At 27.1% G+C, this 57,671-nt stretch carries 66 protein-coding genes, 1 pseudogene and 1 CRISPR repeat array (1 of these 68 running past the window's edge); of the genes and pseudogenes, 11 read left to right on the forward strand and 56 right to left on the reverse strand.

The window, feature by feature from the left end:
* The 4 genes from I2E83_RS15805 to I2E83_RS15820 all read right to left on the reverse strand — a co-directional run.
* Positions 1 to 188, reverse strand: a 188-nt coding sequence (locus I2E83_RS15805) for a hypothetical protein (protein WP_195430796.1), incomplete at its 3' end; no start/stop codon positions are given.
* 175 nt (positions 189 to 363) lie between these two features.
* Positions 364 to 2,298 (reverse strand): ABC transporter ATP-binding protein, encoded by a 1,935-nt coding sequence (locus I2E83_RS15810; protein ID WP_195430799.1) that lies wholly within the window; start codon positions 2,296 to 2,298, stop codon positions 364 to 366.
* On the reverse strand, positions 2,285 to 4,024 hold the full coding sequence (locus I2E83_RS15815) for an ABC transporter ATP-binding protein (RefSeq protein ID WP_195266838.1): 1,740 nt from the start codon (positions 4,022 to 4,024) through the stop codon (positions 2,285 to 2,287). Before I2E83_RS15815 ends, I2E83_RS15810 begins: the two co-directional genes overlap by 14 nt.
* Positions 4,025 to 4,241: 217 nt before the next feature.
* On the reverse strand, positions 4,242 to 4,673 hold the full coding sequence (locus I2E83_RS15820) for a MarR family transcriptional regulator (protein ID WP_195266837.1): 432 nt from the start codon (positions 4,671 to 4,673) through the stop codon (positions 4,242 to 4,244).
* A gap of 210 nt (positions 4,674 to 4,883) precedes the next feature.
* Positions 4,884 to 5,630: direct repeats of the CRISPR family, unit length 30 nt; unit sequence ATTTAAATACATCTCATGTTAATGTTAATC.
* Between the two features lie 407 nt (positions 5,631 to 6,037).
* Between I2E83_RS15820 and I2E83_RS15825 the strand changes: the two genes are divergently transcribed.
* A complete protein-coding gene (locus I2E83_RS15825) occupies positions 6,038 to 6,274 on the forward strand; it encodes a helix-turn-helix transcriptional regulator (RefSeq protein ID WP_195264607.1) in 237 nt (78 codons plus the stop codon).
* On the forward strand, positions 6,275 to 6,727 hold the full coding sequence (gene def / locus I2E83_RS15830; protein ID WP_195264606.1) for a peptide deformylase: 453 nt from the start codon (positions 6,275 to 6,277) through the stop codon (positions 6,725 to 6,727).
* A gap of 299 nt (positions 6,728 to 7,026) precedes the next feature.
* Here def and hydA read toward each other — a convergent pair whose 3' ends face one another.
* The gene (gene hydA / locus I2E83_RS15835; protein ID WP_195430802.1) at positions 7,027 to 8,412 is read right to left on the reverse strand and encodes a dihydropyrimidinase; all 1,386 of its coding nucleotides are present in this window, start codon (positions 8,410 to 8,412) and stop codon (positions 7,027 to 7,029) included.
* 312 nt (positions 8,413 to 8,724) lie between these two features.
* Positions 8,725 to 9,669: a hypothetical protein gene (locus I2E83_RS15840; protein WP_195430805.1), complete on the reverse strand. Its 945-nt coding sequence runs from the start codon at positions 9,667 to 9,669 to the stop codon at positions 8,725 to 8,727.
* A 158-nt stretch (positions 9,670 to 9,827) separates the two neighbouring features.
* On the opposite strand from I2E83_RS15840, the gene I2E83_RS15845 reads away from it, so the two are divergent.
* Both I2E83_RS15845 and I2E83_RS15850 read left to right on the forward strand, forming a co-directional pair.
* On the forward strand, positions 9,828 to 11,504 hold the full coding sequence (locus I2E83_RS15845) for a DUF2207 domain-containing protein (RefSeq protein WP_195430808.1): 1,677 nt from the start codon (positions 9,828 to 9,830) through the stop codon (positions 11,502 to 11,504).
* Positions 11,505 to 11,758: 254 nt separating this feature from the next.
* Entirely contained in the window at positions 11,759 to 12,652 is an 894-nt protein-coding gene (locus tag I2E83_RS15850; RefSeq protein WP_195264602.1) for a DUF1002 domain-containing protein, read from the forward strand.
* 189 nt (positions 12,653 to 12,841) lie between these two features.
* Here I2E83_RS15850 and ybaK read toward each other — a convergent pair whose 3' ends face one another.
* The 4 genes from ybaK to I2E83_RS15870 form a co-directional block, all read right to left on the reverse strand.
* Positions 12,842 to 13,309: a Cys-tRNA(Pro) deacylase gene (gene ybaK, locus I2E83_RS15855; protein WP_195430811.1), complete on the reverse strand. Its 468-nt coding sequence runs from the start codon at positions 13,307 to 13,309 to the stop codon at positions 12,842 to 12,844.
* 566 nt (positions 13,310 to 13,875) lie between these two features.
* On the reverse strand, positions 13,876 to 15,927 hold the full coding sequence (locus tag I2E83_RS15860; RefSeq protein ID WP_195430813.1) for an ATP-binding protein: 2,052 nt from the start codon (positions 15,925 to 15,927) through the stop codon (positions 13,876 to 13,878).
* A 538-nt stretch (positions 15,928 to 16,465) separates the two neighbouring features.
* Positions 16,466 to 17,332: an SDR family oxidoreductase gene (locus tag I2E83_RS15865; protein WP_195264599.1), complete on the reverse strand. Its 867-nt coding sequence runs from the start codon at positions 17,330 to 17,332 to the stop codon at positions 16,466 to 16,468.
* On the reverse strand, positions 17,325 to 17,489 hold the full coding sequence (locus I2E83_RS15870; protein WP_195430815.1) for a hypothetical protein: 165 nt from the start codon (positions 17,487 to 17,489) through the stop codon (positions 17,325 to 17,327). The genes I2E83_RS15865 and I2E83_RS15870 overlap by 8 nt, the downstream gene beginning before the upstream one ends.
* A gap of 147 nt (positions 17,490 to 17,636) precedes the next feature.
* Between I2E83_RS15870 and ilvA the strand changes: the two genes are divergently transcribed.
* Entirely contained in the window at positions 17,637 to 18,836 is a 1,200-nt protein-coding gene (gene ilvA, locus I2E83_RS15875; RefSeq protein WP_195430817.1) for a threonine ammonia-lyase, read from the forward strand.
* A 165-nt stretch (positions 18,837 to 19,001) separates the two neighbouring features.
* Here the strand turns inward: ilvA and I2E83_RS15880 are convergent, their stop codons facing one another.
* From I2E83_RS15880 to I2E83_RS15930, 11 genes are all read right to left on the reverse strand, one after another.
* Positions 19,002 to 19,217, reverse strand: a complete 216-nt coding sequence (locus I2E83_RS15880) for a hypothetical protein (protein ID WP_195430819.1) — start codon at positions 19,215 to 19,217, stop codon at positions 19,002 to 19,004.
* 153 nt (positions 19,218 to 19,370) lie between these two features.
* Entirely contained in the window at positions 19,371 to 20,555 is a 1,185-nt protein-coding gene (locus I2E83_RS15885; RefSeq protein ID WP_243249649.1) for an amidohydrolase, read from the reverse strand.
* A gap of 314 nt (positions 20,556 to 20,869) precedes the next feature.
* Positions 20,870 to 21,022 carry a hypothetical protein gene (locus I2E83_RS15890; RefSeq protein ID WP_195430821.1) on the reverse strand — a complete coding sequence of 51 codons (153 nt, stop codon included), beginning with the start codon at positions 21,020 to 21,022 and terminating at the stop codon, positions 20,870 to 20,872.
* Positions 21,023 to 21,091: 69 nt separating this feature from the next.
* Positions 21,092 to 21,604, reverse strand: a complete 513-nt coding sequence (locus I2E83_RS15895) for a hypothetical protein (RefSeq protein ID WP_195264594.1) — start codon at positions 21,602 to 21,604, stop codon at positions 21,092 to 21,094.
* Between the two features lie 104 nt (positions 21,605 to 21,708).
* Positions 21,709 to 22,437, reverse strand: coding sequence for an HAD-IB family hydrolase (locus I2E83_RS15900; protein ID WP_195264593.1), 729 nt, complete (start codon positions 22,435 to 22,437; stop codon positions 21,709 to 21,711).
* A 47-nt stretch (positions 22,438 to 22,484) separates the two neighbouring features.
* Positions 22,485 to 24,149, reverse strand: coding sequence for a ribonuclease J (locus I2E83_RS15905; RefSeq protein ID WP_195264592.1), 1,665 nt, complete (start codon positions 24,147 to 24,149; stop codon positions 22,485 to 22,487).
* A 129-nt stretch (positions 24,150 to 24,278) separates the two neighbouring features.
* Complete coding sequence (locus I2E83_RS15910; RefSeq protein WP_195264591.1) at positions 24,279 to 25,787, reverse strand: DUF1846 domain-containing protein; 1,509 nt, start codon at positions 25,785 to 25,787, stop codon at positions 24,279 to 24,281.
* A 236-nt stretch (positions 25,788 to 26,023) separates the two neighbouring features.
* Entirely contained in the window at positions 26,024 to 26,956 is a 933-nt protein-coding gene (locus I2E83_RS15915) for a hypothetical protein (protein WP_195430823.1), read from the reverse strand.
* Between the two features lie 76 nt (positions 26,957 to 27,032).
* Positions 27,033 to 27,365 carry a hypothetical protein gene (locus tag I2E83_RS15920; protein WP_195430824.1) on the reverse strand — a complete coding sequence of 111 codons (333 nt, stop codon included), beginning with the start codon at positions 27,363 to 27,365 and terminating at the stop codon, positions 27,033 to 27,035.
* A 128-nt stretch (positions 27,366 to 27,493) separates the two neighbouring features.
* Positions 27,494 to 28,390 (reverse strand): HD domain-containing protein, encoded by an 897-nt coding sequence (locus I2E83_RS15925; RefSeq protein WP_195430826.1) that lies wholly within the window; start codon positions 28,388 to 28,390, stop codon positions 27,494 to 27,496.
* 138 nt (positions 28,391 to 28,528) lie between these two features.
* The gene (locus I2E83_RS15930) at positions 28,529 to 28,732 is read right to left on the reverse strand and encodes a hypothetical protein (protein ID WP_195264587.1); all 204 of its coding nucleotides are present in this window, start codon (positions 28,730 to 28,732) and stop codon (positions 28,529 to 28,531) included.
* A 163-nt stretch (positions 28,733 to 28,895) separates the two neighbouring features.
* On the opposite strand from I2E83_RS15930, the gene I2E83_RS15935 reads away from it, so the two are divergent.
* Together I2E83_RS15935 and I2E83_RS15940 are read left to right on the forward strand one after the other, a co-directional pair.
* Positions 28,896 to 29,285, forward strand: coding sequence for a PadR family transcriptional regulator (locus I2E83_RS15935; RefSeq protein ID WP_195264586.1), 390 nt, complete (start codon positions 28,896 to 28,898; stop codon positions 29,283 to 29,285).
* Positions 29,286 to 29,617: 332 nt separating this feature from the next.
* Positions 29,618 to 30,097, forward strand: coding sequence for a hypothetical protein (locus I2E83_RS15940; RefSeq protein ID WP_195430829.1), 480 nt, complete (start codon positions 29,618 to 29,620; stop codon positions 30,095 to 30,097).
* A gap of 29 nt (positions 30,098 to 30,126) precedes the next feature.
* Here the strand turns inward: I2E83_RS15940 and I2E83_RS15945 are convergent, their stop codons facing one another.
* From I2E83_RS15945 to I2E83_RS15965, 5 genes and pseudogenes are all read right to left on the reverse strand, one after another.
* Positions 30,127 to 30,324, reverse strand: coding sequence for a hypothetical protein (locus tag I2E83_RS15945; protein WP_195264584.1), 198 nt, complete (start codon positions 30,322 to 30,324; stop codon positions 30,127 to 30,129).
* Between the two features lie 79 nt (positions 30,325 to 30,403).
* Complete coding sequence (locus tag I2E83_RS15950) at positions 30,404 to 30,937, reverse strand: hypothetical protein (protein WP_195264583.1); 534 nt, start codon at positions 30,935 to 30,937, stop codon at positions 30,404 to 30,406.
* A gap of 24 nt (positions 30,938 to 30,961) precedes the next feature.
* On the reverse strand, positions 30,962 to 31,144 hold the full coding sequence (locus tag I2E83_RS15955) for a hypothetical protein (protein WP_195264582.1): 183 nt from the start codon (positions 31,142 to 31,144) through the stop codon (positions 30,962 to 30,964).
* Positions 31,145 to 31,184: 40 nt separating this feature from the next.
* Entirely contained in the window at positions 31,185 to 31,766 is a 582-nt protein-coding gene (locus I2E83_RS15960) for a hypothetical protein (RefSeq protein WP_195264581.1), read from the reverse strand.
* 267 nt (positions 31,767 to 32,033) lie between these two features.
* A pseudogene (locus I2E83_RS15965) lies at positions 32,034 to 32,318 on the reverse strand (FAD-dependent oxidoreductase); the annotation flags it as partial.
* A gap of 27 nt (positions 32,319 to 32,345) precedes the next feature.
* Between I2E83_RS15965 and I2E83_RS15970 the strand changes: the two are divergent.
* Positions 32,346 to 32,747 (forward strand): helix-turn-helix transcriptional regulator, encoded by a 402-nt coding sequence (locus I2E83_RS15970; RefSeq protein ID WP_195430831.1) that lies wholly within the window; start codon positions 32,346 to 32,348, stop codon positions 32,745 to 32,747.
* Positions 32,748 to 32,995: 248 nt separating this feature from the next.
* Here the strand turns inward: I2E83_RS15970 and I2E83_RS15975 are convergent, their stop codons facing one another.
* Positions 32,996 to 33,139 (reverse strand): ribbon-helix-helix domain-containing protein, encoded by a 144-nt coding sequence (locus I2E83_RS15975; protein WP_195430834.1) that lies wholly within the window; start codon positions 33,137 to 33,139, stop codon positions 32,996 to 32,998.
* A 132-nt stretch (positions 33,140 to 33,271) separates the two neighbouring features.
* Between I2E83_RS15975 and I2E83_RS18095 the strand changes: the two genes are divergently transcribed.
* The gene (locus tag I2E83_RS18095; protein ID WP_195430837.1) at positions 33,272 to 33,481 is read left to right on the forward strand and encodes a helix-turn-helix transcriptional regulator; all 210 of its coding nucleotides are present in this window, start codon (positions 33,272 to 33,274) and stop codon (positions 33,479 to 33,481) included.
* 194 nt (positions 33,482 to 33,675) lie between these two features.
* On the opposite strand, the gene mobV is transcribed toward I2E83_RS18095, so the two are convergent.
* The 5 genes from mobV to I2E83_RS16005 all read right to left on the reverse strand — a co-directional run bounded on the left by mobV (position 33,676) and on the right by I2E83_RS16005 (position 36,886).
* Positions 33,676 to 34,641, reverse strand: coding sequence for a MobV family relaxase (gene mobV / locus I2E83_RS15985; protein WP_195430841.1), 966 nt, complete (start codon positions 34,639 to 34,641; stop codon positions 33,676 to 33,678).
* Positions 34,592 to 36,166: a type IV secretory system conjugative DNA transfer family protein gene (locus tag I2E83_RS15990; RefSeq protein WP_195430843.1), complete on the reverse strand. Its 1,575-nt coding sequence runs from the start codon at positions 36,164 to 36,166 to the stop codon at positions 34,592 to 34,594. The genes mobV and I2E83_RS15990 overlap by 50 nt, the downstream gene beginning before the upstream one ends.
* On the reverse strand, positions 36,166 to 36,486 hold the full coding sequence (locus I2E83_RS15995; protein ID WP_195264576.1) for a hypothetical protein: 321 nt from the start codon (positions 36,484 to 36,486) through the stop codon (positions 36,166 to 36,168). Before I2E83_RS15995 ends, I2E83_RS15990 begins: the two co-directional genes overlap by 1 nt.
* Complete coding sequence (locus I2E83_RS16000; protein WP_195264575.1) at positions 36,483 to 36,626, reverse strand: hypothetical protein; 144 nt, start codon at positions 36,624 to 36,626, stop codon at positions 36,483 to 36,485. Before I2E83_RS16000 ends, I2E83_RS15995 begins: the two co-directional genes overlap by 4 nt.
* 95 nt (positions 36,627 to 36,721) lie before the next feature.
* A complete protein-coding gene (locus I2E83_RS16005) occupies positions 36,722 to 36,886 on the reverse strand; it encodes a hypothetical protein (RefSeq protein WP_195264574.1) in 165 nt (54 codons plus the stop codon).
* A gap of 66 nt (positions 36,887 to 36,952) precedes the next feature.
* On the opposite strand from I2E83_RS16005, the gene I2E83_RS16010 reads away from it, so the two are divergent.
* On the forward strand, positions 36,953 to 37,339 hold the full coding sequence (locus tag I2E83_RS16010; protein ID WP_195430847.1) for an HNH endonuclease: 387 nt from the start codon (positions 36,953 to 36,955) through the stop codon (positions 37,337 to 37,339).
* 139 nt (positions 37,340 to 37,478) lie between these two features.
* Here I2E83_RS16010 and I2E83_RS16015 read toward each other — a convergent pair whose 3' ends face one another.
* From I2E83_RS16015 to I2E83_RS16025, 3 genes are all read right to left on the reverse strand, one after another.
* Positions 37,479 to 39,539, reverse strand: a complete 2,061-nt coding sequence (locus I2E83_RS16015) for a cell wall-binding repeat-containing protein (RefSeq protein ID WP_195430850.1) — start codon at positions 39,537 to 39,539, stop codon at positions 37,479 to 37,481.
* 160 nt (positions 39,540 to 39,699) lie between these two features.
* Positions 39,700 to 39,966, reverse strand: coding sequence for a hypothetical protein (locus I2E83_RS16020; RefSeq protein ID WP_195430853.1), 267 nt, complete (start codon positions 39,964 to 39,966; stop codon positions 39,700 to 39,702).
* Positions 39,967 to 40,079: 113 nt separating this feature from the next.
* Positions 40,080 to 40,259 (reverse strand): hypothetical protein, encoded by a 180-nt coding sequence (locus I2E83_RS16025; RefSeq protein ID WP_195430856.1) that lies wholly within the window; start codon positions 40,257 to 40,259, stop codon positions 40,080 to 40,082.
* A 174-nt stretch (positions 40,260 to 40,433) separates the two neighbouring features.
* Here I2E83_RS16025 and I2E83_RS16030 point away from each other — a divergent pair, with 174 nt between their 5' ends.
* Complete coding sequence (locus I2E83_RS16030) at positions 40,434 to 40,640, forward strand: helix-turn-helix transcriptional regulator (RefSeq protein WP_195430859.1); 207 nt, start codon at positions 40,434 to 40,436, stop codon at positions 40,638 to 40,640.
* 10 nt (positions 40,641 to 40,650) lie between these two features.
* On the opposite strand, the gene I2E83_RS16035 is transcribed toward I2E83_RS16030, so the two are convergent.
* The 21 genes from I2E83_RS16035 to I2E83_RS16140 form a co-directional block, all read right to left on the reverse strand.
* Positions 40,651 to 41,658, reverse strand: a complete 1,008-nt coding sequence (locus tag I2E83_RS16035) for a tyrosine-type recombinase/integrase (RefSeq protein ID WP_195430862.1) — start codon at positions 41,656 to 41,658, stop codon at positions 40,651 to 40,653.
* A 93-nt stretch (positions 41,659 to 41,751) separates the two neighbouring features.
* On the reverse strand, positions 41,752 to 42,177 hold the full coding sequence (locus tag I2E83_RS16040) for a hypothetical protein (protein WP_195430864.1): 426 nt from the start codon (positions 42,175 to 42,177) through the stop codon (positions 41,752 to 41,754).
* Between the two features lie 122 nt (positions 42,178 to 42,299).
* Positions 42,300 to 43,199 (reverse strand): N-acetylmuramoyl-L-alanine amidase, encoded by a 900-nt coding sequence (locus I2E83_RS16045; protein WP_195430867.1) that lies wholly within the window; start codon positions 43,197 to 43,199, stop codon positions 42,300 to 42,302.
* Between the two features lie 57 nt (positions 43,200 to 43,256).
* On the reverse strand, positions 43,257 to 43,508 hold the full coding sequence (locus tag I2E83_RS16050; RefSeq protein WP_195430869.1) for a phage holin family protein: 252 nt from the start codon (positions 43,506 to 43,508) through the stop codon (positions 43,257 to 43,259).
* Between the two features lies 1 nt (position 43,509).
* On the reverse strand, positions 43,510 to 43,749 hold the full coding sequence (locus I2E83_RS16055) for an iduronate sulfatase (protein WP_195430871.1): 240 nt from the start codon (positions 43,747 to 43,749) through the stop codon (positions 43,510 to 43,512).
* Between the two features lie 59 nt (positions 43,750 to 43,808).
* Complete coding sequence (locus I2E83_RS16060) at positions 43,809 to 44,249, reverse strand: hypothetical protein (RefSeq protein ID WP_195430873.1); 441 nt, start codon at positions 44,247 to 44,249, stop codon at positions 43,809 to 43,811.
* Between the two features lie 138 nt (positions 44,250 to 44,387).
* Positions 44,388 to 44,921, reverse strand: coding sequence for a hypothetical protein (locus tag I2E83_RS16065; protein WP_195430875.1), 534 nt, complete (start codon positions 44,919 to 44,921; stop codon positions 44,388 to 44,390).
* Between the two features lie 143 nt (positions 44,922 to 45,064).
* Positions 45,065 to 45,214, reverse strand: coding sequence for an XkdX family protein (locus I2E83_RS16070; RefSeq protein ID WP_243249650.1), 150 nt, complete (start codon positions 45,212 to 45,214; stop codon positions 45,065 to 45,067).
* Complete coding sequence (locus I2E83_RS16075; RefSeq protein WP_195430877.1) at positions 45,211 to 45,504, reverse strand: hypothetical protein; 294 nt, start codon at positions 45,502 to 45,504, stop codon at positions 45,211 to 45,213. Before I2E83_RS16075 ends, I2E83_RS16070 begins: the two co-directional genes overlap by 4 nt.
* A 15-nt stretch (positions 45,505 to 45,519) precedes the next feature.
* Entirely contained in the window at positions 45,520 to 48,231 is a 2,712-nt protein-coding gene (locus I2E83_RS16080) for a hypothetical protein (RefSeq protein ID WP_195430880.1), read from the reverse strand.
* Entirely contained in the window at positions 48,224 to 50,950 is a 2,727-nt protein-coding gene (locus I2E83_RS16085; protein WP_195430883.1) for a phage tail spike protein, read from the reverse strand. The genes I2E83_RS16080 and I2E83_RS16085 overlap by 8 nt, the downstream gene beginning before the upstream one ends.
* A gap of 12 nt (positions 50,951 to 50,962) precedes the next feature.
* On the reverse strand, positions 50,963 to 51,673 hold the full coding sequence (locus I2E83_RS16090; RefSeq protein ID WP_195430884.1) for a phage tail protein: 711 nt from the start codon (positions 51,671 to 51,673) through the stop codon (positions 50,963 to 50,965).
* 5 nt (positions 51,674 to 51,678) lie between these two features.
* Positions 51,679 to 54,006, reverse strand: coding sequence for a tape measure protein (locus I2E83_RS16095; protein WP_195430886.1), 2,328 nt, complete (start codon positions 54,004 to 54,006; stop codon positions 51,679 to 51,681).
* A gap of 231 nt (positions 54,007 to 54,237) precedes the next feature.
* Positions 54,238 to 54,735 (reverse strand): hypothetical protein, encoded by a 498-nt coding sequence (locus I2E83_RS16105; RefSeq protein WP_195430890.1) that lies wholly within the window; start codon positions 54,733 to 54,735, stop codon positions 54,238 to 54,240.
* Positions 54,736 to 54,797: 62 nt separating this feature from the next.
* Complete coding sequence (locus I2E83_RS16110) at positions 54,798 to 55,388, reverse strand: bacteriophage Gp15 family protein (protein ID WP_195430892.1); 591 nt, start codon at positions 55,386 to 55,388, stop codon at positions 54,798 to 54,800.
* Positions 55,388 to 55,732 (reverse strand): DUF6673 family protein, encoded by a 345-nt coding sequence (locus tag I2E83_RS16115; protein ID WP_195430893.1) that lies wholly within the window; start codon positions 55,730 to 55,732, stop codon positions 55,388 to 55,390. Before I2E83_RS16115 ends, I2E83_RS16110 begins: the two co-directional genes overlap by 1 nt.
* A gap of 11 nt (positions 55,733 to 55,743) precedes the next feature.
* Entirely contained in the window at positions 55,744 to 56,229 is a 486-nt protein-coding gene (locus I2E83_RS16120; RefSeq protein WP_195430894.1) for a hypothetical protein, read from the reverse strand.
* Between the two features lie 5 nt (positions 56,230 to 56,234).
* The gene (locus tag I2E83_RS16125) at positions 56,235 to 56,666 is read right to left on the reverse strand and encodes a chloramphenicol resistance protein (protein ID WP_195430895.1); all 432 of its coding nucleotides are present in this window, start codon (positions 56,664 to 56,666) and stop codon (positions 56,235 to 56,237) included.
* On the reverse strand, positions 56,663 to 57,022 hold the full coding sequence (locus I2E83_RS16130; RefSeq protein ID WP_195430897.1) for a minor capsid protein: 360 nt from the start codon (positions 57,020 to 57,022) through the stop codon (positions 56,663 to 56,665). Before I2E83_RS16130 ends, I2E83_RS16125 begins: the two co-directional genes overlap by 4 nt.
* Position 57,023: 1 nt before the next feature.
* On the reverse strand, positions 57,024 to 57,437 hold the full coding sequence (locus tag I2E83_RS16135; RefSeq protein WP_195430899.1) for a DUF6751 family protein: 414 nt from the start codon (positions 57,435 to 57,437) through the stop codon (positions 57,024 to 57,026).
* Between the two features lie 10 nt (positions 57,438 to 57,447).
* Positions 57,448 to 57,671 carry the 3' portion of a hypothetical protein gene (locus tag I2E83_RS16140; RefSeq protein WP_195430901.1) on the reverse strand. It continues 52 nt past the right edge of the window, so only the last 224 of its 276 coding nucleotides appear in the window; the start codon falls outside the window, past its right edge — the gene reads right to left on this strand; its stop codon occupies positions 57,448 to 57,450.

Below are 57,671 nucleotides of genomic sequence, written 5' to 3' on the forward strand. Positions count from 1 at the left end.
AAATTATCTGTTTCTACTCTTATTCTACCTGATCTTCCATTTACCTGCAATTTTACTTTTGCTGAATTTATATTGTTTGATGCGCTATTTCTTCTTTCATTTGCTCTCATTAGATTACTTTTTAATAGGCTTGTCTCACTGTAGGATATTCCTACTATTCCACTTCTACCTAAACTTATAGTACTCAAATCTCTTCTCCTTTATCTTAATTGTTATTTTATAATATATAATTATTCTGCACATTTTATTTTTTTCCTCTATATTCCAATACAATTTTTAAGTTTACTAATTTATATATTGAATATATTTACTTTTTAAAATATCAAAAAAATCCCAAGTAAATAAATACTTGAGATTTTAAATTTATTGCAGCTCGAAAGCTCCTGTATAAAGTTGATAGTATTTTCCTTTTTGCTCAATTAAATCATCGTGATTTCCACGTTCTATTATTCTTCCTTGTTCAAGAACCATAATTACATCTGAGTTCTTAACTGTAGAAAGTCTATGAGCAATAACGAATACTGTTCTACCATGCATAAGTTTATCCATACCTTCTTGAACTATTGCTTCAGTTCTTGTATCTATACTTGATGTTGCTTCATCTAGTATTAATACTGGAGGATCTGCAATGGCAGCTCTAGCAATTGCTAATAGTTGTCTTTGTCCTTGTGATAAATTAGCTCCATCACCTGTTATCATTGTATCGTAACCTTGTGGTAAATGCTTAATAAATGTATCTGCATTTGCTAGTTTTGCAGCCGCAAATACTTCTTCATCAGTTGCATCTAGCTTACCATATCTAATGTTATCTGCTATTGTTCCTGTAAATAGATGAGTATCTTGAAGAACTATTCCTAGTGATCTTCTTAAATCATCTTTTTTAATTTTATTAATATTGATTCCATCGTATCTGATTTTCCCATCTTGAATATCATAGAATCTATTAATTAAATTAGTTATTGTAGTTTTACCTGCACCTGTTGCTCCAACAAAGGCTACTTTTTGGCCTGGCTTTGCAAATAATTTTATATTATGAAGAATTATTTTCTTTTCATCATATCCAAAGTCTACATCATCAAATACCATATCTCCAAGCATTCTTGTGTAAGTTATTGTACCATCGCCATGAGGATGTTTCCATGCCCATATTCCTGTACGTTCTTTAACTTCTTCTAATTCTCCATTTTCTTTTACTTTAGCATTAACTAATGTAACATATCCATCATCAGTTTCATGCTTTTCATCTAAAAGTTCAAATATTCTTTCTGCACCAGCTAGTGCCATAATTACTGCATTAAATTGTTGTGACATTTGTGATATTGGTTGATTTAGATTTCTTGTAAGTTGTAAGAATGATGCAAGAGCACCTAATGTAAATCCACCAACTCCTTTTATAGCTAAAATACCACCAGCAATTGCTGTAAGAACATAGTTTATATAACCTAAGTTACCCATAATAGGCATTAAGATATTTGCAAAAGTATTAGCTTTATATGCGCTATCACATAAATTTTCATTTAATTTATCAAAATCAATTTTTGATTCATCTTCATGACAAAAGACTTTAACTACTTTTTGTCCTTCCATCATTTCTTCGATAAATCCATTAACTTTTCCTAAATCTCTTTGTTGCTTTCCAAAGTAAAGTGAACTTTTTCCACCAATTACTTTTATAACTCTAAACATTATAAAAATCATTACTAGTGCAACTATAGTAAGTGGAAGACTTAGAACTATCATTGATATAAATACACTAACTACTGTTATTACAGATGATACTAATTGTGGTAAGCTTTGACTTATCATTTGTCTTAATGTATCTGTATCATTAGTATATAAGCTCATTACTTCTCCATGAGGATGAGTATCAAAGTACTTTATTGGTAAACCTTCCATATGCTCAAACATGTCATCTCTAATCTTTTTAAGACTTCCTTGAGCAACAACTACCATAATTCTGTTATATAAATAGGTTGAAAATGTTCCTATATAATATATTACTGCCATCATTCCAATTGTCTTTAATAATGGTCCAAAGTTAGGATTTGATTGACCTAAAAATGGTGTTATATAATCATCTATTAAAGTTTTAAGGAATAATGTACTTGCTATAGTTGCAAGTGAACTAATTAATATACAAATTACAACAATTATAAATTGAAATTTATATTCTTTAAAGACATAACCCAAAAGTCTACTTAATGTCTTCATTGGATTTTTGCTTTTTCTTCCAACTGGCATTTTCCCTGGTGCTCCTGGGCCATGGCTTTTTGATCTTTGTCCATTATTTGGCTTCATCTTCACCAGCTCCTTTCACTTGACAATCATATACTTCTTTGTATATTTCATTTGTTTTTAATAACTCTTCGTGAGTTCCAATTCCATCAATTTTACCATCATTTAATACTATTATCTTATCTGCATCTTCAACTGAAGAAATACGTTGTGCAATAATTATTTTTGTAGTATCTGGAATTGATTCTTTAAATGATTTTCTAATTAATGCATCTGTTTTTGTATCAACTGCACTTGTTGAATCATCTAAAATTAATATTTTTGGTTTTTTAAGTAATGCTCTTGCAATACATAATCTTTGCTTTTGTCCACCTGATACATTTGTACCACCTTGTTCAATATAGGTATCATATTTATCAGGGAAGTTTTCTATAAACTCACTAGCTTGTGCTGCATTACACGCCTGTACAATTTCTGCATCAGTAGCATTTTTATTACCCCATCTTAGGTTTTCTTTTATAGTTCCTGAGAAAAGTACGTTCTTTTGAAGAACCATAGAAACTTCATTCCTTAATGTTTCAATATCATAATCTCTAACATCTACTCCACCAATCTTTAATGATCCACTTGTTACGTCATAAAGTCTTGGAATAAGTTGAACAAATGTTGATTTTGCACTTCCTGTTCCACCTATGATTCCAACAGTTTCACCTGATTTTATATTTAAGTTTATATTTTCTAAATTTAAATTATCTTCTTTTTTACTATAACTAAAGTTAACATTATCAAATTCAATAGAACCATCCTTAACTTTATATATAGGATTTTCAGGATTTTTTAAATCACTTTCTTCTTCTAATACTTCAATAATTCTTTCTCCTGATGATTTTGCCATTGTAACCATAACAAATACCATTGACATCATCATAAGACTCATTAAAATATTACCAGCATATGTGAATAAACTCATAAGTTCTCCAGTTGTCATATTATTTGATACTATCATCTTTGCACCAAACCAAGAGAATAACAAGATAATTGTGTACATAGTAAATTGCATTATTGGTGCATTTAAAATTATTATCTTTTCTGCTTTTACAAACATATTATATAAATTTTGTGAAGCCTTATGGAACTTATTAGTTTCATGCTCTTCTCTTACATAAGCTTTAACAACACGAACACCTGTTAAATTTTCTTGAACACTAGCATTTAAATCATCATATTTTCTAAATACCTTTTTAAAAATAGGATGAGCATTTGAAATTACTAAAAATAAAGAAACACCAAGAAATATAATTGCACCTAAGAATATTAAAGACATCTTAGAATTAATATAGAAACTCATTACCATAGCTGCTACAAGCATAAATGGTGCCCTTACTAATGTTCTAATTATCATTAAATATGCATTTTGAACATTTGTTACGTCTGTTGTTAATCTCGTTACAAGTCCTGCTGTGGAATATTTATCTATATTTGAAAAAGAATAATCTTGTATTCTATAAAACATTCCTTTTCTCAAATTTTTAGCAAATCCTGTAGATGCTTTAGCACCAGTTTTTCCAGCTAAAGCCCCAAATGTTAGGGATATGAATGCCATAACTAACATGATTACTCCAAGTACAGTTACATACTTCATATTTCCCTTCTCTACCCCATTATCAATAATCATAGCCATTAATACAGGTATAATTACTTCAAGTATTACTTCAAAAGCAATAAAAACAGGAGTTAAAATTGAATCTTTTTTATACTCCCTAATATAACTAGCTAATTTTTTAATCATACTATTCCTCCTTTTGTTAGATTTCTAACCTTAGTATTAAAAAATCACTCTATTTTTATTAGCTTTCCACCATACCAACAAAATATAATATACATCTTACTTGAATCTTTACTCGATTAAATTTATTACTTTATCTAGTAAGAGAATTTAAATAAAATCTAATATTATAATCATTTAATTTGTTAGGCTTCTAACTAATTAACTAAAAAAAATTGCATTACTCTGCAATCTTCTTACTTAGCCTTTCTAATATATCATTAAACAATTCAAGCTCTTCTTCACTTAATGAATTATAAATTATAGATTCTACAGTTTCAATTTCTTTATATACAGATTTATGAACTTCAGCTCCCTTATCTGTTAATATAATCTTTTTTAACCTAGCATCTTCACAAACGCTTACTCTTTCGATTAATCCATTCTTTTCCATTAAAGAAAGTACACTTGTTACAGAAGAACGTCTAATATCAAATTCTTCTTCTATTGTTTTTTGAAATATGTCTCTCTTAGGTGCTTGATGAAATATATACCCTAGAATTTTTGCTTGCATAGTGCTTATCCCATATTCTAAGGATACTTTACCTATTCTTCTTTTAATTTTATGAGATAGTATATTGATTTTTCTTCCAATGTGTTTTATTTCACTCATTAATTACACCCACACTTTTGTTAGACTTCTAACTAATTATAAAACTATTTATAATTCTTGTCAATCTAGTGGTTTCGATTACACTAAATATTTAATTTTTATATTAATTTAATTAAATATTTATAAAACATCTATTGTAAAATAATGTAATTTGCATTTTGATTTCAAGGGTATCATATTTCGTTAGTCCCCTGATTTTTTATGTTGTAAATTTAAATACATCTCATGTTAATGTTAATCCAAGAATTTAATCAAGATAGATTTAAAAAAAGGAGATTTAAATACATCTCATGTTAATGTTAATCTCATCCCTATTAGCTAATTCCTTTATTACTTTAAATAATTAAATACATCTCATGTTAATGTTAATCAAAGAGAATTATAAAATTATAGTTCTCAATATTAAATTTAAATACATCTCATGTTAATGTTAATCGAGAAATCTTACTTACTAGCCTTTATTTTTTTATATTTAAATACATCTCATGTTAATGTTAATCTAAACTTTCTTAACCAAAAAAGTTATAGTTTTTTGAATTTAAATACATCTCATGTTAATGTTAATCTTGTATTTTGTAGATGTTTATGTAGAACATAACTTATTTAAATACATCTCATGTTAATGTTAATCAAGAGAAGAGTTGGTTGAGAATATAGCTAGTTATGAATTTAAATACATCTCATGTTAATGTTAATCGAACAGTTAGGTGCATTTAATTCTTTAGATAATGCATTTAAATACATCTCATGTTAATGTTAATCCTATTGAATTAGGAAATAAATTAAGTGAATCAAAATTTAAATACATCTCATGTTAATGTTAATCTTAAAGATGATTGTAATTATAGATTGAAAAAATTTAATTTAAATACATCTCATGTTAATGTTAATCTTATAAAAAATAAATAAAGGGAGGATAAGAATGTCATTTAAATACATCTCATGTTAATGTTAATCCATTGATTTTAAGCCTTTCATAAATTATACAATCCTAAGGAATCTTTGTAAATACCTCACTTTCCAAACTTTTTACCAACCTTACTTAAATTAAAGAAACTTTATATAAATGACAGCCTAAACAGGCAATATAACTTATTTTTCAAATACTTCATGAAATAATAACTTGGTAAAAATACTTAATATGTTTTTTAACACTCCAAATAATATCAAGGGGGTCGCGTAACGCGACCACCTTTGCAATCTGAATAATAAGTCTATTTATAATTTATTCAAATGAATATAATACTAAATCATATAAAAATTGTTACTACTTTCCACACATTTTATGTAAGGTTAGCTTGACACTCACCTAAAGAAATGCTAAATTAGAAATGTAAGGTAAACATTACAAGGAGTGATATTTGATGAAAAATAAATTAAAACAATTTCGTGAAGATTTGGGTTTAACTCAAGAGCAATTAGGAAAGCTTGTAGGTGTTTCCAGACAAGCAATTAATGCTATTGAAACTGAAAAATTTGAACCATCTATTTGGTTAGCTTATGATATTGCTAAAGTATTTCATAGTAATATAGAAGAAGTTTTTCTTTTTGAGGAAAGTGAAAGGAAATCAAGATCTGAACAAAGTAGAGGTGTTGTTTAAATGGCTTTAAGACAAATTAGATTATTTGACGATGAAATATTAAGAAAAAGAAGTAAAGAGGTTGAAGTTGTTGATGATAAAATAAGACAAATATTAAATGATATGGCTGATACTATGTATAATACAGAAAATGGTGGTGGATTAGCTGCTCCACAAGTTGGTATTTTAAAAAGATTGGTTGTAATAGATATGGGACAAGGGCTTATAAAGCTTGTTAACCCTAAAATAATAAAAAAAGAAGGAACTCAAGAAGTTATTGAAGGTTGCTTAAGTATTCCAAATAAATGGGGAAAACTTAAAAGACCAGCAAAGGTAACAATTCAAGCATTAAATGAATATGGCAAAAAAATTATTTTAACAGGTACAGGTGATTTAGCAAAATGCTTCTGCCATGAAATAGATCATTTAGATGGTATTCTTTTTACTGATTTTGTTACTGAATATATAAAATAGCATAGTTAAATTTATCAGTAAATAGGTTAAATTTTCACCGATAAACCTACTCCTCCATAATATGTAATATAGTTATTTAATTTAACTATATTAGGAGTCTACAGCAATTTATACAGAATTCATTGATTCAATTATTTCAATGCCTCCTAACTCTACTTTACTTCTTCAAATAACTAATAGTTTATTATCTATCCAAACAATTGCTATAAATATATTTTGGTACGAAATTTAAATAAAATAGGAGATATATCTAAAGTGCTATTTATATACACTACACTTTAACTATCTCCTATTCCTTATTATAACCTTTCTTTTATTTCTCTTTTTATAAATTTCCCACTACCTTTTTCCCCTATAAAATTATTATCCTTTACTATAATATTTCCCCTTAAAATAGTATAAATAGGATAACCTTTTACTTTGATTCCTTCATAAGCACTGTAATCAACATTTGAATGCAAATCATTTATAGTTAATTCTTTTTCTATAGTTGGATCAATTATAACTATATCTCCATCTGACCCTACTTGTATTGAACCTTTTTTAGGATACAATCCAAAAATTTTAGCAGGATTCGTACAGCAAACTTCAACAAACTTATTAATGTTGATTTTTCCTTTCATTACTCCTTCTGAAAAAATTAATGGTATTCTCTCTTCAATTCCTGGTGCTCCATTAGGACATTTTGTAAAATCATCTTTTCCAAGTTGTTTATCTTTACTAAAGGCAAATGGACAGTGATCTGTTGCTATAGTTTGTATATATCCATCCTTAATTCCCTTCCATAAAGAATTTATATCATCTTCTTTTCTTAAAGGAGGACTCATAATATATTTTAATCCCTCATTATTTTCCAAATCATATTTGCTATCATCTAAAACTAAATATTGAGGACATGTTTCTGCATATATGTTTTGTTCTCTATCTCTTGCCATTTTTATATAGCTCAATCCTAAATTTGAAGATAAATGAACTATATATAAAGGTGCATCACCTGCCATTGATGATAAATTTATCATTCTGTTTACAGCTTCACCTTCTGCTTCTACAGGTCTACTTAAAGGATGATATTTAGGAGTTTTTAATCCATTTTTCACATAATAATCTTTTAATACCTTTATACTACCATGATTTTCACAATGAACAGTTGTAACTCCATTAAGTTCTTTTAATCTATTTAATACTTTTAATACTTCCTCATCATTTACCATATAATCATATGTTAAATAAACTTTAAAGCTTGGTATCCCTTCATCTTTCACTATGCTTTCCATTTCATTAAGTATTTCTTCATTGACATGTTGAATTACTCCATGAAAACTATAATCTATTACTGCATTTTTATCTGCATATCCATGATATACATCTACTTGATGCTTTAAATTACATCCCTTAGGTCCAAAACCCATATGATCAACTATTGTAGTTGTTCCACCACAAGCTGCTGCAACTGTACCTGTATAAAAATCATCATTTGCTACAGCAGTTCCAACATCTAAATTTAAATGAGTATGAACATCTACCCCACCTGGTATTACATATTTCCCCTTAGCATCAATTACTTCATTTGCTTCTTTATTGATACAAGTACTAATTTCTTTTATAATGTCATCTTCAATATATATATCACCTTTATATGTTTCACTTGCTGTTACAATTGTCCCATTCTTTATTAGTAATGACATTAGCTTCACTTCACTTTCTTATATTTAAAATAATATATCTTTACATTATTTATTATATATAAGCAATGAATATGCCAAATTATATTTAATTGTAACAACTCATTTTTTAAGTATAATTTAATATCAATTTGAGAATTGATTATCATTTTGATAAAGCATTTTATACCATGATATCTTTAAATAGATCCTACACAATTTAAAATTATATATTATGCATTTCATGCTAAAGCAATTCTATAAAATCATTCAATAAAATAATAAGACATCCCAAAATTTTAATATTATGAGATGCCAATTTTATTAATATTTTTATTATCTTAATATTGATTGAGCCATTCTTCTATAAGTATGTCTAATTCCTCTTATTGTTACTGAAAGAGCCATTATGTTTTCAGGTAATGCTATTCCAAAAGTTCCACAATCTCCAATATGTTGAATATCAGCTCCTGCCATTTTTGAATTTAATGCTATTTGCTCTATTATACTTTTACTTGAACCTTCTTGAGATGTTCCTATTGTAGTCATTGCAAGTGCATCATTTTCATGAATAAGAGAAATTATTTTCTTTGCTAAATCTAAATCATATCCTGGTACTGTTCCTGGAGCTGGTATTAATACAACATCTGCCCCACAATCTATAAAGCCTTTTATAGCATTTTCATCATATATATTTCCACTTCCTGCTCCATGCATTTTTCCTGCTATAATCAAAGTGCTATCACCTAATACTTCCTTAGCAAGCTTTATTCCTTCGCAAATGGTCTTTTCAGTAACACCTGTATTAGGGTTTCCTGTTAATACTATATAATCAAAACCATATTCCTTAACCTTCTCAAGATTTTCTCTATTTAATGTATATCCTCTTTCATAAGTGCTTCCTGCTGGTACAGGTTCTAAATTTACGCCTATCATTCTACCAACTAGCTTTTTAATATTTTTTATATAATCTTTATTATTTAAATTATCTTTAATTTGATCTCCTATTTTAGCTAAGTTATCTATTGAAGAAAGTAAGTTTGTTCCCCCATCTATTCCAAAAATAAAAGGTTTTTCAAAATTAAATGTATTTAAAGTTATCATATCTGCTCCAAAACTTGCAGCAAGCTCTAAATTTGATACTTCTCTTATAAATGGAGTATAACTTATAATAGTCTCTGACATAACAGTTCTACCTTCTGAAGTCTTTATTATCTCCTTAAGAGTATTCTTATTTAAACTTTCGATATCACTTGTTGTTAATTCAAATATTCTTTTCATAAATCTATTCTCCTTTATAGTTATTATGTAAACTATTATATAATACTTTTCTCCTTTTGAAAACGTTAACCGATATGAACATTATTATAATACTATTTAATAATATGGAGAAAATACATATAATATGATATCCTAATATTTACAAGGGGGTATAGATAATGAAAAAACTAATTTTCTTTTTAACCTTATTATTTTCATTAACAATTCCTATTACTGTATTTGCAGATAGTAAGAATTATTCAATTGATAAACTACTTATTAATGCTGAAATACAAAACAATGGGGATGTTTTAGTAAATGATGAATTTACTTATACTTTTAATGGAGATTTTAATGGTATTTACCTAAATCTAAATTTAAATGGATCTAATGGTTATTCTATTAATAATGTAACACTTGAGGATTCTACTGGATCATATAATTTAGAAAACAAAAATGATAAATCAAATAACAGTTACGAAATTATAAATACTGATGGGAAAGTTCAAGTAAAGATTTATTCTAAAAGTAGTAATGAAGAAAAGAAATTTAAAGTTGAGTATTTAATAAGCTCTGCCGCAAAGAAATATGAAGGTTTTAGTTCTTTAAATTGGAGCTTTTATACAGCTTCAGCAGATAATCCAGTAAATAATGTTGAACTAAATTTAAAATTAAATTCCGCAAATTTTAATGCAAATAATTTATATTATACTGTTTATGGTGATGGAATTTTTAATGCAGGAACTTCAGAAGATAAAATTAAAATTACTGGTGAAAACTTAACTTCAAATTTTGGTCTTGATTTAGGATTTCAGTCTGATTTTCTTACAATTCCAATTACAACTTCACCAATTGAAAATAATAACAACTCAAATATTATAGATAATAATATAAATGGATATTTAGAAAAAGATTCTTCTGATATGTTATTACCTATTTTAATTCCTTCTTCATTGATTTTGTTAATAGCTATAATATTTTATCTTGCACACAAGCGTTCAAAAAGAATTTTCAATGAAGCTTTAAATGAATATAGATCAAACTTTGTTTTTATACAAGAAGATATGCTTCCATATCCACCTTCTAACACAAGCCCAGCTTTGGTTGCATATTTATATAACAAAAATAATATTAATTGGCCTCTAGTTCCTTCTACATTAATGTATCTTGCAAATAAAGGTTTTTATATTCTAGATAGCAGTATATCTGATGGAGATGAACTTATTAATGTTAAATTTAAAAGAATAAAAGAAAGTTCAAAATGTGAATATTCACATTTAAAAGTTTTAATGGATTGGTTTAAAAAATATGAAGATAGTAATAATGAATTTTCTTTTGAATCTATAAAAAAGAAAATTAATAATAGCCAAAAGGTCGCTAAAAAATTTAATAATTCATATTATGATTTTATAAATGAAGTTAAACAAAATGGAAAATCTCATAATTATTATATAAGTATTAAGAATAAAGAAGTATTAAATAATGATGCTTATAATGAATATCTTAAATGGTCTGCTTATAAAAAATACTTATTATCATTAATAAATACTGAAAATATAGATAATATTAAAGAATCTATAATATATGCTCCTGCATTGGGAATAAGTCATTATGATTTAGATATAGATACTCCTAATGGAGATTCCCTTTCTAATAATAATTTTAATCACACTTTTTATAGTTGCTATATGACAAATTTATTTTTATTTAATGAAATACACAATTCAGTAAATGAGAATTATGGAAATGATACAAATTTCAATAATAGCATGGATTTTAGCAATAATAGTTTTAATGACTTTTCATCTGGAGGAGATTTTTCAGGTGGCGGAGGCGGAGATTCTGGCGCATTTTAAAATTAAGGAAGTCTATTTAAATTAGACTTCTTTTTATATTAGGCTTATTTTAGTATTAATATTTTTATTTTATTAAATTATTATATTCTAGATATAAAGTGTTTTATAATTATGATAATGAACTCAACTTAGTTTTATATTTTAATTTTTCATTATCAAATTCTTAAATAAATCTTAAAAGCCTTCTATTTTTCTACTTTCTTTAATAATATTAAAGTAAAGCAATTATATATATGTAAAAGGAGTTTTTTATTATGAAAAAAAATATACTAAAGCTAATTACAGCATGCACTGTTGCATTTTCCTTATTTAGTTTTACTGTACAAGCCCAAAATAATGAAAGAGTTACTTTTGGTATTGACTTAACAGATGCTCAGGAATCTGAAATGTTAAAAGAATTTGGTGTTAAAGAAAATGAAGTTAGCATAGATAGAATAACTAATGAAGATATTATAAAACAATTAGGTCTTGATCCAAATGATCAATCTAATTATCAAGGTGGTTGTTATTCCTCTTCATATGTTAAGCTTACTAATAATGGTGGAATACACGTAACAGCTAAGAATTTAACAGAAGTCACTCCACTTATGCTTTCAAATGCTCTAGTTACATCTGGAGTAACTAATGCTGAGGTAAAAGCAAGTTCACCTTTCCATGTTACTGGTACTTCTGCATTATCAGGAATATTAAAAGGTTTTGAAGCTGTTAAAGGTGAAGAGTTATCATTAAAAAATAAAAAGACAGCTCAAGAAGAAATAGAAACAACATCAGATCTTGGAGAAGAAATTGGATATGATGAAGCTGCTAAAGTTATTAATGATGTTAAAACAAAAGTTATAAAAGAATCTCCAAAAAATAGTGAAGAAATATCAAAAATAGTTGAAACTGTTACAAATAATTATACAGTTGAAATATCAGATGAGCAAAAAGAGCAAATAAAAGCTTTGATGGCTAATATAAATGACTTAGATATAGATTATGATAATGTTAAAGATACTTTAAAAAATATAGGTAATCAAATTTCAGAAGCACTAAAAAACTCTGGGAAAGATATTCAAGATAGTGGATTCTTTCAAAGACTTTTTGATGCAATAGGTAACTTTTTTTCTAAGTTTCTTGATTGGATAAAAGGATTAGGAAATAATTAAAAACTCCATACTTACTTATTAAACTAAAAGCAATTAAATTTTATAGTATAATATATAAAGTTCCAACCATTTGCCTTAAATTTGGTTGGAGCTTTATAATTTCCTATGTCATATCCTTAATAATAAAGAATTATATATTTCATGAAATTAAATATGGTTAATTTATATTACCACTACAAATAAGACTATTTATACTAAGTCAGATAACTGAAATCTAATAACTTTTTTAAGCTCATCTAAGCTTAATTCCACTTGATATCCTATTTTACCAGCACTAAAAATAAATGTTTCTAGTTCTTCAACTGATATATCAATTGTTGTAACAAATGATTTCTTCATACCAATAGGTGAACATCCCACGTGAATATATCCTGTCAATGGTAGTAATTCTTTTGATTTTATCATTTCAATAGATTTTTCACCAACGCTTTTTGCTGCTTTTTTTAAATTCAATTCTTTTTCTACAGGTATTACAAATACATAATAGTTTTTTGATTTACCTACTGTAACAAGAGTTTTAAAAACCTGATTTGGGTCTTGCCCTAAAACGCTAGCAACTTCTACTCCACTTATAGCATCAGTATTTACATAAGAATAACTATTATATTTAATCTTCTTTTTATCCAAAATTCGCATTACATTTGTTTTTTCATCCATTTAGTATCCCTCCAAACAATACAATTATATCACTTTATAAAAACATTACCATTTTAAAACACTATAAGATTATTTAATAAAAATCACTAGTACCTCTAGCTAACTTTCTTAAACATTGTATATCTATAATTATTCTAATTTTATATTGTAATAAATAACGCCTTATTAAATCGTTTTCTAAAATATATTTCCATGCTAAAATATTAATATATAAATGAAATGAATATAAGCTAACTTTTCATGTTTAAACTATATTTATCATATATTTAAAATAAACTCTACTTAATATTTATTAACATTAAAAGGGAGATTGAGATTTATGAAATTACAAAAAGAACTGCAAATTTTGCTAGAAGATTAAAGCTAGAAAATGATATATTCTTTACAGGAAGGCTTGCAAATTCAAATTCATTTAAAGAAATAATAAGTGATTATTTAGAATTTAAAGTTGTAACTGATGAGTTAAGTCAATATGCAGGAGCAATTGATGCATCAGTTATAGGCTACAAGAAACATAAAAAATTATATACTAAATAAAGATAGCCAAAATTTTGGCTATCTTTATTTTATTCTATATAAATGTTAGAAAACTCCATATCCATGGTTTGAACTAACCTATTATTTATAAGATTCATATCTAATACTTTAGTATCATCTGAAGCTACTTTATTAGGAAGGATAATAGTAAAAGTACTACCTTTTCCCAATTCACTTGTTAATTCTATTTTTCCGCCCATAGAATTTATAAGCATTCTAACTAAGCATAATCCTATTCCTGTTCCTTCAGACTTTCTTGTTAATTCATTATTCACTTGTCCAAACCGATTAAAAATAATTTCTTGTTTTTCTTTAGGGATACCTACTCCCTCATCTTTAACTTTAATATTAGTATAGCTAGCATCACAATCTAGCTCAACCTTTACAGTCTTACCATTTGGAGTAAATTTAATTGCATTTGATAATAAATTCAATAATATTCTTTCATACTTTTCATCATCAACAGCTATAATTTTTTTATCAATATTACAAGTAAATTCAAGATTAATATCCTTTCTCACAGCAAAACTTCTAACAGATTCAGTAATTGCTTTAGACATACTTACAATATCATAATTACGTAAATTTACATTCAAATAGCCAGCATCAGCTCTTGTTATATCTAAAAGATTATTTACAAGCCTTAGCTGTTGTAATGTACTTAGACTTATTTTATCTATATAACTTACAACTTTTTCAGGTAAATCTTTTCTATAAACTAAATTTAATAGTTGAGTCGTAGAACTCATAACTGTTAATGGTGTTCTAAACTCATGTGCAATAAAAGAAAAAAATTCCTCTTGAGTTTTTAATATTTCTTCTAGTTCTTTTTGATGACTTATATTGTCAGTTATGTCTATTCCAACTTTTATAACTTCCTTTATTTCACCATCAACATCAAATATATATTGATAGAAAGTTTCTATATATATATCTTTCCCATTAAGCACCACTTTAATATTACTTCCCCTAATCATAGAACTATTTTTTTGTTCTTTATCTAACATTTCTCTATCATTACTTGGAATTTGTAAAAAGGATGAATAAGTATTCTGATTAGAATATATTATTTCTTCTTTTACTTTTTTATTATAATGTATTACTTTAAAATCTGGATATGAAAATCTACATATAAGTAAATCTAAACTATCTATAATATTAAAAAAATTATCTCTTTGCTTTTTTAAATAATTTTCAACTCTCAATGAATCATTTAAACATCTAATACTAGATATTGCTCCAACCAACTCATTATTTTGATTATATAAAGGATTGCAACTTATATCTGTTTTGATAGTTTTATCAGGTCTTTCACATATAAATCTCATACTTCTTATAATTTCTCCATTCAATGACCGAGAAGATGGTAATTCACTTATATGCAATATATTCCCATTCAAGTCATAGTACTTAGTATGAGCAAGTGTTTGACCTAATACTTTTAACTTATCAGGTTCATAGAAAAAATCTTTAGCTGCTCTATTTAAAAATTCAACTTTCCCCTTTTTATCAAAAAAAATTAACCCGTCGGTTATATTTTCAACTACGTTTTTATATTTAAAAACTTCTTTACTTAATTTAGAATTTTCTTCTTTTAATCTTGTATTTTCCTCCTTTAATTTTAAAATTTCATTTTTTAGATTTTCTTTTTCAATAGCACTTTCTGTTACATTTAAAAGTGTTATTATTAAAAAAATCAGTGAATTTTCTTCCTTTACAGGAGTAATTACACATTTTAAATAATCTATATCACCATTCTTATTTTTATGAATAAGATCTTGAGAGATTTGTATTTTTCCGCTTTCTATAGAATTTTTTAGAAGATTTAATACATTGTCTTTATCATTTATATCCATAATTTCTTGTAGTGACATCTTTAAATATTTTGATTTTTTAATACCTATGCCTTCTAATATATCTGTATAAAATTTATTTGATTTAACTAGCTCTAAATTAGGGAAGCTATAAACACCAGTCCCTGACTTATCATCATTAAACAAGTCATCTAATGAAACTACTCCGCTTAAATCATCTCGTTCTAATTTAGAATCTTTATCACAAAAATTAACTAAATTACCCATATTTTTCACCCTAATCCCATATAAAATATAAAATAAAATTTATTATTTAATAAGCAATATATATAATACCATATTTTACGATTTTTTACCACATTTCACCTTAAAAATGCAAATCCATTCTACATTATAACTTTATACTCCACATCACCTAGAAAATAATTAATAAATATATATTTTATAGTATTGTTATATGTTTTTCAATATTTGTATATTTGAATATATTATTCTCTTGATTAACGGTAGAAAACTTAACTCAATTTTTCGTTCTATTCTATTAGAGCTTTAATAGTTTTAGTTCTTTTCAACAGTTCTAAACCTATACTAAAAAATACAACTTTAATAATAATCTATATTTTAAATCATTTATATTTTTTATTTTGTAAAATTCCCTTTATTTTTTGTTAGTAAAAATATTTAATATATATAAAACTAAAAATAACAAATAAAAGTATACTTAAATAAAATAAGTATACTTTTAAATTAATTTTTATATTTTTATATTTTTATATTTATTAATATAAATGTTTTATGTTTAGCTTTATGAGTTTACAATTTCTCCTCCATTAACATGAATAGTTTCTCCTGTTATGTATGATGCACCATCACTTGCTAAGAAAACATAACTTTCCCCAAGTTCAACTGGCTGAGCTGCTCTTTTCATTGGGCTAGTTGTACCAAAGCTAGCTACATCACTTTCAGCAAATGATGCTGGAATTAATGGTGTCCATACTGGTCCTGGCGCTACAGCATTAACCCTTATTCCTTTGTCAGCTAAATTTAATGCTAATGATCTTGTAAATGAAGTTAACGCACCTTTAGTCATTGAATAATCTATTAAAGTCTTATGCCCATGGTAAGCAGTAACTGAAGTAGTATTAATAATACAGTCTCCTTCACTTAAATGTTTTAAAACTTCCTTTGTTATAAAAAATGCTCCAAATACATTAGTTTTAAATGTTCTTTCAAACTGTTCTTTAGTTATCTCTGTTAATGCATTACATACATGTTGTTCAGCAGAATTATTTACTAGTATATTAATTTTATTGAACTTACTTACTACTGAATTAACAGCAGATATACAGAAATTTTCATCACCAACATCACCACTTATTAAAATACATTCTCCATTAATGTCTTCTATAAGCTTTTTAGTTATTTCAGCATCTTGATGTTCATTTAAATAAATTATTGCTATTTTGGCACCTTCTTTAGCAAATGCTATAGCTACAGCTCTACCAATTCCGCTATCTCCACCTGTAATAATTGCTACTTTATCTTTTAACTTATTGCTTCCTTCATTACATGTAACTGACTTAAAAATTGGTTTTGGATTCATATTTTCCTCTATTCCAGGCTGTACACTTTGATGCTGTGCTGGAAACTGTGTAGGATAATTATTATTCATTTGATTTCTCCTTAATACTATAATTATTTTTAAACTTTGCATTAGCCTCTACGCTTTCTAAGTAATTAGTCTTATTAACTATATTCTTTTCGAAGCTTTTTACAGCGTTTCTAGTAAAATTTCCTATATTCATTAAATCGCTATACTCTTCACTCATAATAACTACTCCTTTCTATATGTTAATAATTATATTTTTTATAATTTACTGAAAAAATATACTTTTCTGAATCTTATATTCTTCATATATTTAGCTATCAGTGATATAATATTTTTATTATATAAAATTTACTAGAGGTGGAAGTTTATGCATTTAAGGGAAATTGAGAAAACCAGAGAAAAAATTAAAGATGTTATTAACAAAACTCCAATTTTGTATAGTCCTATTTTTTCAAAAATGACAAATTGCTCTGTTTATATGAAATGTGAGAATCTACAGCTTACAGGAGCTTATAAAATAAGAGGCGCACTTAATAAGATTCGTTCTTTAAGTGAAGAAGAAAAAATCAAAGGTGTTGTTTGCTCTTCTGCTGGTAATCATGCACAGGGTGTTGCGTATGCAGCAAGCCTTTTAGGCGTTAAATCTACAATAGTTATGCCAAAAACTACTCCCTATCTAAAGATACAATCTACTAAAGACTTTGGTGGTAATGTAGTTCTTCATGGAAATTGCTATGATGATGCATTTTTAAAAGCTAAAAGTATTGAAGAAAATAATAATTCAGTATTTATACACCCTTTTAATGATATTAATGTAATTTATGGTCAAGGGACAATTGCTTTAGAAATACTAGAAGAAATAAGTGATATTGATATAATCTTATGCCCGATTGGTGGTGGTGGATTAATCAGCGGAATCTCTTTAGCTGCAAAAGAAATTAATCCTTTTATAAAAATTATAGGTGTACAAGCTGAAGGCGCAAATGCCATGGAACAAAGTTTTAAAAATGGTGATTTAATATCTTTAGATTCTGTTAATACTATTGCTGATGGTATTGCTGTTAAATCTCCTGGTGATTTGACATATAAAATAATAAAAGACTATGTTGATGATATTGTTACAGTTTCTGATCAAGAAATAGCTGAAGCATTTTTAATATTATGTGAAAAACATAAATTACTTGCAGAAGCTTCAGGTGCTGCATCTCTTGCAGCATTAAAAAAGTTAAACTATACAGGTAAAAAAATAGCTTGCATAATTAGTGGTGGTAACATTGATATGATTACTATTTCATCTTTAATAAATGATGGTTTAGTTGAAAGAGGTAGATTATTTTGCTTTACTCTTGAACTTCCAGATACACCTGGACAACTTCATGAAATCTCTAGAATGCTTTCAGAATTAAATGCAAATATTGTACAGTTAGAGCATAATCAATTTAAAGCTTCTAATAGATTGAAAAATGTTTTATTAGAAGTGACTATCGAAACTAATGGTATTGAACATATAAATTTAATAAAAGATGCTTTTATTAATAAGGGATTCAAAATAAATCAAATGTATTAATATATTTAATAAAAATTTAATTTCCAAAACAAATTCTATTTTATTAAATAATGACTTTATAACATATTTGAAAAAGGAAAATATTAAATTAATATTATAGATATGGAATAAGTAGATAGTATAAGTACTTATTCCATATCTTTTTTATATACCATATTAATAAAATTATTTTGATAGCATCTGATTAAATATTCTTTTTTTAAAATTTCTTAATTTAGATATATCATGATTTTCAGAATACACCCCAACAAATATTAATGTTAATCCTAATCCCACAGATAATCCTTTTATAAACTCAGGTAATAAATCAGTATAATTTCCTAATAGGAAAACCCCATTAAATAATAAACCAAAGTTTATATATTTATTAAATTTCTTCATACAACTCCTCTTCTCCCTTTTATTAATGCATATATATTATACAATTCTTACAATTTTCTGTATAAAATAATTTATTATTTTCCTTATATTTAATAATTTATATACACCCTTTTGTTAGTAATTAAATAAAAAATTATTTTTACATAGCGTTATCTATTCTAAAATTAAGTTAATAGCTAAAAATGCAAAAAGATTTACTGCACTTTCTAAAATATCTTCATCAAAATTAAATCTTGGACTATGAAGTGGGTATATTATCTCTTTATCTATATTTTTTGTTCCAACATATATGAATAAAGAAGGTACTCTTGTACTAAAATAGCAAAAATCTTCTCCTGTCATAGAACCATCCTTTAAAATAGATACTTTATGACTTGTTTTACTTAGTATATTTTTAGCTTTTACTACTAAATTTTCATCATTTATAACTGCTTTTATAGGTTTTGAACATGTTATTGTATATTGGGCTCCTTGGCTTTCTGTTATGCCTTTTGTTATTCTTTCTAGCAAGTTAGTTATTTCAACAACTTTATCATAACTTTCTGCTCTTATTGTTCCTTCAATTATCACTTTGCTAGAAATAACATTATAAGATCCATTTCCTATAAATTTCCCTATTGTTAATACAGCATTACTAAATGGAGATGTTCTTCTACTTATTATTTGTTGAGAAGACATATAAACCTGATTTGCTATAGCTATAGGATCTATAGTCTTATGAGGTTCGGCACCATGTCCACCTCTTCCACTTATCTCGATGATAAACTTATTTGCAGCTGCCATTGCTCTTCCATTTACAATCCCATATTCTCCAGAATTAATTTCTGGCCAAACATGTCCTGCTATTGCATAATCTACTTTAGGATCTGATATTAGTATATCATTACTTTTTAACAACTCATCAGCTCCACCATAATCTTCTTCTGCTGGTTGAAATAATATCTTTATATTACCGCTAATTTTATCTTTTAGCTTATTTAAAACATATGCTGTTCCAAGCATCCAAGTAACATGACCATCATGTCCACATGCATGCATTACTCCTTTGTTTATTGATTTATAACTACAATTATTTAGTTCGTCTATTGGTAACGCATCCATATCGGCTCTTAATAAGATAGTTTTCCCTGGCTTTTTTCCTCTTATAATTGCTAATACAGCAGTTTTATATATATCATTACTAACTTCTTTAATTCCAAATTCCTTTAGCTTTTTATATATAAATTCACTAGTTTTATATTCCTTTAATGATAGCTCTGGATTAGAATGAAGCTTTCTTCTGATATTAATTAAATCATCTTTTATTTCATCAACAATATTCTTAATTTCTTCTTCCATCAGTCTCCCGCCTAACTAAATATAATCATTATATAATATACATTTCAATGTATATGGTTGCTATAAAGGTTTTATATTTCCTAAAATATATTATTAATTAATTTGGATTACATTATTGATTAAGGATTAAGGATTAAGAATTAAAAGTTAAATACATCATAACTAATCCAATTGTCAAACAATATTATCATTAACTTATATAATTATTTAGTGGTTAAATTAATGTTTTAAAGTATTTATAGTAATTTAAAAGTAATAGTAAATTACTATAAAAAAAGTAATATCTAATGTTACATTAGATATTACTTTTTTGTTTATTTCATTTTTCTTTTTGCTTTATTAATTTTTTTATATAATTTTGCATTATGAACTATATCCATAAAGTCATCAGCCATTTCTAATAATAAATTGCCTTTTTTCTTAGCTCCTTTAAGATTTCTCTTAACTTTTTTCATTAGTTTGCTCATGTTTAACACCTCCTAAGGTTGTACTTTACATTTATAGTTTCCCCTTAAGAGTAAATTTTATTATAGAAATTAAACTATTGTAGTTATTATAGTATTTATAAAATCTTCCTTTTTAGAATTTAAATACTCTCCATAATAATCATTATTTATATCAACATTCATTGCAATTATGCTAGATAATATAAAGCTATCTATATCTATAGAGTATCTAACTTCAATTTCATTTTTAATACTTCTAAATTCTTCAATTCCACCATCTTTTCTATATTTTCTAATTAAAGAATCTAAATAAGTGTTATATTCCTTTATCTTATAAACTATTTTTTGAACGTATTTCTTTTTAGTTTTTATATAATTTTTTTCATATTCTAACTTTATTTTAAGTAAGTCTGAAATCGAATATTTTTTTTCTAGTACTTCTATATATGCATATTCATTTTGGAAAGAACTTTGTAATATAAGAAGTGCTAATTCATTATCACTTTTTATAGTTTCTAAAAGTTCTTTTCCTCCCACTATTTCAATAGCTTTTCTAAGCTGTTTTATTTTTTCTTCTAACATCTTATTATTAATAGTTAACATACCATTCTCCTTAAATAAATAACTTTTCCTTCGTAATTCATTAATTATTATATAACCTAAGGAGTTTATTGTCTATTATATTATTAACCTCATTATATTAACTTTTATAAAATATTTATGCAATTTATATCTAAGTTATAAGTTACATCCTTACGCTCCACAATTACCTTTATCTTTTCTCTTATTTCTTTATCTTCCATAACTTTATCTAAAAGTTCTTTTGTAGGATTTATTGCATATGGTATTCCTACAGAGTTGAACATAGTTATGTCTCCAGATGTATCTCCATATGCATAACTTTTGCTTAAATCAATATTATATTTTGCTTGTAATTCATTAATAGCATTTAATTTGCTTTCATGATCCCACATAGGAATTACTTCACCACTATATTTATTATCATCATCTAATTTATAGATTGTTCCTCTATAATCATCCATGTTATATTTCTTGGACATTTCTCTTACTAATTCGCTTGGAGATCCTGATATTGCAATAACTATATGCCCTTGTTCCTTATGCCACTTTATTCTTTCTCTACTAAAGGTATATACTCTATCTCCTTTTTGCTCTATAACCTTTTTAGCTATATAATCTATGTGATATTTATCTATACCTTTTATTGCTTCAACATAAACATCTACCATCTTTAAAAGATAAGTGTCATAATCACCTTGCCTTTTATCCCATTTTATATATGAAGGTCTTACGTCTTTATACCATTTATTTTCACTTACTAGTTCATATTTTATTATTTTTTTAAATACTTCTGTAATTAAACCTTCTCTATATATAGTCCCATCAATATCAAAAAATGCTGCTACGTTTTTCATAAAACCCCTCCTATTTACTTTTTACTATCTATTATATATTAATTTTTTTAAATTTCCATAATTATTGGTATAATTGTTGGTCTTCTTTTTGTTTTATCATAAATATATCTCTCTAAAGCTTTCTTTACATTTGTTTTCATTAAATACCATTCTAAAATTTTGTCATCTAAACAATTTTGCAATTCATCAGCTGCAATCTTCTTTAATTCTTTAATTAATTCTTCTGACTCTTTTACGTATACAAAACCCCTTGTTATTATATCTGGACCTGCTATAATGCTATAACTTTCTTTTTCTATAGTAACCACCATATTAACTAATCCATCTTGTGCTAAATGCTTTCTGTCTCTTAATACTAATGATCCTACATCGCCAACTCCTAATCCATCAACTAAAACAGTACCTGTAGTTACTTTTCCAGATATTCTGGCACCTTCATTACTTATTTCTAATACTTCTCCACGTTCTACTACAAATACATCTTTAGAATCCATCCCTAGACTTATTGCTAAATCTTTATGATGCTTTAAATGTCTGTACTCACCATGAACTGGCATAAAGTATTTTGGTTTTATTAATCTATGCATTAGTTTTAACTCTTCTCTGTATGCATGACCTGATACGTGAACTTCTTCCAAATCTTCATAAATAACATCTGCACCTTTTTTAAATAATTGATTTATGACTTTTGAAATTAATTTATCATTACCTGGTATTGGTGATGCCGAAATTATAAACAAGTCATCCCTTTCAATTCTTATTTTCCTATGAGTTCCAAATGCTATTCTTGCAAGTGCTGCCATTGGTTCACCCTGACTACCTGTTGTAATTATAGTTATTCTTTCGTTAGAATAATTATTTATATCATCTATTTCAATTAACATTCCTTCTGGTATATGAAGATATCCAAGCTCAAAAGCTACTTTTGATATACTTTCCATACTTCTTCCTGAAAATGCTACTCTTCTATTATTTTCTATAGAAGCATTAATTATTTGTTGCATTCTATGTATATTGGATGCAAAGGTTGCTACAATTATCCTCCCCCTTGCCCCTCTAAAAATTCTGTTAAAAGTATTACCAATTGATTTTTCTGACATTGTATGCCCAGATCTCTCAACATTGGTACTATCAGCCATTAATAAAATAACTCCCTTTTTTCCTATACTTGAAATTCTATCTATATCTATAACTTTATCATCTATAGGTGTTAAGTCTATTTTAAAATCACCAGTATGAAATATAACCCCAAGAGGAGTACTTATAGCTAAACAACAAGATTCAGCTATACTATGAGTACTTTGTATAAACTCGATACTTATATTTTCTAAATCAACTTTTGAACCAGGGTCTACACTAATTAAATTGCTAGTTTCTATTAAATCATGTTCTATTAGTTTATTTTTAATAATTGCTAATGCTAATTTTGTTCCATATATAGGTACATTTAATTGTTTTAATATATATGGAATTGATCCAATATGATCTTCGTGCCCATGAGTAATAAAAAAGCCTTTTACCTTGTCTTTGTTTTGTATTAAATATGTTATGTCTGGAATTATTAAATCTACTCCATACATTTCTTCGTCCGGAAAAGCCACTCCACAATCTACTACTATTATTTCATTTCCAACTTCTATCGCTGTAATATTTTTTCCTATTTCACCTACTCCACCTAAAGGAATAATTTTAACAGATAAATCATCATTCATTGAAAAAACCTCCTATTCTATTAAGAATAGTATTTCCTAAATATTGATTTAAAATTATAGTTTGCATAGGAATTTTATTAATTTATAAAAAAACTATCTCTAGAATATTCTAAAGATAGTTTTAAGTTTCTAATTATTATAGTATAAACTTTCACTTTGATACTCTGGATCACAAGTTATATCTATTCCAAGTCTTCTAAAAGTTTGTTCATCATTTGTGGTTATAATAGTTGTTGAATGAGCCTGACAACCTTTTAGATCCTTTAGCTTATCTAGTGCAACTTGAGCTGTTGGATTAGTTGCAGCACATATGCTTAATGCTATTAATATCTCTTCACAATTTAAAACTGTATTATTTATTCCTAATGTCTTAAGTTTTAAATTTTTAATTGGCTCTAATATTACAGGTGATAAAAGATGAATATCATCTGATATATTAGCAAGATATTTAATTGAGTTTAATATAACTGCTGCTGAAGCATCCATAATCTTTGAACTCTTACCTGTTATAATAGTTCCATCCTCAAGCTGTAATGCTACTGCTGAAAAAACTTCACCTTTATCTGCTAAACTTCTAAGTCTTAATAAATACTCTCTTGCTGGAACAACTACATTTCTATCAGTTTCTTTTAAATTTAGCTCTTCCATAATTAATTTAGCTCTATCAGATGTTTCTTTATCAACATATCCTTTTTTGTATTCACAAATAGTTTTAAAGTATCTTCTTATTATTTCTTGTCTTGATGCTTCTTTAACTACTTCATCATCTACTATTCCATATCCAACTCTATTTACTCCCATATCTGTTGGGGATTTATAAACTGACTCTTCACCAGTAATCTTTTCTATAATTCTTTTTAATACTGGGAAACTTTCAATATCTCTATTATAGTTTACAGCTACCTTGTTATAAGCATCAAAATGGAATGAGTCTATCATATTTACATCTTTTAAATCTACAGTCGCTGCTTCATAAGCTATATTTAAAGGATGTTTTAATGGAACATTCCAAACTGGGAAAGTTTCAAATTTAGAATACCCTGCAACATTTCCTCTCTTATTTTCATGATATAATTGACTTAAACATGTAGCTAGTTTACCACTTCCTGGTCCTGGAGCAGTAACTACCACTATTGGCTTAGTAGTTTCTATGTAAGGATTTTTTCCATAGCCTTCATCACTTACTATTGTATCAACATCTGTTGGATAACCCTTTGTAGCTTCATGCTTATAAACCTTTATCCCTCTACGCTCTAATTTGTTTATAAAAACAGTTGTTGCTGGTTGTCCATTATATCTTGTTATAACAACACTATTTACATCAAGTTCATAAGCTCTTAAATCATCTATTAATCTTAAAACTTCTAAATCATATGTAATACCAAAATCGCCTCTTATTTTATTTCTTTCTATGTCTCCTGCATATACACAAATAACAACTTCAACTTTTTCTTTTAGTTTTTGTAAAAGCTTTATTTTAGCATTTTCATCAAATCCTGGCAAAACTCTTTTTGCATGTAAGTCAAACATAAGCTTTCCACCAAATTCTAAATATAATTTATCATAATTATTTACTCGCTCTAATATATATTTAGATTGCTCTTCTAAATATTTTTTATGGTCAAATCCTACTTTCATCTTAATGCCTCTTTCCTTTTTATTCTTTATGTTACCCATTAAGTATTAATTATACAGTATAATTTTTTTTCTTTCTACATTAAGTTAAAAAATGAACAGATATAAGTTTACTAAAAAAGAACAATATAAAATATACTTACCTTTAAAACTGATATATAATACTTTATATAATTACATTGCTTTAATTTAAACTTTTATATTTTCTATATTAAATTAAAGTATATGCTTATTAGGGTTTATAAGCATATACTAATAGGTAAAATCATTATCATCTTTCCCTTTATATTACACTCGGGTTTTTTAGGAAGAATTATATTATTTTTTCTCAAAACTTCTAAATATGGTTCTATAGAATCTAATATTTCTTGATAATAATCTTCTTGTGATGATTTTCTTAATAAACTTATGCATTTATTATTATCTTCTTTTATCATCATAACCTTACCAAATATTTTGCAAGAACAATGAACTAAATCAAATATGTGAGAGTGATTACTTAAGAAATTATTTTCACTTATTGGTAGAACTAATGATGCTTTTTCATTTTGAATTACTAAATCATAACTTCCCCTTGCAGTTATGGATTTTCTTAATCTTTCTAAAAGCTTACAAATTATATTAAAATTTAAAGTCTTTAAATTTTCCTTTTCTAGTAATGTGTTTAAAAAATCTACACCATAGCAATTTATACTATCAATTAATGTATCTATATAAAATGGAAGTGAAATTTCTTGCACACATCCACTAATTTGTACATAATCTCCTTCTTTTACATCTCCATTTTCAATAGAATTACTGTCTACTTGCTTAACGTTCTTGCTAGTAATCATATTATTTAACAACTCATTATGCAGGGTAAAAATAGTAGTGATTTTTTTTATTTCTTGCTCATTTCTATCAAAATCTCTTCCTTCAAAACCTAAGCTTTTATCTCTTCCATTTTGATAGTGGTCTTCATAAGTTTTATGTTTAGTTTTATATCCATCTATTTTATCTCTATGATCTCTAAAATCTGAGCCATTTGATTCTCTATCTCCTATTTTTACATTGCCTCCAAATGTTCTATCCTTAATCCTTCTATATGTTCTTATATCAATATAACCTCTTAACGCTACTGAATTTAAATTTTTGATTAAAGCTTCATCTAAATATATTAATAAGTCCAACATAAGTGTCCCCCTAAAGCAATTATATACTTTTACACCATATTATATTAGACTAAATCTTATTTAATAACTTAAGAAATTATTTTTTATTTTTATTTAATAAAATACTTTCAATTTCATTTAAAAGTTCTCTATCCCCATTTTCTAATATAAGATTACCTTTTTTGCTACCTTCTATAATTCTTAATATTGTCACTTCATCTTCTAATTCTTTTATTTTTTTATTAATTTCAATTTTGTTCTTTTTAGATAATTTCAAAGAATATACTTCATTTCCACAAACTAAGCATTTTCCATATAGTTTATCATAAGTAATTTTCCCTATATTAAATTCTTTACTTTCTTTGCAACTATTAACTTCTATATATTGAATCTTATTACATTTCTCACAAAAACATCTATTTTGTTGCATAACTTCACCTCTAATATATTATATTAATATATTGTATCATACACTTTATTATTTTTTATGATTTTATTGGCATTATAATAATAAAATATTATCTTCTGTAAAAATTTATTAACTATTTATATACGTTATTATATATATATTCGTCCATTTATTCTTTTATCAAAATTACTCCACTCACCACTCTCTAAATCATTTGATATTATACTTATCTTATTTAATGTAGCATCAACATAATCAGCATAATGAACTATATAGGCTTCCATAGAATTTGGCTCTTTAGGAGATCCAAATTCAGGTTTACCATGATGCTGAATAATTATAGCCTTTAATCTATTAATAAAATCATTAGAATAAATCTCTCTATTGCTATTAAAAGCTTCTTCTAACATATTTAACCCAATAACAATATGTCCTTGAAGTTCTCCTTCTAATGTATAAGAAAATGGTCCATCATAAACCATTTCTCTTATTTTTCCTATATCATGTAATTTTGCTCCTAATATAGCTATTTCTTTATGTTTACAATCATATCTATAAGCTAACTCACGTGCTAGGCTTGTTACTGCTAAAGTATGCTCAGCTAGACCTCCTATATAATTATGATGATTAAATACTCCACCTATTGCCTTTTTAAATTTATCTAGAAATTCTTCATTACCAAAAAAATAATCATTAATTGTTTTAGCTTCTAAGCTTTTAAATTCAAATTTACTTATATCATTTAATTCATTCATAATTTCATTTATTGATTTCTTAACTGAAGGTAAGTAATCTAATATATTTATCTCTGAAATCTTTTTTATAAAATTAACTTTAAATTTTGATAAGAGTTTTCCTTTAACTAATATAACATCACCAATATTTACAACTGTATTTATATTTTTTATATAAGCTTTTACTTCTCCTGAATTATCTCCAATAACTGCAACAAAATCATTTTTATCATAAGATAATATTTTTATCACCATAAAAGTAGTTTCAATAGTTTCATTCATTTTTGCATCTTTTAAATATAATTTTTTCATATATACCACCTTATTTATCTTTTACTTATAAATTATTATTAGCCTATATGAAAAAAAAATTCTTACATAAATCTGTATTTGATATCAGATTTTAATTTTAATAATAAAAGGATGCTAATGCATCCTTTTACTATTTTACTACCAACAGCCACCTAGTAATAATAACCATAATAATGGAAAGAATCCTCCACAACCGAATCCACAATTACCAAATCCGCCACAGCCACCGAAACCTCCACAGCCTCCGCAGCCTCCGAATCCGCCACCACAGTTATTACAGCATCCTCCGCCACAACAGTTATTTCTACAGCAGCACCTGTTACAACAAGATCTTCTTGACATGTTAATCAACTCCTACTCTTTTGTATAGTACATTGTATTCATTACATATTGTTTGTGTTCGGTAATATTTCTTTTATTTTTATTATCATTTACGAGCATATTACTTAAATGTACATTCATTAAATTATATGATAAACTATATTATATATAAGGAGGGTATTATATGGATAAAAGAAATAGATTAGTTGCACCTAGAAATGTAGTAAACACAAAAATGCTTTATAGCTTCTATATATTAAAAGAATTATCAAAAGGCAATGTTATATTTGGAAATAGGGTTCTTGAGGAATTTAGAAATAGATTTTCAGAAACTTCTCTGCCATTTCCTGTTTCATCTAGTACAATATATGAAACTCTTTATGACTTAGAATTAAAAGGATATGTTAAAAGCTCATGGACTGGTGATGAATTTTTAAATAAAAGAAGTAAAAAAGTATATTCTATTACAGACAGTGGAGTTGAATATTATAAAAATCATATTGCAGATTATATTAGTAACTTAAATAAAACTAAAGCTACCTTAGATATAATGATAGATATGCTGATGAGATAATCAGCATTTTTTCTTTTTATTAATAAAACTTCTCTTTCAAAATAACTTGTAACTTTTCTTAGCCATAGAAATATTATAGTTAATATATATGTTTTCAAGCTTTTCATTTTATTTAAATTAATTTACTAACTTTAATACTAATAGAATTAATTTAAACTTATATAATTCAAATAAAATCTTTAACATGTTTATTAAATTATAACAATATATTATAAATATATTTTATTTGTTTAATTACCTAACAAAATAGCTTTAAAACTTATATAAGTTGTATTTATATTTATTTAAATAATATAAGTACAGCTTATATAGTATTTCTAAGGAGGAATATTATGAAGGAAACTAGAAATATTGATAATTTTTTCAAACTACATCTCAATAATTTTAATATTTTAGAAAAAGATATAATTTCCTTTGAATTAAAAAATGATAAATTATCTCTAAATTTTGATAATATCAACTATCTACCTACAAACAAAATATCTGTATTTTTAAAAAATATTAAAACTCGTGAAATATTTAAATGCTCTTCTGTTATAAACGATAACATCTTAAGCATTGATTTAAGCAATTTAAAATATTTTTGTACTGATTATGAGTATAGTATTATTATAATTAATGAATTTAATAACTCATCAACAATGATTTATCCTAAATATAAAAATAATGCTCAAAACTACTCTATAATTGGTAGTTCATCAAATCAACATATTAAATGGTTTTTAAGATTATTGGAAAATGGAGAATTTAGATTATCTACAATTGTCTTATTTCCAAATTATAATAATATTGAAGAAAATATTTCTTCATAAAAATAAGGGTACCTAATTAAGGATACCCTTTAAAAATATTTACAATTTAAATTTTCTATAAAGCACTTTTTAGAACAATATATATTTAAATCTTCTTTATCTATGTATGAATCTTTAATATTAATAGCTTTATTACAATATTTACATTTTAAAGTTATTTCATCTATTCTATCTTCTTCTAAATCATCATTATTAATTTTTTTTATAAAATTCTTTAAATGGTTCATAAATATCCCCTACTTATCTAATAAACTAACATTAATTATTATGATAGATAAGTATAATTTATGTCTTTTACAAAAAGGTTCATAATAAATTATTATTTCTTGCAATAATAAAATAATCTTTTATACTTTCTTCATCTATATTATCTTTATCATAAAACAGTGGAAACTTTAAATTATAGTTTCCCCATATTGTAACTGGTCCTTTAGTAAAATAGAATGTTATAAAAAATAATTCTCTAGTGCATAACTTAGTTAATAATTTTATGTATTTTTTGTCACTTATTTCAAAAAACATATCATTTATAGTACCTGAATTTAAAATTTCATTGAATAGTTTTATTTCTTCTAAATCAAGATTATTTTCAATAAATTCAATACTATCTTTATCTAGTTTGTTTTTATAAAAATCTACTATTATTTTATTTTCATCGTAATTTAAATCAAAAAAGCTTTCTAATGTTTTAATAAAATCCTCTTCAATTTCTTTATTTTCTTTATATTTTCTAGAATAAAGCTCAATATAATTAAATTTTTCAAATCCATCTAAAATATTATTAAACTTTATTTTCACTATTTTATCAAAATCTATTTTATTTATGGCTTTAATCCCCATACTTCCCCCTATTTAATTGTTTATTTATATAATTCTGTTCCATTCATAAAGTTGTTTCCTAACTTCACTAATTAATTCATTTAAATTTTCTGTTTCAATTTCTGTAACTTCATTTAAAGTATTATTTTTAATTACCTGTTTATATTTTATTATCTTATTATGATTGTAGTTCCAAATCTCTTGTATTTTTCCTTTTTCTATTTCCATAACTATTCTCCTTTTATATATTAAATATTAAAGGATAATATTAAAACTTAAAAACAGCCTTTTTTTCTCCTACAACATCACTATAACAAATACCTATCTTTTTCTTAGTAATTTTACCTTTTTCAAATAAATATCCATTATAGTAACTCTTATCATTTAGTATATCCCTAATTATATAAATTACTAACATATCTTTTTTTATTTCTAAATATGACGTATTAATTATATTGTTAAGATAATCTATACGTGCATTTGATGAAGTTTCTAATATTTGTACATATGCTTTATCGGGATCTTCTTTTACTTTATACAATAAGTTTTGTATTACCTCCAAATCATTAACTAAATCATCTTCTCTAAAAAGCTGTAATTTTATAGAACTTGAGGATAATGTATTAAAATCATAATCTTTCCATGCTACTTCAATATTACTTAAAGAAGCTTCATCATCATTATTTATTCCCTTGTGCATTACTGAATAGCCTAAAAATTGTCCAAGCATTATGAAATATTTAATTTCTCTTTTTACTGCTTCAAATCTACTACTATTCTTATTTAAACCGAAATTTGCATAATTTCTTATAAATCCATTAAATATATTCATTAAATCAAAGTCTAACATATCTACTCCCTGTCCCAAATTTATATATAGTATTCTATCACTTATATTCAGATTATTCCACCTAATATAAATTTTTATTTTATTATTAATATATGTTCAAATTAGTAATAATATATCTATTTCTTTAACTAAAGTTACAGCTAGACATCCTTTTTATTTTGTTCCTATTATATAAATGAAAAAATTTCCTAATGACTAACCAATCTTAAGGCTTCTATATAAAGAAAAAGAGAATAAAATATTCTATTCTCTTTTTCTTACTTCTTACTATATTAATTTTTGATCAAATACTTTATCTAAATTAACCTTTTTAATTCTATCTTTTATTTCTTCTCTATCAACAGTATACAATCCTAATTCTTTCATTCGTTTAAAGTATTCTGCTCCTGCAAATGTATATCTATTTTTTCTACCTTCTCTTGTTCCTGCTTTTTCATTTGCATAAGATATTATATCCCCTATAGCTATTGATCCTGGTAGAATTAATAGAGGTATTCCCATTGCAAGCCTTACAGCATTATGCCCAGCTAGGCTACCAGTACATATTGCTTCACCATGATTATCCAAACTGCAACAAAATTGAATTTATTATTATATAATGATTTACCAACAAAAACACTTGCTGACAGAATCAAAAAAGCTAAATTAATATCTAACTTATCTAGAAAAGAGTTAGCGAACCTTACTGGATTAAGTGAATCTACAATTTCGGAACTAGAATCTGGTTTCAGAAGTAATATTAGTATTGATACCTTAAGAAAATTGATATCAGTTCTAGATGAAAATATTATTTTAGATGATTACCTATCCTATATATTAAATCAAGGTGTTAATATAAAAAAACTTATAGATGATAGTGGAATAAATAAAATATGTGAACAACTAAAATGTCATAGAACAACACTTGAAAGATATAAAAATAACACTATCCAATTGCCTAGAGAAAGATATGATCTATTAAAAAAGAATAATTTAATATAAAAAGGTCAGATTAATTTCTGACCTTTTTTAATGTCTTATGTAATATCTTAGATTTAGTATGTTTGTCCAAATCTTTATTCATATAGATTATAGTGTATGTATTATAATCAAAAGATATATAATCAAACCTATACTCTATATATTTTATTATAATCTTATTACCCTTATATTTTATACACATTTTATAATCTCCCCTCTCGATATAATTATATAATACACTTACATCGAGTACCTCGAAGATTAAGACATTATTTTCTCTTTTTCAACAAATCCTCTATAGCTTCATCTAGTAATTTCGACATTGGAACCTTTGTTTCTTCCGATAACTTTTTCAGCTTCTCATAAAGCACTTTATCTATACTATTACTTATCCTTACCCTATGTACTAACATTTCCCCACCTCAAAAATAACATTTTAATAAAATTATATTTAAAATAGTTGGTGCATACAAGAAACATAAGGTTATTGCACCTTACATAACTTACCTCTTTAAAATTGCAGTATAAGTCTATATAATGTATTTGTGGAAAAACTAAACTATAAACTTAAGATAAAAGAAATTAGAATCCGTAAAGGATTATCTCAAAATGAATTAGCTAACCGTATTGGAATTAGCGCTAACTACCTGAGTGAATTAGAACATAATAAATTTGATATAAGATTTGGATTATTATTAAAAATAGCTGAGGAGTTGAATGTTAAAATAGATGAATTATATGAAAAAATAGAGTAGGTTTAACTCCTACTCTTTACTTTTTATCGTTTTAATTATTTTATTATGTCACATATTTATGTTAATAACTATTTATGAATTATATATTTATAGTTACATAATGCAAAAAAAACGTAGTAAGTACCCTCCTCTTAAAAAGCTTCAAAATAGTACTTTACAATTTTTCTTCCATTATAAGTAAAAAGAGAAGGATTTTATCTTTCCCTCTCTATATTCTTACTTTTATCTTTATTTTTTATAATCTTATAGACCTCAACTTCTGGAATGTTATACTTAGTTGCTAAGTTCCTTATTACATATTCATATAGCTTTTTATCTTCTTTTAACTCTTTATTTTTCTTAACTATTTCTTCTGCTAACTTTAGTTCCTCTTCTTTATCCTCTAGAGTGTCATGAAGCTCTTCTATTTTCTTCTTATTTATAAAATTCTCTTTAGCATTGGCTAGTATTACATCTGAATTTAATTCATTTAAGTTTTCCTTTATAAGTGCATAGTAAGTCTTTAAGTCAACATGTGTAGCTTTACTGCCTCTAATACCTCTCTTAAATATATTCTGAAAATTCTCTGTTAAAGCCTCAGTATATTTATCTTGCCATGCACTTAATTTCTCCTTATCGCCAAAATAATAACTGTTATTAAGAGTTGCTATCTTTCTTTTCTCATTGTAAAAGACCGGAACTATTAAAGCATGTATATGTGGAGTAGTTTCATCCATGTGTAAAACAGCATATACACAATTATCACCAAAATTATCTTTTAAAAATTTAATATTAGTTTCTAACCATCTTTCCCTATCTGCATCATTCAACTTATTATAAAATCCCTTTCCTGCGCTTAAGATTATCTCCCTTGCAATAACAGAATTATCTCTTATTTTAACACCTTCTAAATACATCTTAACAGTTTCTTCTACATTTTCATTTCCTATAAGAATTTGATTTAGATGTTTCTTTTTAGGATCTGCATTAGGTACTTTACCTTTTCTATTGTTATGCCTTTCAAACTTAGCCAATCCATCTATAGATATTGAATCAGCATTGGGATTATTTTTAAATTTTTCTCCAACTCTAAATACTGTAAAAAATCTAGCATCAGAATTGTAACGCCTATTAGCTTTCTTCTTTAAATATTTGTCGTAAAGTTCGTCTTGCGTTGTCATCTTTTAACTCCTGCTCATTGCTATGTGATTTTATTCTATCTATCTCTTTCTTAAAGTTATATATATTTGTAGAGATTTTTTTATATTTAACTTCTTCTATAACATTTTCTTTTAATTCCGTTTTAAAATACAATGATATTTTATCTATTACTGGCATCTTATTATTAACTACTATTAAAGCGGTATTATCTTCTAGTGTTCTTAATTCTCCATCTTCAAATATCTTTTTCTTCGTCTTAGAGTAGCTTGTACTTTGTTTTTGTTCTGAATAACTTGTACTTTTAGTATTAATTTCTGTTACTCCGCATAAACTAGAAATATAATTTATCGTATCAACATCTGTTATTCCAGGAAGTACAATCTTTGTTTTCAAGTTATTTAGTATAGATTTACTGCTATGCTCTCCATATACTTGATACAGTTGAGTGATACTTTGAACACAAGTAGCTATACTCATTTTTCTACTTCTTACAGTAGCAGCATTGATACTCATATTAGATAGCATACCTATATTACCAAACTCGTCAAATAAAAGGCGTATAGGTATGCTTTTATTATTATAACTATCTATAAGCTTATCTATTAATTGTGAAAATAAAGGTGCTATAAAAGGTGCTAAATATACACTTTTTCTTTCAGGATATATTACATATAAAATTGATTCCTCTTTCCTAAAATCCTCTATATTGAATGTGGTATCTATTGATATCTTATTGACATCCTTAGTAGTAAACAACTTCATATTACTTGCTAAAGTTATCTTAATACTTCCCTCTGTTCTATCTGCTCCACCTACCATAAGGAATATATCATATTGAGTTATGGCATCTATATTTTTAGATTTATCTATTAAACCTTTAAGTTGTCCATTATTAAGGTTAAGGATTAATTGTAATGCAAATTCTATTGTATTAAATGGTTTCTCTAAATCTTTGACATAGAGTAATACTGCTGCAAGTAAAGGCTCGGCCATTTGAATCCATTCTACTCCTCCTGTTTTCTTTCCGCTTGCTAATTCTACTGATAACGCTCCATTTAATAGTAAGTTACTTGCTAGTTGTATAACTTCCCCTGAATTCTCACAATTAGCTAATAAATTATATCTTTCACTATAATCAGTATTTGAGAAATCTATTTTATAAACTTTTCTTCTACAAACTTTCTTTTGATACCCGCTAGTGAGATTATACAATTCTCCTTTTGGATCAGTGACAATCAAGCTACCTCTTAATTTATTATCTAGTAAATTATTTAAGAATAATGATGTAGTTTTACCTGCCCCAGTTGGTCCTATTAAACATATTCCCTCATAATCTATTTTTTCTTTCAGACTTATATTTTTAGATATTTTTAATCCATCTTTGCCAATAATATTATTTAATTCTTTATAGTTTTTTATATCATTATTAGCTAATTTATCTTGTTTATTAAGATGTTTTTTTAATGAAGAATATGCTCCTCCTGTTGCTATTAAGCCTAAACTATAGTACAAGAATTGTGTCGCTAATCCTAACTCTGCTATCATTAGAATAAACTCCTTTCTAATTCTATAGTTTTATCTTCTACCAATATATTTAATAAGTCCTGCTCTTCTTTTAATAATTTATTATATACTTCGCTATCTTTATCTACTCTCTTCATAAGTTCTCTAATATCATCTAGATTTAAGCTATAATCATCTATCGTACATACCTTCCAATCTCTACATTTATAAATATCATTTACACTATAAGCAATCTCTCTCCCTTTATAATCCATAACTAGCCTTGTATTAGGAGATAATTTATTAAGTTTATCTAAACTAATAACAATATTTAATTCTTTGTTTATATAATAAACCTTCACTTTTTCTCCTCCATATTTTTAAGTGCTTTTCTAATTAAATCTTTTATCTCAGTAGATTTATCTTCAAGAGATACTAAATAACTATATAACTCTATATCCTTTGTTGTTTCCTTAAAACTAATAGTAATCTTTCTTGCCATAATTTTCTCCTTTTTTATATCTTTAGTTTATATATATGCAGAATATTTCAGAATAGTTCTTAATATTTCAGAATTTATAAATAAAAAAATAAGAGCTACTTATCGCTCTTATCTTTAATCATTAATTCATATAACATTTGCTTTACTAATGTAGATTTATTCAATATACCACACTTATTTTCAATCCAATTATATAATTCCATTTCTTTTTCATTGTTTACTGAAAATGCTAAGTCTATTTTTTCGTAATTTTTACCCATACGCCCACCCCTTACATGTATATTTTACCATATTTAAGGGAAAAATCACACTAGGAAGGTGATTCTATGAACCTTATGTTGCTAATGCCGATTACAATTGTTCTATCAATTCTATTCACAATATTAGTCGTTAAAAACGAAAATAGAAAAGATAAGTTATTATTAGAAAGAAAAAAATCAATAAAAGAAAATATTATCTATAAAGATTTTATAGATTCATATAAAAGAGAAAATAAAAAAATAGAATATCAAGAATACTTAAACAGCCCGCATTGGAAAGAAACTAGATTAAAAGCCTTGAAGAGAGCAGGTAATAGGTGCCAATTATGTTCTAGTACAAAATATTTAAATGTTCATCATAATACATATAAAAATATAGGACATGAGGATTTAAGCGACTTAGTAGTTTTATGCAGAAAATGTCATGCAAAATTCCATGATAAAGATTATTAAAAATGAGGTGATTATATGAAAAGAGAATTTATAAGAATAGATTTAAGTATAAGTTTAATGTTTATATGTTTATTTTCTTTAGCAGTAGGATTAATATTAAAATAAAGCACCTAGATTATTCTAGATGCTTTACTTTTGACTATTTATAGGAAACTAATTTATTTGAGCTATCATATAACTCCGCTCTATCCCCTTCATTATTCCATATATAGGCACTAGTCCACTTTAATGTTCCAGTTGACTTTCCACTTGCTATTGTAATTTGAGAATTAGCTTTCATTATATAGCCACTTGGAAAATCAAAGACTTGATTTCCTTCTACACTAACTAATTTCCAACCAGTCATATTTATATCTGTATTAGTATAATTTTTTAGTGTTACGATTTCTTTGTCTAAATCTACATTTGTTATTCTTATATCACCTGTGGTTGTTCCTTGATTTGAGCCTGGATTACTTGGAATGCTAGGATTATCTATAGTTCCATTATAACTACCTGGAGAAACATTGAAAGTAATATTACTTCCATTACTTGTAGCTATTATCGTTCCAGATTCATCAGTTCTATATACTTTTATATTTTTAGCCTTTAATCTATCCATTATACTTTTATTTGGGTGCCCATAAGAGTTGCCTTTTCCTACTGAAACCACTGCATATTTAGGGTTTACCTTATCTAAAAATGCTTGTGATGTAGATGTACTACTTCCATGATGACCTACTTTTAATACATCAGCTCTTAAATCTAGGCCCTTATTAATCATTTCATTTTCTGAAAGCATCTCTGCATCTCCTGCAAATAAGAAACTATTATTTAAATGTGTTAGTTTTACTACTACTGAGTAATTATTTAAATTTTCGTAGCTTGTTGAGTTTGGTGCTAAAATTGTGAAGCTAGCTCCACCTATAGAATATTTATCTCCTACCTTTGGTGCTGTTACTGTTAATCCTTTATTTTTTATAGCATTTAACACATCTTCATATGTCTTTGTTGTTGTAACTGCTTTAGGCATTATTATCTTGCCAATCGAAAAAGTGTTAATAACATTATCTAGTCCACCAATATGATCCTCATGTGGATGAGTAGCAATAACATAATCTAATTTACTTACTCCTTTAGATTTTAGATAATTAACAACTAGATTTCCATCTTCATTGTTACCAGCATCTATCAGCATAAACTTTCCATTATTTTCTATTAAAATGCTATCAGCTTGACCAACATCTATATAATGAACTTTTAATAAACTAGTATCAGTACTAGAAGAATTTAATAAACTATTTACTGTACTAGTAGGGACAACTCCTTCTCCACCTAGTACTGTTAAATTAGCTATTTTATTTTCTATTAGTATATCCTTAGTACTTGTATCTGGAGTTCTGTCTGTCAATACAATTGGATTCTTATTTAATGCTGCTAAGGCTCCTCCAGCTAAAGCATCCGGGAAATCAATACCAGTAGCTACATACGCATTAGAAAAATTAAGAATATTCTTAAATGTAGTGACTAACTTTTTATTAGTCTCATATCTATTGCTTCCATATATCCTTGTTATATTTTTAAAGTTTGTTAATGCTTTTGTTGGAACTATAGCTTCTCCACCAATTACATATGTTTTGTTTACATTTAAATTTATTCCTGGATAATTTTTATCCGCTAATATAATTGGCATTTCTAAAGTAGCAGCTATTGGACCTACACTTAAGGCATCTGCAAAGTTTAATCCAGTTGTAACAAAGGCTCCATTATTTGTTCCAACTAATTTTGCAACCTCATATGAAGTTTCATATCTATTTTTACCTGCAACTCTTTGAACAGTAATACCTAAGTTTTGTATATCTGTATATACATTAGTTGATACAACACCTGTTCCACCAACTATAAATACTTTTTTTACATTTAATCTCTTGAGTTCATTTAATGCTTCCTTATTTAACTTATTCCCTTCAACTAATATTATAGGAGCATTATATTTTTTAGCTAAAGGGGTGGCTGATAAAGCATCTGGATAATCTTTTCCTGTAGCTATTATTGCAACATCTGCTGTAGAAAAATTACCAGATATTTTAGCAGATGTTTCATACCTATTTAAACCTGCTAATCTCTTTATTGAACTTGCACTTGCACTTATACTATTCAATAAAGCAATACTTACAAATAACGTAAGTAAAAAAGAAATCGACTTTTTAAAGTATTTCATTATTATAAACCTCCTTTATTTTTTATCATTTAATAGTTTATAATTATTTCTTAACCATTACAATACTTTACAGGAAATTTACCCCAAATTTATATTTTAATACAAAAAAAATAGCACCTAGATTCTACTCTAAGTGCTTTTTGTTTTTTATTATAATTTGTTAGAATTGCTTTCCGTACTCTCTATCACTTAACCATTTGTTTACTAAATCAAAGTAGTTTCCTTTAGAATTTTGATTTTTACATCTCCAAGAGCATTTTATATAAACTCTTCTCACGCTTCCCTTTTCCCAAAAATTCATTTCAATTTCTGAATTTCTTCCGCTTTTTTCTTGATAATATTTTTCTACTTCTTCTAATAATCTAGCTTCTTCTTCAGTTATTTCTTTAATATTAGTTTTAATTTCTAATGCTCTTTTACTTAACATGTATATCCTCCTATTGCTTTTCTAGGATAAAGCATAACCTTTATTTTAGGACACCCTGTGTTAAAGTTAATCTGGAAAGTGGCTTTAAGGATAAACCACTTAGAACCTTCTATTTATTTTACATAAAGATCAAACTCTTTTTTATCTGCTGTAATGGCTGTGTACCAATGACAACCTATGTTTCTTCCGCTCATTCCGTTATTTTGTACTGTTACATCTTCCATTTCCTCTACTTCTTGCAACTCCTCTAAAGTTATAATTTCCTTTTCTACTAATTCCATTAATCTTTCCATTTCCCATTACCTCTTTCATTTTTTTATTTAGGAGTTTATCTCCTATCTATAATTTAATTATATACTATTTTCGTATATTGTCAATACGTTTTTCGTAAATTAGTTTAAAATTTAATTTTATTTTTATACGTTTTTAGTATATAATATAAATATAAACATTTAGAAGGTGATAATATGATTAAGATGAAATTACACATAAAGTTAGCTGAATTTAGAATGACACAAAAAGAGCTTGCTCAAAAAACAGGAATTAGACAACCTACTATTTCTGCTTACTGCAATGATACTAATAAACATATAGTAAAAGAACATTTAGATATATTCTGTAAATTGTTTAAATGTAATGTTGAAGATTTAATAGAATTTAAGGATATGGAGTAATTCCATATCCTTATTTAGTAAGTCTTTTATATTCATTTTTTAAATTTTCTTGAGTTAATGTTGCATATCTTTCCGTAGTTGTTGGAGATGCATGACCTAGAAATTGTTGTACTCCCTGTAAACTCATACCACTATTTAAAAGATTTGTTGCCTTAGTCCTTCTAAAATTATGCGGAAATATCCTTTCTGTTACTTTTGCTTTTTCTTTTAATCTTTGTAATATAAATCCAATACCTCGTTCTGTTAATGGCTTGTAAGGACTATGCAAAGATAAAAATAGATGCTCACTATCTCCTTTTCTCGTCTTTATATATTCTTCTAAAAAAATCTTTGCTCTAGTAGAGAAATACACTAGCCTTTGTTTGTTCCCTTTACCAGTAACTAATATACTCTGCTCTATAAAATCTATGTCTTTTACTTTTATATTAACTATTTCTCCAACTCTACAAGCTGTACTTTCCATTAATTCGTACAAGGCTTTATCTCTTATTATTTCACAAGCATTTCTTAATTTCTCTACAGTAACTTCGTTGTATGCTTTTTGTATTTTCTTAGGTGCTTTTAATTTTCTTAATTTAATCGCTGGATTTACTACAATATATTCCTCCTGTTGCAACCATGTAAAGAATCCTCTTAATCTAGTTATATAAGAATTTATTGTATTAATGCTTCTATTACTATTAGTACTACTTATATATGCTATAAAATTTCTAAGATCATCTATATTTATAGCAGCACATGGAACTTTTAAATAGAAATTTAGTTCCTTTAACATATAAAAATACCATTCTACTGTATTTTTACTGTATCTTTGTTTCTGCATATATTCTAAGAATAAATTCCCCTTTTCTTCTATATCTCCCTTAGCAATACTTTTGCTTTTAGTTGTAATATTATAATTACATGTAACTTCTTCTATAACTCTCCTAACTTGTAATTGCCTTTGCACATCAATTTCTATTTCTGGTAATATAGTCGTTAATTTACCTAATAAAATGTTTGTTAGTCCATTATTCAATAAACTTCCTCCTTAAAATAAAAATTTTCCTCAGAAATCTAAGGAACACACCTCGTGTTAATGTTAACCTATGGACTAAATCTATTTTATATTCTAAATTTGATTTCCTTCAATTTCATTTATTACTTCTAAGCATACTTTATAGTACAAAGATTCATCAAGTTCATTCCTTATTTTTCTTCTCTCGAATAGAAATAAAATAACAAATATCTCTATAATTAGCATAAAGAATATTATTATTATTACAAATGTATTATTAGGCATATTCCTTTCTATCATTATGGTTATTATAGCTGCTACAACTGTCATAAATATAGTCATACTAGTATTAAATGTTTCACTTTTTTCTCCATTTAATTTCTTCTCCAAATATATTTTTTCTAAATTACAGTTAAGTTCATTATTTTCAAGATACTCTCTTTTAACTTGATTATATAACTGTATTATTTCCTTATCTTCTTCTTTAAACTTTTTATATTCTTTATGCACATCTGAAAACTTTCTTTTTCTCTTCCTCATATTAATCCCCCATATTATACTAATAATATTATTGTATTATTTCAGAAAAATATGTCAATTATATTTTAAAGCAAACAAAAAGGCTAGTAAGTAAGATTTCTCCTACCTACTAGCCTTAAAAATTAATATATTGGATTTTCTGTTATTAAGCTATCATTATCTCTTGGGGCATATATTTGCACTTTACCAAACATTTCAGTTTTAATTATCTTAATATCTCCTTTGTCTTCTAATATCTCATAAGATAATCCTCCATATGTTGCTGGTGCTAATTTTGCACATTCATTACCTACTACTGGAGCCTTGTCTATCGAATATACTCTCCAACTTGGAACGTGTGGTTTTAGATTTAAATATTTCTTAGAATTAGTAGCTTCTATAGGATATATCTTTTCTCCTTTATTATTAAAAACATAATATCCATTTTGACAAAACTTTTTAGCACTTTCTAAAATTCTAAAAGCACCTAGTTGCGAAGCAGTATCCCCCCAACTCTTTCTTATTCTATACATTTCTTCATTATTAACATTATTATTTCCAGTCGATGTATTTAATTCAGCTTGGATCATATTAAGAAATCTTTGCCAACCTAAATCCAATGTCAAATGAGGGCAATATTTATTGCTAAAATCTCTATGTTTCTTTACATTATTTATTGTCCATCCATATTGTTTTAATAATGCTGCTACTTCTTTAGCTGCTCTTTTCTCAGCATTTATAAATTTCAATCCGCCAGATTTTGAATAACAAATTTCAACAGATATATAATTTCTATTTCCTTCGCCACTTCCTCCATCTCCTGCATGCCAAGTATTACGATTAAAAGGTATTCCTTGGATAGCTTCTGTATCATCTATAGCTATGTGAAAAGAAACCTCATTATTATTGCTTATCATATAAGCTATTTCATTTGATGCAGGTGCATCATTTGCGGTATTATGAATACAAATCCCCTTTGGTGCCATTGAATATGGACACTTTACTCCATATTTACCTGAATCAATTAACATTTGCTTTAACATATTAAACCCCTCCTCATATTTAAAATATATAAAAATAACAGGATTACTCCTGCTCCTTTATTCATTCTTATTTACTTGTTTCAAAAGTTGATTAGTATAGACTGCTGCTCCGGTTACTAAAATACCTTGTATTACTGCATTAATATTAAACCCTAATAACGCTATTGCTCCTACGATACCAAACACAAGTAATATTACTGGGATATACTTATCTCCTATTTTTTCAGTTCCTTTTAATATTAAACCTATAACATATAAGGCAGGCACTAATATTAAAGCATTTTCAATTATAAATTTTACAAATTCCATTTTACTTCTCTCCTTTTTCTTTAAGAACTTTATCTAATTTAACATCCATGTGATCCACTTTCTTCACTAAGTTTTCTGTCAATATTCTATTACTTGTACTTAATTCCTCATTTGTTTTTGTAACTCTATCTAATGTCATTTCAACTCGTGGCCATATCTTTTTATACATAAACCATATCAATAGAATACAAAGAGCTACTGGAAAAACAAAGGTATTAAATAATGTTGTTATTTCATTCATTTTGCACCTACTTTCTTTTTTAATTTTGTATAAAAAAAGAACTTACTTCTGTAAGCTCTTTATTTTTTATTATTTTCTTGTAAAACTTCACTAACACAACTTAGCAAAAATTTCATAAATACTAATTTATCTTCAATTTTCTCATCTTTATATGAAAATGAATATAGATATAAAGCTCCGAAAACTGATAAGAATAACAAAACCTTTTGACCATATTGTAATGATTCAGGATAATATTGTAAAATAGTTGTTACTACAGAAATTACGATTGCAATATTTGCTAATCGTAATCCAACATAACTATCCCAATTAGTTCCTTTTTTACTACTTTCAATCGTTAACTGTAATTCTAAATTTTCAAGTTCTCTACGAGTTTTTTTCCTAAGCTGCTTTATAATTTTCTTTTTTAAGTCAAGATAATCTTTTGCTTTATCTTTTGCTTCAAAGTATTTATTGTATTGGATAACTAATTTATCAAAATCACTCTTTAAAATCCGCATTTTTTTTTACCTTTTATCCCTTTGCACTTGCTATTTTTATACTTTTTTAATTTTATACTGATTCATGATAAAAGGCAAATTTAGTTAAAAATATGCTTAGATAATTTATGTCAGTTAGTGCGTAATAGTTATCTCAGGTTAATTTTTAACATTCCCTAAATGCTTTAGTTCTTCAATAGTTTGTATAAAATCTGGTTTATCCTCTTTATATTCATTCTCTAATGAACATTTTAATTCATTATATTCTTTTTCTAACTGAATTATAGTATTCTCATCTTCACCTTCCCAATATTTCTTTCTAACATCCTCTAAATAAAATAAATTTCTATAATACACCTTTATATTTTCAAAGTCCTTTTCTGATACCTTTCCTCTTATTGCTATTAGGTAATCATAAAACTTATCTTCCTCTATAAACGTTAATTGGTTCTTAAAAACCCCTCTACCTGTATCAAATTCAATCATTTTTAATGAATCAACCATATCATAATATAAAATAGTTGAAATTTTTGATTGTTCATTGTTTACTTTATAACTATCATATACGCCTACAAAAATAGTAGAAATTATAGAAGCTAATATAGTCGTTACTATAAATTTAATAACTTCATTACTTATATTATCTTTATCTTTCTTTACTTCTTCTTTCTTTAGCTTTTTACTTCTTTTCATAAAATTCACCCCCTTCTTAATATCGAACCAATTAAAACTTTATTTATATAAATACGTATATTAAGTGGTACATTAATGAACTTTATGAATGATAAGATAGTAAATCTAGCACATTGATTTAACTAAGTAATATATTACTTTATTTAAGATTTATTAGGATAAATAAAGTCGGTTATATCTTTATACTCCTCTTCTGTTATTGCATTTTTTTCAACGACATTCCAAACTCTATTTATATCCCATAATCCTAATTCATAATAATATTTTATCTTATCAAACATTGGTGACATCATAACTCAACTCCTAACATGAGTGATATATAGTCTATATCTGCTCTATTTCTTAATTCTAGCGGTTGGTCAACTGGAGTATTTTTTATTGCTTCCATTTCTTCTCCCGACATTCCTTCTATCCATTCAGCACCATTCCACTTAGGTTTATAAATTCCTTCTGGAACTAGTGTTTCTATATAATGAGAATCAAAGATTATATTGTCTTCTTCGTCATAGGCGTAAGGAATTTCTTCTAGCAATACATCTTCTATAAATAGTCCTTCATTATCTATTCTTCTATATAACTTCATATATTTTACCTCCTACTAAACTGTATCAAAAGATGGAATGTAAATATGAGCAAACACATTAGAACCTTTTATAATAGTTACATTGCCGTCCATAGTTAAATATGCATATCCAAATTCTCCATTAGAAACAACAGGCGTTCTTATTGGTTTAAATGGTCTATATCCAACTGGTAATATAAAGGTTGGACTTCCAACAACACCACCTTTTACAGAACCATGTATTGTTACTCTACCAAACTTATCTTTTTTATATCTTATATTAATATCATGATTTGTCCATCCATTTAGTAATGTTGGCTCAATCCACTCTTCTTGTGTAATAATATTTTTTACATCTTTCTCTAATTCTTCAATTCTTTCATCAGCACTATTAAACAGCTTATTTTTTACAGTAGAATGTCTAATATCCAACGCAGTTATAACATCAGAAGAAATCTTAGCGTAAACATTAGAATCTACGATACTGCCTTCTGTAAATATATTAGTTTTTTTATCATAGGTTCTAAGTCTGTTTTGAATCTCTAAAGTTGTTTCTATCGGTGTCTCTAATTCATAATAAACTGTAACTGGATTTTGAGATAACCAAGTTTTTAAACCTGCAACGTCTTGTGTAGATAATTTAGATTTTAAGATTCTTACCTGAATACCATTTGCTGAATGTGAAGAGATACCTTCTGTATCTATTCCACCCATCCCATTTTGTGAATAAGAAGTAAATTTATCTGATATGACTTTTACTTCTGATGTATTTAATATTGGATTTTTTATATTAATCCCAAATCTAAGTGTATTTGCACTAGTTTCTTGTAGAATTATACTTTCACTTCCATTTAAAACAATTTTCCCAATCTTTCTAGTTACCTTACTATTCTCAAAATCTATTTCATCTTTAACTCCATTTGGTAAACTCCTTAATGGTTCTGTTAATGAAACGCTTACTTTATCTTCTTTGTAAGGTTCATATGATGTAGAAACTGTTCCTTCTTCTATTTGGATGTTTTTAATCGTCAATTTATGGTTAGAAACATTTCTTAATAAAACATTTATAGTATTTCTATTGTTTGTGTTTGGAATAATAAAAGATAAAGTGGAATATTTTGTTCCTACTTGTCCAGTATAGCCTTTTATATCTGAATTTTCCGAATCAATCCTGATAACATCAGAACTTGTTGCCGTAAATTCAACATCGCTTTTTGCATCAAATGATATTGTATAGCTAGTAAATGGTTTAATTTTTATATTATTAGATATTTTATTGTTTGCACTACCAATACTGCAATTATATTCCCCAGTTTTTTCATCGTATTGTACATTGGTTGGCATGATATCAACTCTACTAAAGATATTCTTTCCAATACTCTTCACAACAGTAGGATTACTGCTTACTATTCCATCAACATAAGGTAAATCTGCTTCCAATTGTGAAATATTAGTAGGTTCTTTACCCACTCCATATATTTCTGTTAGGTCATAAACACATACTCCATCTACATTAGCTGTTAAGGTTGATGCCACACCTGCACCTACTTGTAACCTTATCCCATTTCTACCAGTTATTATAGTGGATTTCTTTTGCCATTGATTTAATTTTGTAGTATCAACAGAAACCTTTACACCGTTTGTCCATGCCCCATAATCTGTACAAAGCAAGGTGCACTCTCCACTTGTAAATGTCGATAAATAAAAATTAGCCGAAACAAAATATTTATGTGTTGAATCAAGAGTAATTTCTGTATATCTATTACTATTAAGATTTACAGCGTTAAATTTCATACTCGAATTACCGAAAAGCTTTAATTTATTATCTATTGTCGCATCGGTACTTCCATTCCAACCAGTCATACTTTCACAATTCCCTATATCTCCAAGCAAGTTTTTAATTGTTCTACCTTTAATTTTTAAATCCTTAGTAAACCCATCATAGCTTTCACTAGCACTTATATATTTATCTTCATATTCAAGTAAACTAGCATTATTATATCTATCATTGATATAGCTCATATCGGATTCAAGCCTTTCACTTAAGTTGGCATGAATTTTTCCGTTGAAATCTTCTTTCGCATCTTCTACATTTTTTATTGTATTAGATATATTCCCAACTTGAGCTAACTTACTATCTAATTCCGATATTTTTTGAGTTGCTTCATTATTTGCAGTTATCAACTCCGCTATATTTGCGGTAGTTCCAATATCTTTTTGCAACTGAGTTATACTATTCTTATTTTCTTCCAATGATGCATTAACTTTTTGTATATCGCCTTTAGTTGCAGCACCACCATTTTGTATTAATTGTTCGGCTTCTCCCTTAACTGTTCCTGCTTCTACTATCTTATCTTGTAATTCTTCTAATATAGTAACTGTATTTCCACTTTCTACTGATCCTTTTATTACACTTCCTATAACTTCTAATTCAAAAGAAGAGGTAGTATTCTGCTTACTACTTTCGATTAAAACTATCTCTATTTTTGTTTTTCCTGCAACCCTTGTAAAATCCCTATCTAAAGAAGCTTTTATCTTATTATTTTCTATAATTATATCTGTATTTTGAATAATATATGTGTTATCCGCCTTTAGAGCTTGTATTGTTATAATTGCATTAGTCAAACTTTTTTCAGTTCCATTTTCATATATGTTTGCTTCAAGTAATAAATCATCATTTTGCTTGCATTTAGGTAGAATGTAACTTTCTTTACTTGTATCTAAATCTACTTTTAACTTACTAGCCATTAATCAATCCCTCCAATCTTTCTATTCTTTCCTCTAAGGTGCTTATATACTCTTCTTGCCTATCTATTTGTTGTTGCTGCTCTTTTAAGGCCAATGTAATATAAGGGACTATGTTATTAAAATTAGGATAATATATTTGACTTCCATCTTCTTGCTCTACTCCAAATGCAAAATTATTATCTATTTCTTTTAATTCCTGCGCTATATATCCACACTTTGCACCTTCTCCATATTTTTCAGGCTCCTTGAAATTATAAGAATAATGCTTTATTTTTTTAATTTCTTCCATAGCATTTATTTTTTCTTCTCTAAAAAGAGAAAATGTTCTTTCTAATGCACTTAAATCGCCATCTATTTGAGTTATATTTTCTTTTAAATTTTCGTCAGATGCATTTACATTAACACCATAAGCGGTTAAGTCCATAGTTTGTATTTCTAAATATGGCCCAGAGCTTCCACTCCTTATAGCTATTCCATTAACTTGTTGGCTACTTGATGTTCCATTTCCTCTTACTGCAGGCCTGGTTACACCACCTCTATAAATGTAAATATCTCCTGTTATTTCTCCGCCCTCTACATCTCCGTATAAAGTTCCTCCATCTAAATTTATATCATATCCTTGTGTATTTATTTTCCTTGTGTTAAGAGTTCCATTTATAGTACCACCAGTTCCAACACTTATTCCTTCTGTTATAGTTAAGCTAGTTCCTTTTAGTTGTGTAGCTTCAACAAAATTTGAAATTAATCTAGATATATTAGCAGTTTGACTTATACTTAAAACTTTATCGTTTATTCCAGCTTCGCTTGAAGTTAAATACCAACAAGCATCATTGTATAGACCATATACAACTTCTGCGCTCTCTCCATTTTCTCCTACGAATCCTATTCCTCTTTTTGTTAATTCTAATCTCTCCCCATAAGCACTACTTAAATCCTCTTTTATCAAAATCGCACCATCTTTTAATAGTAAATTTCCTCTAGAAGTTCCTTTTAAAAGTGCTTCATTGCTGCTATCTACTATTTCTATAGCAGCATTTTTTACTCTTAATCCATATTTGCTTATATTTACATCTGTTTCATCATTTCCTATAGAGAAATTAAATTCTTTAGATGTTTGAGTAAATTCTGTTGTGAAATCTTTTCCTTTAGAAACTTTACTAGATAATCCTTCTTCTAAAATTTCTATTTGTGTTCCAGTTGCTAAATCTTTATCACTCAAATCTACTTCAAAACTTTTACCATCAAATTTCACTTTGTTTGCTAAATTAAAAGTACCATTCTCCATGTTAATCCATGTAGTGTTATCGAAAGATTTTAATACTCCAGCTTTGATTAACTTAGCATTTAATATACCTGTAGTTATAAAATCAGCGACAATGGCACCATCTTGTGTAATGGCTGTTCCAAATTCTCCATAATATCCCGTACTACTAAATCCTAATCCTCCAGCATTCCATCTCCAAACATTAGTCATGGTATTTATGTCTTTGGTATCGCCGATTATTATTTCATTTTCTTTTACTATTACATAAGAGTTTTTAAGTCCACCTTTTATTAAAGAAGTTGCGTTATCCTTAGCTAACTGGAGTATAGTTTCTGTACTATCCATAGTTTCTAATCTTTCTGCTATTTGTTTAAGACTTAAAGGTTTAACTTCTATATAGTTACTTAGATTAATTTCTTTAGTTTTTTGAGCTAGAACATCATATTTTTTTGACATAGCTCTTACTTTTATATCTGTATTCAGTTTAGGAATATAAACTCTAATAGTATCTCCTAAGAATACTCTTTCGGCTACTATATAATTTTTATATTCCTCAGTTTTTTCTAATTGAACAAAATTTATCGTGTAACTAGCTTTAATTTTATCTATTCCATTTTTAGAAAACTCTTCATTTATTCTTCTATCTAGTTCTTCTTGTGCTTCTTCTAGAGTGTCATAACCCTCTTCACTAGTTTCATCTTTCACTTTAATATCTTCATATTTGATAACATCTGTATATATGCGATTGTAAGAGCCTATAAGCGGACTATCTATATAGCTACCTAATATTCCATTAAAGCCTTGCCCTCTTGCTCTAGTAACCAAATTATCTATATTAGAAGTGCCTTCAAATCCAGTTAGGTTTTTACCTTCTCTTATACTAAATCCCCTATCAGTTCCAATACGTTTATTAATATAAATAGTATATCCACGCCTTTGGATTTCTCCACCCCAACGATTTAAGAAAGAATTATCATTATCATGTAAGGCTTTATATAGGCTCATACGCTGATAATAAGCTGTAGCCATTGTGTCTATATCTGATAAAATCTGTATTTCATTTTTACCTTCTGCTTTATCTAGCATCCAACTTACTGCGCCTTGGCCATTAATATTAGTAGGTCTTATATCTTCTAACCAAAGAGTTAAACTATCTGCAATAGTAATCTGTCTTGCAACTACATCTATATATCTAGTACCTACTGTAACTTTAGATATTCTAAAAATTTCATATCCATAATCTAATAAAACTTTTAGAATAACTTCTTCTTGCAAAATATCCTGTAAATTATCATCAACAAGAAAAGTTAAATCGCAAATATAATTGCCTGTACTTAAATCTTCATCTGTGGTGGATTTTATACAATATTTATCTAAGTTCTTTCCATTACTACTTAAAACCTTATCCTTAGGAGTACCCGGAAGAAAATAAGCTACTTTTATTTGTTTCTTCATTTATATTTCCTCCTAACACTTGTATTTTGTAATATATTCAACTACTACTTTAGTTACATTTCCAGTATAAGAAATTGTATTTATACCTTTAGTAAATAAAACAAAATCCCCTAAGGTATCATCATCCTTAGAGGTTCCATCTTGCTTTCTAACTTGTAGTACATAACTATCAATTTCTACATAATTATTAACATTATTAATTTGCATTGTTTCACCATTTATAGTTAATTGTATATTACCAGTTCCGTAAACTTTTATTAACGTATCCCCTGGAGCATTACCCGTATAATTTATTTTAAATCCACTACTAGTAATTTCATGTACTGTTTTCTCAAGATCTTGTGTAAATGGTTCACATAGAAAAGTTACATCAAATTCACCTATACTTCTAAATTCTTTTTGTATATTCCCAAATATAACTTTTTTAACTTTATAACATCTATCAGCCCTACCAAATATAAGCCTATTATCTTGAATTTCAGTAAGCCATTCATATACTCTTTCAAAACTAATTTCAATAGTTGGAGATAGAATTGTAAATGTAAAAGGAATTTTCTTATCTGGATAGGTTCCTTTATTAATTATTAAACTACCACTTCTACCTTCTACTTGTATTTCTTCATATTCTTCATTTGTTATTGGAATAGAAGGATAATTTTCTAAACATAAATTCAAATACAGACTTCTTTCATTATTAAAATATATTTCTCCTTCATTTATCATTAAAACTACCTCCCTTCATAGTATTCAGTTAAAACATCTTGGTTAGGAGCTACAACTGTTTGAGTAAATTCTTTACCATCAACTATAAATTTAGCAACTACTGTTACTGGATTATTTTTAGGATTATCATCATTATCCGTATCGCTTACACCACCCAAATTATTGTTATGTGCAACAACTCTAGCTGTAGTCATAGCAGTTTCATAATCTACCGTTCCTTGCATTTTAGCAACTAAATTTTTAAAATCATCATCCATAGACTTTTGAACATTGTCAGTCTCATCTTCAAAACCTACTCCTACGCCTTGAGCCATGTACTTACCGACTTGATCTCTAAATACACGAGATGGAGAATGAATTCCTAATGCAGCTTTAGCTCCATCAACTATTCCACTAAAGAATCCACTTACCTTACTAGCTATCCAACTCCCCATTCCAGTAATACCATTCCATACACCACGAACTATATTAGAACCTATTTCAGCCATTTTTGAAGGTAAATTTGTAACAGCATTTATAATATTACTAACCATGTTAGAACCAGCTTCTGAAGCTTTAGAACCTAAATCTCTTCCAAATTGATAAACTTTTGATATTGTACTTAATAACCAAGACCATATTTTACCCGGCAAACTCGCAAACCAATCTATAACCGCACTTACAGCATTGCTTGCAGTAGTATACATGTTATTCCATGTATCTTTTCCCCACCTTACAATATTGTTATAAGCATTAACTAACCAAGTCCAAATCCTACCCGGTAACTCACTAAAGAATGTTACTACATTTTCTATCCATATAGGAACATTGGTTGTTAAATAGTTCCATGTATCAGTACCCCACTTAACAATAGTTCCAAGTAAATTTCCTAACGCAAATCCAATTTTGTAAGGTAATTCATTGAACCAATTAAATATTTGCTCTATCCAAGATGGTATTGTAATTGTGAAAAAATCTGTTATAGCTTGCCAACCATCTATAAAAGCTTGTTTAATTGTATTCCACAACTCACCAAACCACGCTGGAACACCAGAAAAAAATGCAACTACACTATTCCAAGCATTAGGTATATCTACAGTAAAGAAATTCACAAGCCAATCCCAAACTAAAATACCAGCTTCTTTAATTGCATTCCAAGCATTTATTATAGCAGTTCTAAAACCTTCATTTGTATTCCATAGATAAACTATTCCAGCTATAAGACCTGCTATTGCTGCTATGACTATACCTATAGGATTTGCTGACATAGCAACATTTAATAACCATTGAGCCACCGTCGCACCTTCATTTGCTAATTTAAAAGCTTGAAATGCTTTAACTAATCCCATTATCATATTAGCTACATTAAGGACCATTAAGGCTGTGCCTATCGCAATTATACCTGTAGCTATTTCATTACTATTATCTAATAACCAGGCAAACCCTTCTATTATCTTAGGAAGATAATCAGATATTAGCTCACCTATCTTTACTGCAAAATCACCTAATCCATCTGCTATATTAGCTATACTTGCTTGGATATTAGGATCTTTAAAAGCTTCTGACATTTTGACTACCATTCCTTGCAGCGTAGGCATAACATCTGATTTCAATATTTCACTAAATGGTTTGAATGCATCTCCAATTAAAGACATAGTATCATCTTTAAGTGTAGACCACATACCACTAAGAGTTTTAGATTGTACTTCCATGCCTTGATAGAACTTTCCACCCTCACTCGTAGCACTTTTCATAGCTTCTGCAACCATTTCATAGCTTATCTTTCCATCTGACATTTCTTCTTTAAGCTCTGACATTGACTTTCCGGTTTTTTCAGCAATAGATTGAAGTGGATTAAATCCTTGATTTATAAATTGCATTAAATCTTGGCCGGTCAATTTACCAGCCGATGCAACTTGTGCAAATACTAAAGCTAATCCTTTAAATCTTTCTTGATTACCTAAAGAAATATCCCCTAACATTTGAAGGTCTGGCATAATATCTTCAACGCCTATTCCAAACGATAATAATTGTTTTGAAGCATCGGCAAGTCCTGTCATTTCAAAAGGAGTTTTAGCAGCAAAGTCCTTTAAGTCTTCAACGTGTTTAGTAGCTTCGGTTGCACTTCCCAGTAAAACTGTAAAATTAGCAAAATAATCTTCCATTTGCGAATTGTACTTTGTAGCAATTGTTGCTAATCCACCTATAGCAGCTCCGCTAGCTGTTACCAGTCCTGTAAATGCAGTTAATCCTGTTTTGGCTATACTACTTAACTTACCACTTAAACCTTTAACATCTTTCTCAGCACCACTTGAATTTATTTCAGTATCAATTATAATTCTTCCATCAGCCATTATCTTACCTACTTTCTTTAAAAAATAAAAAAAGCAGGCATTGGCTCACTACTCTAAGGTGTGGCTCTAAGCTCTGTCTTTTGAATTATCTAATTTATTAATTTTTTTACAACGAGGGCATTTTATCTCCCCTATTACTATATCAGCCTTTAACAATAGCTGATTACAATTTGTACAACGTATATTTTCTATTTCAATCACCTACCAACAAAAATAAGCACTATTTAGTGCTTATAAGTATATTTCTTCATTTTCATTTATTTTTACTTCATTAATTTGAGCTCTTAATTCTTCAATAAATGAAGACCAGTGTAGGCTTGCTCCTACAATTTCAAAAGATACTACTTTTGTTTCTTCTTCCTTAGATTTATAATTTATAATCATATAATAATTAGTTTCTGACTTTTGCTTATTTCCTACACCACTTATTCCCCCAACTATAGCTCCTAAAGGGCCTAACAAAACTCCTCCTACTACAGCTCTACCAGCAACTGATTTGCTTTTTTCAATAATATCTCTTTCACTAACAACATTTACTCCTATAATTTGAACAAATTTTAAATTAATATCTGGCTTTTTAACTATTCTAGATTTTATAGTTAAGCATTCATTATCTAAATTCAAACTAAGTTCAACTGCTAAACCTTTTCCATACCCCTCTATTCCATCAACAAAAGAGAGATTTATAGATTTATTTCCACTTTTATTTTTCTTACTAAATATACCCATATATACCTCCAAAAGTAAAATTAACTTTATTATATACATAGATATTCTGTAATTACAATAAATTATTTATATGTTCCATTTAATAAAGCATTTTCTATTTCTTTTAATTTTTCTTTTTCTGAATTGCTTATATTATCTGGTAACTTATATAAGTCTTGCATCTTCTTATAATAAGCTTTTTCCTCTTTATCCTTAATCTTAGATAAATCCATACTCCTATATCCCATTATCTTAACTATCTCATTATCCTCTTTAAGACTCTTAAACATAGCTTTAAATTTCCACCAATGTAAATACTCTATATCTTGTAAATCTACTCCATACTGGTCCATAAATGCAGCATATATATAATCATCATCATGTTCAAAACTGTAAATTTGAGTGACGCTCTTACCTTTACCATTTCCTTTAGATGATGTTGTTTCTTTACCGCACCTATAAAACCATAACATTTTATCTATAGCTTCTTTAATATCATTAGGTATAACTGGATAATAAAGCTGTAATGCCATATAAATTTTATCTTCTTCGCCTATAGAATTATCTTGCATTAATAATTCAAATAAAATAGAAGTACGAAAATCACTATTAATCTCGTACTCCTCATTATTAATCTCAATTTTGTTAGGCAATAAATCAATTAAGATATTCATTATTTTTTACTTCTTCTATTAGCTCTATTAGTCGAATATTTGTTTGTTATCTTCTCCATCTCATCTTTCTTCTCATTAATTTGTAAAACTAGTTCTTCAAAAGCCTTCATACAAACTAATAGATTAACTTTACTACCAAATACTTTTTTATCAGTTCCTTCACCGAACATAGTATTGAAAACATCAAATATAGCATTACAATTAATTTTTATCATTTCAACCATACCAACATTTTTATTATTTTCTTCAAGAGATTTTATTCTTTCTAAAGACTTATCATACTTTTCAGCCACTTCAAGATCATAAACATCTATATCTTCTAATTCTACTCCATTAATTATCATTCAATTACCTCCTATACTGTTTTAGGTGTAAACTCTTCTGCAAATTCCTTGCTTGTTAAAGTAAATGTACCTTCAACTGGATCACTTTGTCCTAAAAAGTTCCCGCTAATTCCTAACTCTCCATCATTATCATCAAAACTATCTACCGCAATAGCAACTTTGAATTTTCTTGCTCTAAACGTCCCATCTGCAGTTCCTGGTTTATCTAAATCAACTATAAGATATTCCGTTTCAGTATCAGCACCTGTTTTTTGCATTTCTCCGATTTCTTTAATAAATTCAATTGCCTTTTCACTATTAATTTGATCAGTATTAAAACTTGTCCCCCACTCATAACCAGTTACACTTTGGCTAGAACTGGATTGATTTATATACCTCTTAGAAGTAGTTTGAGCTGAAGGACTTTCATTTAGTTCAGTAAATCCTGCTCCTAATAGTTCAAAAGCTTCTTTGACTTTTAAGTAATTAGCCTGTACTTTTCTTTTTCTAATAGCCATTTAATTCATTCCTTTCTCTTAAAATACTTTAATCTTAAATTTATTTGATACTGCGCAGTATCTTCTGTTACTGCAAAAGCATATCCAGTACTTGTGACCTCTATGGATAAAGGTTCTAATCCATTATCAAGTAACGGAAATATCTCTTTATCATTGTTGTTTTCTATCCAATCCGCAAATTTTTCATAGAATCCTGAGTTATCTATATTCTGCAATACATCAATTCCATAAGGCTCCCTAGAAGTAAATATAAAAGCATATTGCCTTATACTATCACCATTGACGTATTTTCTTACTATTGGATTTATAGGAACTTCTTCTATAGAATAAGTATCTGGATTACCTTCTAAGTAATTCACATTAACTTTTATAGCATTATTAAAAGTATCTAAATGAGGGCAATTTCTTATATAATTTCTCAAAGCATCTATTATCATTTAGCTCTACCTCCTACAAATTGTGCTATAGATTTTACTACATCATTACCTCTATCATTCCACATACGCTTATCCCAAAACTTACCTCTAAGTCCCCCTACAGAGTTACCTTCTTTTCCTAACCCTTTATTAGTGTAATATTGTTTTTTAGCATAATCAGAATTATATATAACCTTATCTTTATTTATTTCAACTCTAATATCTTTAAGCCCACCATGATCATAAGGTACATAATTATTCATCCATTTAGCACATTCCTTAGTGAATTTTTCTTGTGCTTGACCATCTTTATTAAGGTATCTTTTCAAAAGAATTTTCCCTGTATCATCCATCTTAATTCTTACATTAGTAGCCATGCTATACTCCTTCTATCTCAAAGTGATCAGATAATGGATTTACAGATTTTATATTTATAACATCATCAAACTCATTTTCTAAATCAGCAATTCTAAAAGGCTTTACTCCTACTACCTCGAAATCAACTTCACCTTTAACTATCTTGTCACCATTACTATCAAAAGTGAAATATTTATGTCTTTCTTCATCAGATAACTTGTTAAATCTTTTAGGACTTACGTAATTATCTAACTTATCAACAAAAATAAGTGTACTATCAGCAAGTAATAGCCCTTTATCGCTTACAGTTCCATTTCTTTTACCTTGCCAATTAACGCCTTTTATTACTGTTCTTTGATATTTATCTACTCCACTAGCAGCATCCGCATATCTGTTATATATAGTTATATCTGCATTTTTAAATAAAACTCCCATTACATCACCTCTAATACATTTTTACATATCTAGCAGGTAATAAAGCTTTTACATCATCAGTTATAGTCCATGCCTTTATATCGGAATCAAAAGTAATACTTTGATTGCCTTCACTCATGGATTTTATTCCTACAGATTTAGTTGAATTAAGTTTATTTGCATTTTCTATTATCTGATCTATAGCCAAAGCGTAATTTTTCTTTATATATTCATCACTTAGATTCCTATTTAAAT

The organism is Clostridium sp. D46t1_190503_E9 (genome assembly GCF_015555225.1).
In the GTDB taxonomy this organism is placed as follows: domain Bacteria; phylum Bacillota; class Clostridia; order Clostridiales; family Clostridiaceae; genus Clostridium.

Bases quoted from the DNA above. Each gene is read 5' to 3' on its own strand.
- I2E83_RS15810 (WP_195430799.1), bottom strand. From the start codon at position 2,298: ATGAAGCCAAATAATGGACAAAGATCAAAAAGCCATGGCCCAGGAGCA.
- I2E83_RS15815 (WP_195266838.1), bottom strand. From the start codon at position 4,024: ATGATTAAAAAATTAGCTAGTTATATTAGGGAGTATAAAAAAGATTCA.
- I2E83_RS15820 (WP_195266837.1), bottom strand. From the start codon at position 4,673: ATGAGTGAAATAAAACACATTGGAAGAAAAATCAATATACTATCTCAT.
- I2E83_RS15825 (WP_195264607.1), top strand. From the start codon at position 6,038: ATGAAAAATAAATTAAAACAATTTCGTGAAGATTTGGGTTTAACTCAA.
- def (WP_195264606.1), top strand. From the start codon at position 6,275: ATGGCTTTAAGACAAATTAGATTATTTGACGATGAAATATTAAGAAAA.
- hydA (WP_195430802.1), bottom strand. From the start codon at position 8,412: ATGTCATTACTAATAAAGAATGGGACAATTGTAACAGCAAGTGAAACA.
- I2E83_RS15840 (WP_195430805.1), bottom strand. From the start codon at position 9,669: ATGAAAAGAATATTTGAATTAACAACAAGTGATATCGAAAGTTTAAAT.
- I2E83_RS15845 (WP_195430808.1), top strand. From the start codon at position 9,828: ATGAAAAAACTAATTTTCTTTTTAACCTTATTATTTTCATTAACAATT.
- I2E83_RS15850 (WP_195264602.1), top strand. From the start codon at position 11,759: ATGAAAAAAAATATACTAAAGCTAATTACAGCATGCACTGTTGCATTT.
- ybaK (WP_195430811.1), bottom strand. From the start codon at position 13,309: ATGGATGAAAAAACAAATGTAATGCGAATTTTGGATAAAAAGAAGATT.
- I2E83_RS15860 (WP_195430813.1), bottom strand. From the start codon at position 15,927: ATGGGTAATTTAGTTAATTTTTGTGATAAAGATTCTAAATTAGAACGA.
- I2E83_RS15865 (WP_195264599.1), bottom strand. From the start codon at position 17,332: ATGAATAATAATTATCCTACACAGTTTCCAGCACAGCATCAAAGTGTA.
- I2E83_RS15870 (WP_195430815.1), bottom strand. From the start codon at position 17,489: ATGAGTGAAGAGTATAGCGATTTAATGAATATAGGAAATTTTACTAGA.
- ilvA (WP_195430817.1), top strand. From the start codon at position 17,637: ATGCATTTAAGGGAAATTGAGAAAACCAGAGAAAAAATTAAAGATGTT.
- I2E83_RS15880 (WP_195430819.1), bottom strand. From the start codon at position 19,217: ATGAAGAAATTTAATAAATATATAAACTTTGGTTTATTATTTAATGGG.
- I2E83_RS15885 (WP_243249649.1), bottom strand. From the start codon at position 20,555: ATGGAAGAAGAAATTAAGAATATTGTTGATGAAATAAAAGATGATTTA.
- I2E83_RS15890 (WP_195430821.1), bottom strand. From the start codon at position 21,022: ATGAGCAAACTAATGAAAAAAGTTAAGAGAAATCTTAAAGGAGCTAAG.
- I2E83_RS15895 (WP_195264594.1), bottom strand. From the start codon at position 21,604: ATGTTAACTATTAATAATAAGATGTTAGAAGAAAAAATAAAACAGCTT.
- I2E83_RS15900 (WP_195264593.1), bottom strand. From the start codon at position 22,437: ATGAAAAACGTAGCAGCATTTTTTGATATTGATGGGACTATATATAGA.
- I2E83_RS15905 (WP_195264592.1), bottom strand. From the start codon at position 24,149: ATGAATGATGATTTATCTGTTAAAATTATTCCTTTAGGTGGAGTAGGT.
- I2E83_RS15910 (WP_195264591.1), bottom strand. From the start codon at position 25,787: ATGAAAGTAGGATTTGACCATAAAAAATATTTAGAAGAGCAATCTAAA.
- I2E83_RS15915 (WP_195430823.1), bottom strand. From the start codon at position 26,956: ATGTTGGACTTATTAATATATTTAGATGAAGCTTTAATCAAAAATTTA.
- I2E83_RS15920 (WP_195430824.1), bottom strand. From the start codon at position 27,365: ATGCAACAAAATAGATGTTTTTGTGAGAAATGTAATAAGATTCAATAT.
- I2E83_RS15925 (WP_195430826.1), bottom strand. From the start codon at position 28,390: ATGAAAAAATTATATTTAAAAGATGCAAAAATGAATGAAACTATTGAA.
- I2E83_RS15930 (WP_195264587.1), bottom strand. From the start codon at position 28,732: ATGTCAAGAAGATCTTGTTGTAACAGGTGCTGCTGTAGAAATAACTGT.
- I2E83_RS15935 (WP_195264586.1), top strand. From the start codon at position 28,896: ATGGATAAAAGAAATAGATTAGTTGCACCTAGAAATGTAGTAAACACA.
- I2E83_RS15940 (WP_195430829.1), top strand. From the start codon at position 29,618: ATGAAGGAAACTAGAAATATTGATAATTTTTTCAAACTACATCTCAAT.
- I2E83_RS15945 (WP_195264584.1), bottom strand. From the start codon at position 30,324: ATGAACCATTTAAAGAATTTTATAAAAAAAATTAATAATGATGATTTA.
- I2E83_RS15950 (WP_195264583.1), bottom strand. From the start codon at position 30,937: ATGGGGATTAAAGCCATAAATAAAATAGATTTTGATAAAATAGTGAAA.
- I2E83_RS15955 (WP_195264582.1), bottom strand. From the start codon at position 31,144: ATGGAAATAGAAAAAGGAAAAATACAAGAGATTTGGAACTACAATCAT.
- I2E83_RS15960 (WP_195264581.1), bottom strand. From the start codon at position 31,766: ATGTTAGACTTTGATTTAATGAATATATTTAATGGATTTATAAGAAAT.
- I2E83_RS15975 (WP_195430834.1), bottom strand. From the start codon at position 33,139: ATGTTAGTACATAGGGTAAGGATAAGTAATAGTATAGATAAAGTGCTT.
- mobV (WP_195430841.1), bottom strand. From the start codon at position 34,641: ATGACAACGCAAGACGAACTTTACGACAAATATTTAAAGAAGAAAGCT.
- I2E83_RS15990 (WP_195430843.1), bottom strand. From the start codon at position 36,166: ATGATAGCAGAGTTAGGATTAGCGACACAATTCTTGTACTATAGTTTA.
- I2E83_RS16000 (WP_195264575.1), bottom strand. From the start codon at position 36,626: ATGGCAAGAAAGATTACTATTAGTTTTAAGGAAACAACAAAGGATATA.
- I2E83_RS16005 (WP_195264574.1), bottom strand. From the start codon at position 36,886: ATGGGTAAAAATTACGAAAAAATAGACTTAGCATTTTCAGTAAACAAT.
- I2E83_RS16010 (WP_195430847.1), top strand. From the start codon at position 36,953: ATGAACCTTATGTTGCTAATGCCGATTACAATTGTTCTATCAATTCTA.
- I2E83_RS16015 (WP_195430850.1), bottom strand. From the start codon at position 39,539: ATGAAATACTTTAAAAAGTCGATTTCTTTTTTACTTACGTTATTTGTA.
- I2E83_RS16020 (WP_195430853.1), bottom strand. From the start codon at position 39,966: ATGTTAAGTAAAAGAGCATTAGAAATTAAAACTAATATTAAAGAAATA.
- I2E83_RS16025 (WP_195430856.1), bottom strand. From the start codon at position 40,259: ATGGAAAGATTAATGGAATTAGTAGAAAAGGAAATTATAACTTTAGAG.
- I2E83_RS16030 (WP_195430859.1), top strand. From the start codon at position 40,434: ATGATTAAGATGAAATTACACATAAAGTTAGCTGAATTTAGAATGACA.
- I2E83_RS16040 (WP_195430864.1), bottom strand. From the start codon at position 42,177: ATGAGGAAGAGAAAAAGAAAGTTTTCAGATGTGCATAAAGAATATAAA.
- I2E83_RS16045 (WP_195430867.1), bottom strand. From the start codon at position 43,199: ATGTTAAAGCAAATGTTAATTGATTCAGGTAAATATGGAGTAAAGTGT.
- I2E83_RS16050 (WP_195430869.1), bottom strand. From the start codon at position 43,508: ATGGAATTTGTAAAATTTATAATTGAAAATGCTTTAATATTAGTGCCT.
- I2E83_RS16055 (WP_195430871.1), bottom strand. From the start codon at position 43,749: ATGAATGAAATAACAACATTATTTAATACCTTTGTTTTTCCAGTAGCT.
- I2E83_RS16060 (WP_195430873.1), bottom strand. From the start codon at position 44,249: ATGCGGATTTTAAAGAGTGATTTTGATAAATTAGTTATCCAATACAAT.
- I2E83_RS16065 (WP_195430875.1), bottom strand. From the start codon at position 44,921: ATGAAAAGAAGTAAAAAGCTAAAGAAAGAAGAAGTAAAGAAAGATAAA.
- I2E83_RS16070 (WP_243249650.1), bottom strand. From the start codon at position 45,214: ATGATGTCACCAATGTTTGATAAGATAAAATATTATTATGAATTAGGA.
- I2E83_RS16075 (WP_195430877.1), bottom strand. From the start codon at position 45,504: ATGAAGTTATATAGAAGAATAGATAATGAAGGACTATTTATAGAAGAT.
- I2E83_RS16080 (WP_195430880.1), bottom strand. From the start codon at position 48,231: ATGGCTAGTAAGTTAAAAGTAGATTTAGATACAAGTAAAGAAAGTTAC.
- I2E83_RS16085 (WP_195430883.1), bottom strand. From the start codon at position 50,950: ATGAAGAAACAAATAAAAGTAGCTTATTTTCTTCCGGGTACTCCTAAG.
- I2E83_RS16090 (WP_195430884.1), bottom strand. From the start codon at position 51,673: ATGATAAATGAAGGAGAAATATATTTTAATAATGAAAGAAGTCTGTAT.
- I2E83_RS16095 (WP_195430886.1), bottom strand. From the start codon at position 54,006: ATGGCTGATGGAAGAATTATAATTGATACTGAAATAAATTCAAGTGGT.
- I2E83_RS16105 (WP_195430890.1), bottom strand. From the start codon at position 54,735: ATGGGTATATTTAGTAAGAAAAATAAAAGTGGAAATAAATCTATAAAT.
- I2E83_RS16110 (WP_195430892.1), bottom strand. From the start codon at position 55,388: ATGAATATCTTAATTGATTTATTGCCTAACAAAATTGAGATTAATAAT.
- I2E83_RS16115 (WP_195430893.1), bottom strand. From the start codon at position 55,732: ATGATAATTAATGGAGTAGAATTAGAAGATATAGATGTTTATGATCTT.
- I2E83_RS16120 (WP_195430894.1), bottom strand. From the start codon at position 56,229: ATGGCTATTAGAAAAAGAAAAGTACAGGCTAATTACTTAAAAGTCAAA.
- I2E83_RS16125 (WP_195430895.1), bottom strand. From the start codon at position 56,666: ATGATAATAGATGCTTTGAGAAATTATATAAGAAATTGCCCTCATTTA.
- I2E83_RS16130 (WP_195430897.1), bottom strand. From the start codon at position 57,022: ATGGCTACTAATGTAAGAATTAAGATGGATGATACAGGGAAAATTCTT.
- I2E83_RS16135 (WP_195430899.1), bottom strand. From the start codon at position 57,437: ATGGGAGTTTTATTTAAAAATGCAGATATAACTATATATAACAGATAT.